44 protein-coding genes (1 of these 44 running past the window's edge) are annotated in these 57,671 nt (G+C 41.3%); 34 read left to right on the forward strand and 10 right to left on the reverse strand.

Translation table 11 applies throughout. From position 1 onward, the window contains the following. The first annotated feature begins 190 nt into the window (after positions 1–190). The 6 genes from AAC000_RS06875 (at position 191) to AAC000_RS06900 (ending at position 9,486) form a co-directional block, all read left to right on the forward strand. Entirely contained in the window at positions 191–2,956 is a 2,766-nt protein-coding gene (locus AAC000_RS06875; protein WP_339721257.1) for a TonB-dependent receptor, read from the forward strand. 83 nt (positions 2,957–3,039) lie between these two features. Beyond that, on the forward strand, positions 3,040–4,581 hold the full coding sequence (locus AAC000_RS06880) for a tryptophan halogenase family protein (RefSeq protein WP_339721259.1): 1,542 nt from the start codon (positions 3,040–3,042) through the stop codon (positions 4,579–4,581). Between the two features lie 22 nt (positions 4,582–4,603). Then, positions 4,604–5,353, forward strand: coding sequence for a SapC family protein (locus AAC000_RS06885; protein ID WP_339721260.1), 750 nt, complete (start codon positions 4,604–4,606; stop codon positions 5,351–5,353). 4 nt (positions 5,354–5,357) lie between these two features. Continuing rightward, entirely contained in the window at positions 5,358–6,836 is a 1,479-nt protein-coding gene (locus AAC000_RS06890) for an SLC5 family protein (protein ID WP_339721262.1), read from the forward strand. Positions 6,837–6,851: 15 nt separating this feature from the next. Next, positions 6,852–8,498 (forward strand): glycerol-3-phosphate dehydrogenase/oxidase, encoded by a 1,647-nt coding sequence (locus AAC000_RS06895; protein WP_339721264.1) that lies wholly within the window; start codon positions 6,852–6,854, stop codon positions 8,496–8,498. 190 nt (positions 8,499–8,688) lie between these two features. Continuing rightward, entirely contained in the window at positions 8,689–9,486 is a 798-nt protein-coding gene (locus AAC000_RS06900) for a SapC family protein (protein ID WP_339721266.1), read from the forward strand. A gap of 97 nt (positions 9,487–9,583) precedes the next feature. Here AAC000_RS06900 and AAC000_RS06905 read toward each other — a convergent pair whose 3' ends face one another. Further along, positions 9,584–10,642 (reverse strand): aldose epimerase family protein, encoded by a 1,059-nt coding sequence (locus AAC000_RS06905; protein WP_339721268.1) that lies wholly within the window; start codon positions 10,640–10,642, stop codon positions 9,584–9,586. Then, positions 10,639–12,132: a glycerol kinase GlpK gene (glpK, locus tag AAC000_RS06910; protein WP_339721270.1), complete on the reverse strand. Its 1,494-nt coding sequence runs from the start codon at positions 12,130–12,132 to the stop codon at positions 10,639–10,641. The genes AAC000_RS06905 and glpK overlap by 4 nt, the downstream gene beginning before the upstream one ends. Positions 12,133–12,406: 274 nt before the next feature. Here glpK and AAC000_RS06915 point away from each other — a divergent pair, with 274 nt between their 5' ends. The 21 genes from AAC000_RS06915 to mutT all read left to right on the forward strand — a co-directional run bounded on the left by AAC000_RS06915 (position 12,407) and on the right by mutT (position 37,546). Then, entirely contained in the window at positions 12,407–13,276 is an 870-nt protein-coding gene (locus AAC000_RS06915; protein WP_339721272.1) for a hypothetical protein, read from the forward strand. Between the two features lie 269 nt (positions 13,277–13,545). Next, positions 13,546–14,364 (forward strand): hypothetical protein, encoded by an 819-nt coding sequence (locus AAC000_RS06920; protein WP_339721274.1) that lies wholly within the window; start codon positions 13,546–13,548, stop codon positions 14,362–14,364. Positions 14,365–14,870: 506 nt separating this feature from the next. Beyond that, a complete protein-coding gene (mraZ, locus tag AAC000_RS06925) occupies positions 14,871–15,329 on the forward strand; it encodes a division/cell wall cluster transcriptional repressor MraZ (protein ID WP_339721276.1) in 459 nt (152 codons plus the stop codon). Beyond that, positions 15,329–16,264, forward strand: coding sequence for a 16S rRNA (cytosine(1402)-N(4))-methyltransferase RsmH (rsmH, locus tag AAC000_RS06930; RefSeq protein WP_339721278.1), 936 nt, complete (start codon positions 15,329–15,331; stop codon positions 16,262–16,264). The genes mraZ and rsmH overlap by 1 nt, the downstream gene beginning before the upstream one ends. After that, positions 16,261–16,581: a cell division protein FtsL gene (gene ftsL, locus AAC000_RS06935; RefSeq protein WP_339721280.1), complete on the forward strand. Its 321-nt coding sequence runs from the start codon at positions 16,261–16,263 to the stop codon at positions 16,579–16,581. The genes rsmH and ftsL overlap by 4 nt, the downstream gene beginning before the upstream one ends. Continuing rightward, positions 16,578–18,416 carry a penicillin-binding transpeptidase domain-containing protein gene (locus tag AAC000_RS06940; protein WP_339721281.1) on the forward strand — a complete coding sequence of 613 codons (1,839 nt, stop codon included), beginning with the start codon at positions 16,578–16,580 and terminating at the stop codon, positions 18,414–18,416. The genes ftsL and AAC000_RS06940 overlap by 4 nt, the downstream gene beginning before the upstream one ends. Then, the gene (murE, locus tag AAC000_RS06945) at positions 18,406–19,968 is read left to right on the forward strand and encodes a UDP-N-acetylmuramoyl-L-alanyl-D-glutamate--2,6-diaminopimelate ligase (RefSeq protein ID WP_339721283.1); all 1,563 of its coding nucleotides are present in this window, start codon (positions 18,406–18,408) and stop codon (positions 19,966–19,968) included. Before AAC000_RS06940 ends, murE begins: the two co-directional genes overlap by 11 nt. Next, complete coding sequence (murF, locus tag AAC000_RS06950) at positions 19,965–21,374, forward strand: UDP-N-acetylmuramoyl-tripeptide--D-alanyl-D-alanine ligase (protein ID WP_339721285.1); 1,410 nt, start codon at positions 19,965–19,967, stop codon at positions 21,372–21,374. The genes murE and murF overlap by 4 nt, the downstream gene beginning before the upstream one ends. Further along, on the forward strand, positions 21,368–22,450 hold the full coding sequence (gene mraY, locus AAC000_RS06955; RefSeq protein ID WP_339721287.1) for a phospho-N-acetylmuramoyl-pentapeptide-transferase: 1,083 nt from the start codon (positions 21,368–21,370) through the stop codon (positions 22,448–22,450). Before murF ends, mraY begins: the two co-directional genes overlap by 7 nt. A 16-nt stretch (positions 22,451–22,466) precedes the next feature. After that, a complete protein-coding gene (gene murD, locus AAC000_RS06960) occupies positions 22,467–23,774 on the forward strand; it encodes a UDP-N-acetylmuramoyl-L-alanine--D-glutamate ligase (RefSeq protein WP_339721289.1) in 1,308 nt (435 codons plus the stop codon). Beyond that, positions 23,771–25,111 (forward strand): cell division protein FtsW, encoded by a 1,341-nt coding sequence (gene ftsW / locus AAC000_RS06965; protein ID WP_339721291.1) that lies wholly within the window; start codon positions 23,771–23,773, stop codon positions 25,109–25,111. The genes murD and ftsW overlap by 4 nt, the downstream gene beginning before the upstream one ends. After that, positions 25,104–26,192 (forward strand): undecaprenyldiphospho-muramoylpentapeptide beta-N-acetylglucosaminyltransferase, encoded by a 1,089-nt coding sequence (gene murG / locus AAC000_RS06970; RefSeq protein WP_339721293.1) that lies wholly within the window; start codon positions 25,104–25,106, stop codon positions 26,190–26,192. The genes ftsW and murG overlap by 8 nt, the downstream gene beginning before the upstream one ends. Further along, entirely contained in the window at positions 26,189–27,643 is a 1,455-nt protein-coding gene (murC, locus tag AAC000_RS06975) for a UDP-N-acetylmuramate--L-alanine ligase (RefSeq protein WP_339721295.1), read from the forward strand. The genes murG and murC overlap by 4 nt, the downstream gene beginning before the upstream one ends. After that, on the forward strand, positions 27,640–28,602 hold the full coding sequence (locus tag AAC000_RS06980) for a D-alanine--D-alanine ligase (RefSeq protein WP_339721297.1): 963 nt from the start codon (positions 27,640–27,642) through the stop codon (positions 28,600–28,602). Before murC ends, AAC000_RS06980 begins: the two co-directional genes overlap by 4 nt. Next, positions 28,599–29,357 carry a cell division protein FtsQ/DivIB gene (locus AAC000_RS06985; RefSeq protein WP_339721299.1) on the forward strand — a complete coding sequence of 253 codons (759 nt, stop codon included), beginning with the start codon at positions 28,599–28,601 and terminating at the stop codon, positions 29,355–29,357. The genes AAC000_RS06980 and AAC000_RS06985 overlap by 4 nt, the downstream gene beginning before the upstream one ends. A gap of 83 nt (positions 29,358–29,440) precedes the next feature. Next, positions 29,441–30,670, forward strand: coding sequence for a cell division protein FtsA (gene ftsA, locus AAC000_RS06990; protein WP_339721301.1), 1,230 nt, complete (start codon positions 29,441–29,443; stop codon positions 30,668–30,670). A gap of 97 nt (positions 30,671–30,767) precedes the next feature. Continuing rightward, on the forward strand, positions 30,768–31,940 hold the full coding sequence (ftsZ, locus tag AAC000_RS06995) for a cell division protein FtsZ (protein WP_339721303.1): 1,173 nt from the start codon (positions 30,768–30,770) through the stop codon (positions 31,938–31,940). Positions 31,941–32,094: 154 nt separating this feature from the next. Then, on the forward strand, positions 32,095–33,009 hold the full coding sequence (lpxC, locus tag AAC000_RS07000; protein ID WP_339721305.1) for a UDP-3-O-acyl-N-acetylglucosamine deacetylase: 915 nt from the start codon (positions 32,095–32,097) through the stop codon (positions 33,007–33,009). A 304-nt stretch (positions 33,010–33,313) separates the two neighbouring features. Then, positions 33,314–34,222, forward strand: a complete 909-nt coding sequence (locus AAC000_RS07005; RefSeq protein WP_339721307.1) for a M23 family metallopeptidase — start codon at positions 33,314–33,316, stop codon at positions 34,220–34,222. A gap of 143 nt (positions 34,223–34,365) precedes the next feature. Beyond that, entirely contained in the window at positions 34,366–37,059 is a 2,694-nt protein-coding gene (secA, locus tag AAC000_RS07010) for a preprotein translocase subunit SecA (protein ID WP_339721309.1), read from the forward strand. Between the two features lie 88 nt (positions 37,060–37,147). Then, positions 37,148–37,546 carry an 8-oxo-dGTP diphosphatase MutT gene (gene mutT / locus AAC000_RS07015; RefSeq protein WP_339721311.1) on the forward strand — a complete coding sequence of 133 codons (399 nt, stop codon included), beginning with the start codon at positions 37,148–37,150 and terminating at the stop codon, positions 37,544–37,546. Between the two features lie 99 nt (positions 37,547–37,645). On the opposite strand, the gene AAC000_RS07020 is transcribed toward mutT, so the two are convergent. The 4 genes from AAC000_RS07020 to manD all read right to left on the reverse strand — a co-directional run bounded on the left by AAC000_RS07020 (position 37,646) and on the right by manD (position 42,718). After that, positions 37,646–38,434 (reverse strand): hypothetical protein, encoded by a 789-nt coding sequence (locus AAC000_RS07020; protein ID WP_339721313.1) that lies wholly within the window; start codon positions 38,432–38,434, stop codon positions 37,646–37,648. Positions 38,435–38,555: 121 nt separating this feature from the next. Beyond that, the gene (locus AAC000_RS07025; RefSeq protein ID WP_339721315.1) at positions 38,556–40,298 is read right to left on the reverse strand and encodes a transporter; all 1,743 of its coding nucleotides are present in this window, start codon (positions 40,296–40,298) and stop codon (positions 38,556–38,558) included. Between the two features lie 11 nt (positions 40,299–40,309). Further along, complete coding sequence (locus tag AAC000_RS07030; protein ID WP_339721317.1) at positions 40,310–41,449, reverse strand: Gfo/Idh/MocA family oxidoreductase; 1,140 nt, start codon at positions 41,447–41,449, stop codon at positions 40,310–40,312. Positions 41,450–41,500: 51 nt separating this feature from the next. After that, positions 41,501–42,718, reverse strand: a complete 1,218-nt coding sequence (manD, locus tag AAC000_RS07035; protein ID WP_339721319.1) for a D-mannonate dehydratase ManD — start codon at positions 42,716–42,718, stop codon at positions 41,501–41,503. A 122-nt stretch (positions 42,719–42,840) separates the two neighbouring features. Between manD and AAC000_RS07040 the strand changes: the two genes are divergently transcribed. The 3 genes from AAC000_RS07040 (at position 42,841) to AAC000_RS07050 (ending at position 46,419) form a co-directional block, all read left to right on the forward strand. After that, on the forward strand, positions 42,841–43,851 hold the full coding sequence (locus tag AAC000_RS07040; protein WP_339721321.1) for a LacI family DNA-binding transcriptional regulator: 1,011 nt from the start codon (positions 42,841–42,843) through the stop codon (positions 43,849–43,851). Between the two features lie 174 nt (positions 43,852–44,025). Next, on the forward strand, positions 44,026–45,267 hold the full coding sequence (locus AAC000_RS07045; protein WP_339721323.1) for an Nramp family divalent metal transporter: 1,242 nt from the start codon (positions 44,026–44,028) through the stop codon (positions 45,265–45,267). Between the two features lie 75 nt (positions 45,268–45,342). Next, on the forward strand, positions 45,343–46,419 hold the full coding sequence (locus AAC000_RS07050; RefSeq protein WP_339721325.1) for a class I mannose-6-phosphate isomerase: 1,077 nt from the start codon (positions 45,343–45,345) through the stop codon (positions 46,417–46,419). Between the two features lie 79 nt (positions 46,420–46,498). On the opposite strand, the gene AAC000_RS07055 is transcribed toward AAC000_RS07050, so the two are convergent. Then, positions 46,499–46,855 (reverse strand): type VI secretion system tube protein Hcp, encoded by a 357-nt coding sequence (locus AAC000_RS07055; protein ID WP_339721326.1) that lies wholly within the window; start codon positions 46,853–46,855, stop codon positions 46,499–46,501. Positions 46,856–47,198: 343 nt separating this feature from the next. Then, positions 47,199–48,209 (reverse strand): LacI family DNA-binding transcriptional regulator, encoded by a 1,011-nt coding sequence (locus AAC000_RS07060; RefSeq protein ID WP_339721328.1) that lies wholly within the window; start codon positions 48,207–48,209, stop codon positions 47,199–47,201. A 144-nt stretch (positions 48,210–48,353) separates the two neighbouring features. On the opposite strand from AAC000_RS07060, the gene AAC000_RS07065 reads away from it, so the two are divergent. The 4 genes from AAC000_RS07065 to AAC000_RS07080 all read left to right on the forward strand — a co-directional run bounded on the left by AAC000_RS07065 (position 48,354) and on the right by AAC000_RS07080 (position 54,509). Further along, the gene (locus AAC000_RS07065) at positions 48,354–50,144 is read left to right on the forward strand and encodes a hypothetical protein (RefSeq protein WP_339721329.1); all 1,791 of its coding nucleotides are present in this window, start codon (positions 48,354–48,356) and stop codon (positions 50,142–50,144) included. Between the two features lie 67 nt (positions 50,145–50,211). Beyond that, positions 50,212–52,278, forward strand: coding sequence for a DUF4962 domain-containing protein (locus tag AAC000_RS07070; protein WP_339721330.1), 2,067 nt, complete (start codon positions 50,212–50,214; stop codon positions 52,276–52,278). 71 nt (positions 52,279–52,349) lie between these two features. Continuing rightward, positions 52,350–53,114, forward strand: a complete 765-nt coding sequence (locus tag AAC000_RS07075) for a 2,5-didehydro-3-deoxy-L-galactonate 5-reductase (RefSeq protein ID WP_339721331.1) — start codon at positions 52,350–52,352, stop codon at positions 53,112–53,114. A 60-nt stretch (positions 53,115–53,174) separates the two neighbouring features. Next, positions 53,175–54,509, forward strand: coding sequence for an MATE family efflux transporter (locus tag AAC000_RS07080; protein ID WP_339721332.1), 1,335 nt, complete (start codon positions 53,175–53,177; stop codon positions 54,507–54,509). Positions 54,510–54,780: 271 nt separating this feature from the next. Here the strand turns inward: AAC000_RS07080 and AAC000_RS07085 are convergent, their stop codons facing one another. Both AAC000_RS07085 and AAC000_RS07090 read right to left on the reverse strand, forming a co-directional pair. Next, positions 54,781–55,653, reverse strand: coding sequence for an NAD(P)-dependent oxidoreductase (locus tag AAC000_RS07085; protein WP_339721333.1), 873 nt, complete (start codon positions 55,651–55,653; stop codon positions 54,781–54,783). Between the two features lie 245 nt (positions 55,654–55,898). Next, positions 55,899–57,671, reverse strand: the 3' portion of a protein-coding gene (locus AAC000_RS07090) for a TonB-dependent receptor (RefSeq protein ID WP_339721334.1). Its footprint extends 1,200 nt past the window's final position; only the last 1,773 of its 2,973 coding nucleotides appear in the window; its start codon lies beyond the right edge, outside the window; it ends in the stop codon at positions 55,899–55,901.

Here is a 57,671-nt window from a genome sequence, read left to right on the forward strand (position 1 = left end):
TATTCCATGTGGAGTACTAAGTGTCATCTTTCTATGTTGTAAATATGTTGGTGAATTGTTGCTTCATCAGCTGTTGCTAACTATGTTTTTCTGGGTCAAAAAAAATCATAAGAATAATAAGATCTAGAAGTTAAAAAATTTCCTACATCCACAAAATAAAAATTATTTAGATAAAAACAGGACACATCACATGAAAAAAAATTATCTTTGGACGGCCGTAAAAGCCGCTTTAATCATACCCACCGCAAGTTTGAGTATGTCGTCAGCTGTTGCTCAGGAAGTATCGGCGAATGATGATGTTGAAGTTATCGAAGTCAGAGGCTTAATTAGCAGTCTTAAACGTGCCTTCTCTGATAAAAAAGAAGCACTCATTGTTTCTGATGGCATTGCCGCTGAAGATTTAGGTAAATTTCCTGATCAAAACGTTGCTGAATCTCTGCAACGTATTACGGGTGTAGCCATTGATCGCAGTGGTGGTGAAGGACAGTTAATATCAGTCCGTGGTTTTGGGCCGCAATTTAACCTAGTAACGGTTAATGGGCGTCAGATGGCCTCTGAAAGAGCAGGGCGTGAGTTTAGTTTTGATACTTTGGCGTCGGAATTGATTGCTGGAGCCGATGTATATAAAACTGCTAATGCATCGAATCAAGAAGGTGGTATTGGATCTTATATAAATTTGAAAACAGCCAAACCATTTGATTTAGATGGTTTTAAAGCTGTAGGCAGTGCAAAAGCGACATACGATAGCCTTTCTGAAAGTACTACACCGGCATTTTCTGGTTTAGTCAGCAATACCTTTATGGACAACAAATTGGGCGTACTAGCCTCGTTATCAGTACAGCAACGTGATGCGCAAATTAACCAAGCTGACACTCGTGGTTTTTATCGAGTAGACCGTATCGCAACCAATGATTTTGATGCGGCCGCTGGGACGGGTAAAGAAGCCTTTAACGTTTATGTACCCCGAAACCTAGATTTAACCTCCAATGAAGAAGACCGCACTCGTACTAGTGGTACCTTAGTGGTGCAATACGCAGCTACTGACGAGTTAACTATTACTTTTGATGGTTTGTATTCTAAGTTTGAAGTTGAATCTCAAGTAAGCAACTATGCTAACTGGTTCACTCCAGGTAACTTCCGTGATTTTGAAGTTGATGCCGCCACAGAAACGGTTACCTACTGGTCACATAATGCCTTTAATGATCCTATGGGATCTGGTTCGGGTGCCACTGACTTTGTACAACAAGGTTTAGATCGTAACGTGAAAATCCAAGGTTTTGGTTTTAATGCCGATTGGGATTTATCTGAACAGTTAAATGTCAATATCGATATTTCTACTTCTTCTGCAGAAGATTTAAGTGGCGATCAAAGCCGAGTGTTCACAGTAATGGGTTATGCCAACGGTTATACCTATGACTTTACAGGTGGTGGCGATTTGCCTTCGTTTTCATCTGATGGCATTGACGGTCCTTTTACTGAATCTGACGCCAGTAAATTACGTGCTCACTATGTTGAACGTGGTGGCGATGAGCGTGAAGACGATATTACCGAAATGCGCGCTGATTTTACCTACACACCTGATAGCGAAACCTTTACCCAATTAAGATATGGTTTGTATTCACAAGATAGAACCAAGTCTGCCAAAGTTTTCCAATCTCCAAGCTTACCTAACTGTTTCTATTGTGGTTACGGATTAGATGTACCAGATGACTTGGCCTATTTAGTTACCCCTAATGGCTGGTTTGAAGGTATTCCCAGTTCTTTTTATGGTTATGATGTTGATGCCTATTTAGCCTTTTTAGAATCTGACGAAGCTATTGCTGGCCAATCGGCTAACCGTGGTGAAGATGCGGCAGATAATATTGCGGCTTTTGCTGCATTAGATGGCTATACACCTGTTGAGTTGGGAACCAGTTTTGAGATTGATGAAGAAATAATTGCCGCTTATGCAGATTTTGTATTCCAAGGTGATTTGAGTGACATGCCTTGGACAGTCAATGTTGGCTTCAGATACAGCGAAACCACTACTACTGCTTCAGGTAATCAGGCAACCTTGCTAGACATTTCACAAAATCCATTAGACGGCACAATACTCGACCAAACCTATCAAGTAGATGAGAATGGTCAACGTGTCTCAGTACCTATTTCTTTAAAGAATACTTATACCAATTTATTGCCTAGCTTAAACGTTAAGCTTGAAATTGAAGAAGACATGTTGCTGCGTTTTGGTTATTCGGAAACCTTAACTCGTCCAACAATGGCTGACATGCGACCTGTTACCAATATAGGTACTACTCGTCCTGACCTATTATTGGCCAGTGGTGGTAACCCTTACTTGTCACCATTCCTGTCTACAAACTGGGATGTGTCTTATGAGTGGTATTATGATGATGCAAGTGCCATATCTATTGGCTTGTTCAGTAAAGAGGCGGTTGGATTTATTAGTTCTACTCCTGCTGCTGAAACCTTTAACTTAGCCAGTGGCAGTTATGAATTCCAAGTAACACGTCCAAGAAATGGTGCGGAAGCCACAGTACAAGGTTTAGAAATGGCCTGGACCCATACCTGGGAAAATGGTTTTGGTGTGCAAGCTAACGCAACTATTGTTAATAGCACAAGTGAAGATGACTTTCAGTTAGAAGGTTTAGGTGATTCACAAAACATAGTGGGTTTTTATGAAAAAGATGGTTTCCAAGCCCGTATCGCTTTCAATAATCGTGAGTCGTTTTTACAGACATTACGTAATGGTGACACCGGCGAACCAGAGTATGTTGATACTTATGGGCAATGGGACTTAAGTGCCAGCTACGACATCAATGAAAACTTCACTTTGATTTTTGAAGGGATTAACGTAACTGATGAATACACATCAAAAAGCGGTCGTATTTCGAGTCACTTCACTGAGCAAGTTCGCTCTGGAGCTCGATATGCTGTTGGTGTGAGAGGTTCATTCTAGTAAAGTAGCACTCCGCAAAAGTAAAGGGGACTCGCTCCCCTTTTTACTGTGAGTAACTTAACGCAATTACCTAAGGTGAAGCTTTGGCTGGCGATATAAAACGAATTATTGTACTGGGGGGGGGCACTGCTGGGTGGATCACCGCGGGCATTCTAGCCAAAAAACATGCTTCAAAGATCGAAAATCAAGGTATACAAATCAGCTTAATTGAATCCCCTGATATAGCGGTAGTGGGGGTAGGTGAAGGCACTTGGCCTACTATGCGTAAAACCTTGGCGCAACTTGGTATTTCTGAAACACAATTTATGCGTCAGTGTGGTGCAACATTTAAACAAGCCAGTAAATTTGTTAATTGGATACACGAAAAAAATGATGTGTATTACCATCCATTTACTGAACCTCAAGGTTTTAATAAAGTGGATCCGGCGCCTTATTGGCAGTCATTTGTAGCGCCGGAATGTTCTTTTTCTGAAGCTGTGAGCTTCCAACAATTTTTATGTGAAAATAACCTCGCACCTAAAACTATTGCGAATAAAGAATATGAAGTGGTGGCGAATTATGGTTATCACTTAGATGCCGCTAAATTTATCACCTTGTTACGTGAACATTGTGTTTCACATCTTGGTGTGCAACATATTTGCGATACTGTTGAACAGGTTATTCAGTGTGATAGTGGGAATATTAAGTCATTACAAACTAAAACAAACGGTCAACAGCAGGCCGATTTGTTTGTTGATTGTTCAGGCATGCGCAGTCTGCTGTTAGCAGAAACGTTAAAGGTGCCTTTTAAATCTTGTGACCAGGTATTTATCGCTGATACCGCTTTAGCCACTCAAGTGCCTTATGTGCAACCTAGTGATCCCATAGCTTGTCAAACTATAGCAACCGCACAAAGTGCTGGTTGGATTTGGGACATAGGTTTGCAAGAGCGTCGAGGGGTGGGCTACGTATATTCAAGTCAATATTGTAGTGAAGACGAGGCAAGGACTACTTTGGCTCAATACATAGGATGTGACACCCTAGAAAGTGCAAAAAAAATACACTTTAAACCTGGGCACAGAGACGTTTTCTGGAAAAACAATTGTGTGGCTGTGGGGTTATCGGCAGGGTTTTTAGAGCCACTTGAAGCTTCGGCATTAATGTTAATTGAAACCTCGGCAAATTATATTGCTGAGCAACTGCCAGCCAATACTGCAATTATGCCGATAGTAGCAAAACGTTTTAATACTATGATGTTGAAGAAATGGCGTGGGGTCATTGACTTTCTTAAGTTGCATTATGCGTTAAGTAAACGTAATGAGCCTTTTTGGCAACAACATCGTCAGCCACAGAGTATTCCGGATTCACTCAAAGAGTTGCTAGAACTGTGGCGGTATAATTCACCTAGCGAATATGATTTTACTGATAATGTTGAAGCATTTAGTGCCGCAAGTTACCAATATATTCTTTACGGTGCAGGCTTTAAATCAGACTTCAAGGCAATGCAACACGTCCATACACAAGGGCAGTCAGCACAAAAACAGTTGTTAATGACGCAAAAGAGAATTGAGCAGTTGAAATTTACCTTGCCGAAACACAGAGAGCTCATCAACAAGGTCAATAGCCTAGGTTTTTCAACTATTTAATGACCGTTACCAAGAGATAAATATGCCTAATTATGTATTACTTGATCCTGCTAAGCATCAGGATATAAAAATAAAAGCCCACAGTAATTTTGCTTTTAGCAAACATCAACATCAAGTGTCGTTAGTGGTTCATGAGTTTGGGGCTGCGGCGAGTAGTTTTCCAGTGGTTTATATGAAAGAGCCACAACAGGGACAATTTCGAGCTGTGGCCCTGTTAAGTCTTATTGCCGGTGAAAATCACTTTTATAGCGATAAAGAGTGGCAAGGCGTGCATTTACCTGCTGCATTTTTGCGAACGCCTTTTGAACTTGGCCCCGATCCTAATCAAGAAAAGACGCTTACTTTGTATATTGATGAACAAAGCGATTATGTGAATGACTTGGAAGGAGAAGCTTTGTATCAAGACGGCGAGCCAAGTCAATTTTTACAGCAAGTACAAAGTAAAATGGCTGATTACTATCAGCAAGAACAACTGACTCATCAATTTACCCAACAACTATTGAAACTGAAGTTATTGAAAGAAATTGAACTGCTTATCGAATTTTCCGATGGCAAAAAGACCGGTATCAAAGGTATTTACACTATAGATGAAGAGGTTTTACGGCAGTTACCAGACCCAGTAATTCTAGAATTAAATAAAGCTAATTTTTTACTTCCAATACACGGAATTGCTTCTTCATTAATCCAAGTCAATCGACTGATTAAACAACATAATAACTGTTCAGAAAATAACATTCTGGGTGTACAAATGCGCGTAAGCACAGAGGAATAATTAGATGTCAGACACCATGATCCAAGTATCAATATTTGCATTCGTTACTGCACTTATTGGTTTGTTAACTTACTTGCAGTGTAAGGGCAAAGGTCGTTTACAAAATGCGACTGAAGGTCAACAAAATAAGGAGCTATTCTTAGCTGGTGGTGGGCTGAAATGGTATTTCATTGCAGGCTCTATTACCTTAACCAATTTAAGTACAGACCAGTTGGTTGGCACTAATGGCACTCAAATGGCGTTATTGGCATGGTGGGAGTTTGCTGCTTTGGTGGGGTTGTTTATCTTGGCTAAAGTATTTTTGCCGCTTTATTACAAGTACCAGTGCACCACCACAACAGAATTATTAGAAAAACGTTACCAAAACAAAAATATACGCGCAGTAATTGGGGCGTTGTTTTTTTTAAGTAGTGCCTTGATATTTTGCCCTGCGGTCATCTATTCTGGCTCTTTATTTATGAAAACCATGTTTGGTTTAGATATTCCTTTGATGTACATAGCATTTGCATTCGCCACTCTTGGTGCCATGTATGCCATTTTTGGTGGCTTGCGGGCAGTGGCAGTGTCAGATACATACTCAGGGGTGTTACTTTTGACCATGGCCATTGTCATAGTGTTTTTAGCCCTCAATGCCATTGATTATGATTTTTCTGCCATTCCTGCAGACAGACTAACTTTGATTGGCGACAGCGAATCACCTATTCCTTGGCACACTTTGTTAACGGGCATGATATTTATTCAAATGTTTTATTGGGGAACCAATCAAGTTATCACCCAACGGGCTATGGCCGCGCCTTCTTTGAAAGAAGCTCAAAAAGGCGTATATGCTGCGGTGGGAATACGATTGTTAATTGTCCCAGCCATTGTGGTTATTCCGGGTATTGTTTCTTTTCAATTGTACGGCGACATAGGTGACGCCGCTTATGGTCAAATTGTCGGTGATATATTGCCAACTTGGTTATCGGGTATCTTTGCTGCTGCTATGGCTGCAGCCGTTTTATCTACCTTTAACAGTAATTTAAATTCGGCTACTGCACTTTATGTATGTGATCTTCATGAACCTTTTATTGGTCACCCTAAAAATGTTGCTAAGTTAAGTGCTTGGATCACAGTTTCGTTAACAGTGATTGCTTTATGTTTGGTCCCTGTTTACGCTCAAGCTGACAGTATAATTAACCTATTGCAACAGCTTTGGGGATTATTCAGTATGCCGATTTTATCAATATTTATAGTCGGTTTAGTATTTAGAAACGTAGATGCTAATGCAGGTATTATTGCAGTTATATTTGGGGTGTTTTTGTACGGCGCATTGTCATTTGAGTTTTCTCCTATCTATGCACCTTTTGGACTGCACTACATCCATTTAATGTTTATTACCCTTATATCTTGTGTAAGCATGGCGTTGTTTATCAATAAAGTGATTTATAAACAATCAGCTGAACTGGCTTGGGGTAGTAATGACGGTCTCATTCAAGAATCCTAAAATAATGGAAACAGTGTGAACAATCTTAGAAAAAGTAATATTCAAAAGTTGCCTGAAAAAAACTTCGATGTATTGATCATTGGAGGGGGTATTAATGGTGCGGTATCGGCAGCCTCTCTTGCTGCAAAAGGAGCGTCAGTCGCTTTGATTGATAAAGGAGACTTTGCCGGTTTCACTAGCTCTAATTCATCGAACTTAGCTTGGGGTGGCATTAAATACCTTGAAAGCCATGAGTATGGCTTGGTGAATAAACTCTGTAAAAGCCGTAATCATTTGATGCGCAGTTATCCCTCTACGGTAAAAGAAATTCGTTTCTTTACCAGCATCCAAAAAGGGTTTCGATTTCCGCCTTTGTTTGTTTTTATGGGAACTATTGTCTATTGGTTAATGGGGCGTTTCTTCACCCAAAGCCCGCAGTATTTATCCGCGGCTAAAATCAAATCCCTTGAAAATGTAGTGAATACCAAAAAGGTCAATGGTGGCTTTGAATACTCAGATGCATTTTTGCATGACAACGATGCGCGTTTTGTATTTAATTTTATTCGTTCCAGTATGAGTTATGGCTGTATTGCCGCTAACTATGTACAAGCCAATGGTTCACAAAGAGTTGATGGGCAATGGAAAACACAGGCCGAGGATGTTATCAGCGGTGAAAAATTCACCATTCGCTCAAAAGTGATTATCAATTCGGCAGGTCCTTTTGTGGATCCTATGAATCAACTCAATCAGCAGACAACTGAACATCATCATTTATTCTCAAAAGGCATTCATCTGATTGTGGATAAAATTACAGACAGTAATAGAGTGTTAACCTTTTTTGCTGATGATGGTCGGTTGTTTTTTGTTATTCCTATGGGCCCCAAGACTTGCATAGGTACTACTGATACCCAAGTTGAAGATCCCCATGCAAAAGTCACAGAAAAGGACAGGCAATTTGTTTTAGACAATGTCAATAAACTTTTAGATTTACCTAAAGCTTTAACTCAAGACGATATAATCGCTGAACGCTGCGGTGTGCGACCCTTAGCCATCAAAGGTAAAGGCGGTAAAGCTGATTGGGTACAACTATCCCGTAAACATGCTATTGACACCAACGAAGTTGATAAATATTTGTCCATTTTTGGAGGCAAACTAACAGACTGTATTAACGTTGGCGACGAAGTGGCAAATTTGGTTAAAGGGTTAGGAATTACACTACCTTTTGAATCCTACAAATGGTACGGCGAGCCTGATGATACTGTGCGAGATGAATTTTTTCACCGTGCAAGATTGATGGATTTTGATGCGCTAACCCCCAGCACCTCTTCAGAACCTTTAACTAAAAGATTTTGGCGACGCTACGGGCGTAATGCGATTAATATGTTGGAAAAAGTCCGTGAAAACCCTGAAATGGCAGAATTGTTGATCGAAAACTCTGAATATTTACGGGTAGAAATTGAACATGCCGCTGAGCGCGAAATGGTCACTAAACTGGAAGACTTTTTGCGCCGTCGCTCTAAAATATCACTCGTAGTCAGGAAAGAAGACATTTTGAGTGCGCCGGGGTTAAGAGAAGCCTGTGAAATTTTATTCGGTGAAGAGGCTGATGCTAAGTTACAAGAGTATGTAGATTCTGTGAGTGAGTGTCATTTTGACTCTGCCCCCAGGGTTAGCAATGCCTGAATAGTGTAAATAGAGAGTGCTTTTTGGCATAAGTTGAATATATATCAACCGAAATTAACAAAATAATCACAGTTCTATTATTTTATACTTGTAAAAAACTGAATGATCCCCAGATATTTGATTATGCTGGCTATTAAAACCAAGACGGCTTACTAAAACCGCTTTTCCAAAAATAATAGAGAATTTTTTAATGACAATGAATTACATCCCCCTAGATAAAAAGAAACACCAAGATACACGTGTAAAGATAAGTAATAATTTTGCCCATGCTAAAGATACACATTTAGCTGCAGCGTCAATTCGTGAATACGCACAACTTGCTAGTTGTATGCCAATCATATTTATCAAAGATCCTAATAGCGACACCACTCATAGTATTGCGATGTTGGGCATTGAACAAGGTGTGAACTTGTTTATGCAGGATGATAAATGGTCTGGTCATGTGGTGCCTCTTAACATTCAACGTTATCCTTTTGATGTACGTCCTGATGGCGACAAGTTAGCTGTGTTTATCGATGAAAACTCTGACTTAGTTGGAACAGAAGGTGAGCCACTTTTCACAGAAAGTGAAGCAAGCCCGTTCTTAGATAATCGTCAGAAATTATTGTCTGACTTAGCAAACAGCGAAATGGCAACACGTGATTTTGTGAACAAAATTAAAGAACTCGATTTACTCGATTCAGTTGTTATCCGTGTGCAATACGCCAACGGCCAACAACGTAATATCAATGGAATGCAAACTATTAGCGAAAAGCGTCTTCAGGCGTTGGATACTGAAACAGTCGCAGAATTACACAAATCTGGTTACTTAGGTGCAATGTATGCTGTGTTGATGTCCCTTGGTCAGTTGAACCGTTTAGTGCAGTTGACGCAAACTAGCGAAAACCCAGTAAAAGCATTACAGCTTCAAGCTGAGCCGCCTGCTACTGAAGAAGCTGCAGCCGCGCCAGAAGCAAAGCCTAAAGCGAAGAAAGCCGCTAAAAAATAATTTAGCTGAATATGAAAAGCCCGTTCCAACTTTGTTGTAACGGGCTTTTTTAGTTTTAGAGAATAAAAAAACAACCATCTCACAAGGATTTGGAAAGTTAAAACAACACTTCATACTCAGTCACAGAATAAAACTCGGTTCCCGCTTCCAATGTAGCACTTGGAAAATGTGCCTGATTAGGTGTGTCGGGGTAGAACTGGGATTCAAAACAGACTCCTTGGTGGGCATGATAAAGTGCTCCCTCTTTGCCTTTTTTATTAGCGAAGTGATTGGCTGTAAATACCTGCATGCCCGGCATAGTAGTGTAAACATTCAAGCTGATATCATTTGCAGTTGTGATTGCTTTAGCGGCAAAAGTAGCCAGTTTGGCTTGGGGATCATATGCATCTAAACATAAGTTGTGATCCAGTCCGTTACCGTAAGCAATTTGTTGATGTTTTGATGCTAAGGATTCACTTATTGGTGTCAGTGTCCTGAGGTCAAAAGGTGTGTTTTCGACCGCTGCAATCTCGCCTGTAGGTATAGCGCGATCGTCAGTGGGTGTGTAATGACTCGCTTGCAACTGAATTTGATGAGTTTCAACTGAGCCGCTGTTGTGCCCTGACAAATTAAAATAACTGTGGTTTGTAGGGTTATATAAAGTTGTTTGTTCGGCAGTAGCAAAATATTCGATTTTTAAACGGTTTTGCTCAGTTAAGGTGTATATCACTTTTACTGCTATTTCGCCTGGAAAGCCTTGATCACCATCAGGGCTAGCAAGCTGTAACATAATGGATGGGTTATCTGTATTAGACAACACTGTACTTTGCCATACTTTGCTATTAAACCCCTGGCTACCGCCATGTAAACAGTTGCCAGCTTGGTTGATATCGGTTTGAAAATTTTTATCTGCTAAGCTAAATTTCCCTTGATTAATGCGGTTTGCATATCTGCCTACTAACGCCCCTAAATAACTGTCGTCAGCTAAATAATCTTCTACTGTGTCGTACCCTAAGACTATGTCAGTCTGTGCGTTTTGGTCGTTGGGTACCAACCAGCGACGAATAATCCCACCAAGAGTAAGGATCTCAATGCTCACACCATTAAGGTTGCTTAAACAAAATTGCTCTACTACTGTGCCATCTGGCATTTTTCCAAAGATTGCTTGTGTGATCACGCTTGAAACCCCAATGTGCTTTGAATGGCACTGGCCCATCCATTCAATAACTTTTGGCGTTTTGAAGCATCCATTTCAGGTTCAAAACGGCTATCGATTTGATTCATGCTGGCCAACTCGTCAGTGGATTGGTATATCCCCAGTTGTAAGCCGGCTAAATAGGCAACCCCTAAGGCAGTGGTTTCCATAACCTTGGGACGTTCAACTGTAACATCGAGTACCCCAGCTAAAAATTGACAGACCCAGCTATTGGCTACCATTCCGCCATCTACTCTTAATTTTTGGGGGTTTACACCGTCTTCCCTCATGGCTTTAAGTAAGTCCGAGGTTTGCAAACATACTGATTCGAGTGCGGCTCTAGCAAGATGGGCACTGGTGGTTGCTCGAGTCAGACCAAATATTGCTCCTCTGGCATCAGGCGCCCAATAGGGAGTGCCTAATCCTGCAAAAGCGGGCACCAAAAATACACCATGGTCATCGGGAATACTTTTAGCCATGTCTTCTGTTTCTGAGGCACTTTCTATAATTTTTAAACCGTCTCTGAGCCATTGGACGGCTGCACCAGCGATAAATATAGAACCTTCTAAGGCATAATGTGTTTGGCCTTTAATGGTATAAGCCACAGTGGTGAGCAATTTGTTTTTAGATAGCAGTGCTTTTTCTCCGGTATTTAACAACATAAAACAACCGGTTCCATAGGTACTTTTGATATCGCCCTGATTAAAACAACATTGACCAATACTGGCTGCTTGCTGATCACCTGCTACACCCGCTATGGGGATTGAATAGTCAAATAGTTCTGCTGCTGTATGGCCAAAATCAGCCGCGCATTCTTTCACCTCTGGTAACATAGATTTAGGCACCTTAAAGATGTCGAGTAATGTCTCATCCCAAGATAATGTATGAATGTTAAACAGATTAGTACGACTGGCATTAGTGACATCAGTGGCATGGACTTTACCGCCTGTTAAGCGCCAAATCAGAAAACTATCTACAGTACCAAAAGCAAGTTCGTTGGCCTGCGCTTTTTGCCTTGCCCCTGCCACATTATCTAGAATCCAAGCGACCTTTGTTGCTGAAAAATAAGGATCGAGTAACAAACCAGTTCGTTCTTGTACCGCCGTTAAATGCCCTGCTTTCTGTAACTCTCTGCATTGCTCAGCGGTGCGCCCATCTTGCCACACTATGGCATTGTAAATTGCTTTACCGGTTTTTTTATCCCAAACCAAAGTCGTTTCTCTTTGGTTTGTGACACCTATGGCTGCAATCTTGGCGCCTTTTGCTGTGGCTTTAGCTATGGCTTGTTTACATACATTGAAGGTTGATGACCAAATATCTTCAGGATCATGTTCTACCCAGCCATCATTGGGATAATGTTGGGAAAATTCTTGCTGAGCGACAGCCACAATGCTTGAATCTGGAGCAAAAATGATGGCCCTGCTAGAAGTGGTACCTTGGTCAATAGACAGAATGCAGTTTTCTAGCGGCATAGCAGCTCCTTTGGTTAAATCAGTAATAAAATCAATTGTTTCAGATGTTTAATTAAGCACTAACATCTTTTTAACATCGGATGGCGAGTATAATATTTTTACGCCAAGAACATAACCAATTTTCTACCTAATGTTTACCGTCCAGCGGCCCCTATAAAGCTATTAAAGTGCAGCGTGAGTTATGACACTGATACTAGGTTGATTAGATCATAGTAAGGATATAAATTTCTTTTGTATCAGATCATCAAGCTTGTTATTTTAACGCTCTGTTTTTATGTCAGTAAATAAGCTTAACGTGAACTTGATTTTTCTCCTTCTCAGCCAGGTTGTTGTTTTCCCATCGCAGCATAATATTAAACTTGAAGTGCTCGGGCACACTTCTGAAGCGCCTAACTGGTCTTTTTTTGCGCCACATGAAAATGAAAACGTGGTCAATGACTATGTTAGCCAACAAATTTTAGAACGTGGTGGGGTGTTTGTAATATTACGCCAAAAAGGCAAGCGCTTGTTACGCCTGGATATTAAACCTTTTGAGGTCAAAATTGATCCTAATCGCATTTTTACCAAAAAAGGCAGACGTAATAACATTATCAAACACAATCCTAGGTTACGTACTAATACCTATGTATTTCATAGGGCTATGCGCCTTTCGGAAGCGCTTGCCAATTTCATAGTTAAAACTATGGGAGGAACAGACACATCACGTACTTGGGTGGCTATACACAACAATACCCATGGATATTTAGGAGATAATAAACAAGGGATAGGCAATATATCTATCGTGCAGTATCAGCAAAAATTGGCTGAAGGTGCCGCATTTATTAAGGCCGTGAGTCTACACAAGGGCGACGAAGATGACTTGTTTTTTGTCACCGAGCAGCAAGATTTTAATGCCATGGATCAAAATGGGTGGAATGCAGTATTACAACATCCTCAGGTTGTCACTGATCCAACCGAAGACGATGGGTCTTTATCGGTTTACGCCCAAAAGTTAGGCATTCGCTATATCAATATTGAAGCAGAGCGTGCCACAGGTAACTTTGGTGAAAATCACTTAGAAGAACAACAGCAGATGGTTGATTATGTTTTTCGTCGATTGCTGAGTAAAAATACCGATGTTAACTTAAGTAACTCTCTCGATTAATCGTTAAAGTCGGGTTAAACCATAAAGCGCCAAGTGAATATTAAAAAATGAAATCAGCCACAAATTTCTCGGATAAGACACTGAACTTTTACGACACTATTCATTAATGGGGAATTTTATTACTGTCATGTTTTTTTACAGATGTTTATTGAAAATTAAATCAATATAGACTTGTGAGTTTTATGTTGCTGAAATGTAAAAAGATTTTGCTTTTGGTATTATATTTGCTTTTTATTCTTTGAGTTAAATCGAAATAATAAGGAATAAAAATGAAAAAAACTATAGGTTCAATTTTTATTATCGCTTGCATGGTTTTGCCTTTATCTGTAAACGCCGATCCTATTTTCAGTCAAGGTTTTGAAACTGATACTGATGGCTGGTTTGATAAAGATGATAGCTGGAGCGGTAACGTTGAACGCCAACTCTCAGGCACTAGCGGCATTACTGCCTTTGAAGGCAATTATTATGCTCAATTTACACAAACCAATGATACAGGTGGTTTAACAGCAGCATTTAGTCGTCTTGGTGGCTACAATGACGTTTTCCCTGGTGACTACTCTTTGCAAACAGCGATTTATCTAGATACTTCATGGGCCAATGGATCTGGGTTTGATTTTTCGGTTGCATCAAATGATACAAGTGGCAATCATCTTCAAGATTTTATCTTTCACGTGACTAAAGATACGTCTACTGGTGAGTTATTAGTTGGCGGCAGTAATAACACTAATTTCGACCCTCGTGAGGACTTGGAATCTCTTAATAGTTTTTCAATTGCTGATAGTGGTTGGTATGTGTTTGAGCATTTATTCAGGGATGACAATGGTGTATTGGCCGTTGATTTAAATTTGAAGAATGTACTTGGAGATATCTTATTCACGGAAACAAGAACAACAGCAACTAATTTGATCCCAAGTGAAGTGGGCGGTAATCGTTATGCTTGGTTTACCAATATTGATATTGCTGAGGGTATTGCTGTAGATGGCATATCATTATCTGTTGTTGCCCAAGAAGTGAGTGAGCCTAGTATTTTTGCTATATTTTGCTTAGGTGTTTCTGGTTTGGTTTTAAGACGAAAATATACTCAGTAGTAAAATGCTTGTTAGATAGAGAAGCCAGCTTATACGCTGGCCTTTTTATTCAGGTTAAATTGGATTTAACTCCATCTTAAACATGACATAGTACTTTTAATTCTTCATTTGAGTTCCAAACATTATCTCGCCACCACATTAAAAACGACAAAGTTTGTTTTTATTAGACCCCTCCTTGTCCTCTGCTTCTTTCTTATAAAAATTGTAAAGCAATTATTTTTGCTGTTACTAAATTGCGTCAGTCAGCGGGTTTTATCTACTAATTCATACACTTCTATAAATCCAGTGGTGACAAGGCTTCGAATCCGATCAAATTGCTACTTTTAGTCCTTGACATGATAGACGGGTGGTACCTAAACTGTCCATTGTGGGTAAAAGTGGCATAAAGTGGATCTATTGGGTTAGTAATTCCCAAAAAATAACTAAAAAATAACGTCAGATTCTGTTTAGTGTTGTCTTTACTGGTTAATTTTCGATAGATAAAAATAAAAAAGGTTAGGGGAATCATGTTCCGCGGCGCTAATGCAATCAATCTAGATGTGAAAGGTCGAGTCACTATACCTACCAGGTATAGGCAGTCCTTGCTGGATGATTGTCAGGGACAGCTAGTATGTACTATCGACACACAACAACCTTGTTTGCTGCTTTACCCACTTCCTGAATGGGAAGAAATTGAACTTAAATTAAGCCGACTCTCTAGTATGAACCCACATGAACGTCGCATGCAGCGTTTGTTGTTGGGTTATGCCAATGAAGGAGAGATGGATAAAAATGGACGTTTTTTATTAGGCGCGCCTTTGCGTCAACATGCCAAGCTCGATAAACAAATTATGTTAGTTGGCCAGTTCAATAAATTTGAAATCTGGGATGCAGATATTTGGCAACAACAAATCAATTTGGATGTGGCGACTGAACAAGAAGCGAATTTTGAATTGACCGAACGATTGCAGGATTTCTCACTTTAATGGAAAACGATTTTTCACATTTATCTGTATTACTGCAAGAATCTATCGATGGTTTGGCGATTAAGCCCGATGGCATCTACATGGACGCAACTTTTGGGCGTGGCGGTCATTCTAGGCAAATATTAAAAGCTTTATCATCTAAAGGTCGTTTGATCGCCATAGATCGTGATCTTACTGCTATTGAAGCGGCGCAATCTTTCGCTGAGGATCCGCGTTTTTCGATTCATCATCGTCCTTTTTCAGAGTTGCAAGTTGTTGCTGAAGAGTTAGGTTTAATCGGAAAAATTGATGGGATCTTAATGGATCTAGGGGTGTCTTCACCGCAGCTTGATGATGCTGACCGTGGTTTTAGTTTTATGCGGAATGGACCATTAGATATGCGTATGGATACAACCAGAGGCTTAAGCGCTGCCCAGTGGTTAGCGGTTGCAGAAGAGCAAGATATCACCCAAGTTATCAAGGAGTTTGGTGAAGAGAAATTTGGTAAACGTATCGCTCACGGCATTGTGAATGCCCGTCAAATTGCGCCTATAACTGATACTGCTCAACTTGCCGAAATTATTGATTTAGCGGTGCCCGTTAAAGATAAGTTTAAACATCCTGCTACTCGCAGTTTCCAGGCTATTCGTATTTACGTAAACAGTGAACTGGACGAAATTAAAACAGGCCTAAAAGCGGCATTAAACACGTTAGCGCCAACAGGGCGTTTGGCTGTCATTAGTTTTCATTCACTAGAAGATCGCTTAGTTAAACGTTTTGTAAGGGAGCAAAGCCGAGGTTTAGACGTACCACATGGCATGCCTATAATGCAGGCTGAAATAGACGCCGCCAAAGCCATGAAACCTATTGGTAAAGCAATTAAGCCATCGGCCGACGAATTAAAAAGAAATGTGCGAGCTCGAAGCTCGGTGTTAAGAGTGGCTGAAAAGTTATGAGTGGTCACAACACCAACTTTAATCTATTCAGTTTTGTAGCTGCTGATTTAGCCCGCCATCCAGTGCGGGTTTTGTTGTTTCTAGCACTCTTAGTTAGTGCCGGTTTAGTGATACTCAGTGCACACCACAATAGGCAAATGTCCATAGCCATAGAACGCTTGATGCAAGAGAAAGATCAGCTCGATGTGGAGTGGCGTCATCTAGTACTTGAACAAAGCGCTTTGACTGAACATAACCGTATCGAAGCGTTAGTTAAAAGTGAGCTGAATATGCACCGCCCAGTACCCAGCGAAGAAGTGGTGGTACGTATAAAATGAGCCGATTAAACAGCCTTTCTAAAAACAAAAGTAGAAACAATCAAGCAAAAGTGAACAGTGCTCCGAGTTTTTTACATTGGCGCTTTGTTGTGGTGGTGGTGGCTATTTCATTGGTTTTTGTTGGTCTGGGCATTCGCGCCGCATACATTCAAGTAGTATCACCAGATTTATTGATAAAACAAGGTGACAATCGCACTTTGCGTACCCGAGTTAACCCATTGCATAGAGGACTGATTGTTGACCGTAATGGTCAGCAGTTGGCCGTGAGTGTGCCGGTTCGCGCCATTTGGGCGGATCCCAAAGCCATTGCTCAATCTGAACAAGAAGCAGAAGAAAAAGCCAAGCAAGATCCTAGTTTTGATTTACTTGCAGAGCAGCGTGAAAATAAGAAACGTTGGCAAGCTTTGGCTGAAGTATTAGGTCAAAACTTGGTTAAGCTAAAAGACAAAGTCAGTGATCCTGAAAAACGTTTTGTGTACATACAGCGCCAAGTTTCACCGGCAATGGCCGAATATGTTGAAGAATTAAAACTGGCCGGAATCTATCTACGTGATGAGTCAAGGCGGTATTATCCAAGTGGCGAAGTCTCAGCTCACGTCGTAGGCTTTACTAACGTTGACGATGCTGGCATCGAAGGCATCGAAAAATTATACAATAAATGGTTGGCTGGCTCTCAAGGCACTCGGAAAATTCGCCGTGATGGCAAAGGCCGAATGGTCGAGCTAATTGAATCTGAAGAAGGTAAACAGCCCCAAAATATTCAGTTAACAATAGATCAACGCATTCAAGCTTTGGCTTACAAGGAATTAAAACAAGCGGTTCAATATTACAAAGCAACTTCGGGGTCGGCAGTTGTGGTGGCCGTTAACACCGGGGAAATTCTGGCTCTAGTGAATAGCCCCTCTTACAATCCTAATAACCGCGCTGGCGTGTCTGCCCATCGAATTCGTAATCGCGCTGTCACTGATGCCTATGAACCTGGCTCTTCAATTAAACCTTTAGCGGTGTTAAGCGCATTAGAGTTTGGATCGGCAGATGTAGACACTTTAATTGATACATCTCCTGGTTGGATGCACTTAGGTGGCAACATTGTTAGGGATTCGCGCAACTATGGCGAAATTGATTTAACTGAAATTATTCGCAAGTCCAGCAATATGGGCACATCAAAGTTGGCCTTGTCGGTACCTAAAGAATTTTTGTTGGATATGTTTTACAACGTCGGTTTAATGAGTGGTAGTGGCGCTAATTTACTGGGCGAAATTAACGGCATATTTAGTGATCGTCCTCGTTGGTCTGATTTTGAATTATCGACCTTGTCATTTGGGTACGGTATTTCGGTCACCGCGTTACAGTTGGCGCGTATGTATAGCATTTTGGGTGATGGTGGTATTCGTCGCCCATTGAGTATTATCAAACCTGACACCCCGGTTGAAAGTGAGCGCGTTATCAGCGCCCAAGCTACCCAAGAAATTTTGCAGATGATGGAGACGGTCACCGAAAAAAATGGTTCTGCAGAGCAAGCTAATATACCAGGATATAGGGTTGCAGGTAAAACAGGCACGAGCCGTAAAGCCATTGCCAATGGGTATGGCGAAGAATACGTTAATATTTTTGCAGGGGTTGCCCCTGTCTCTAACCCACAATTAGCAGTGGTTATCTTAATTAATGAGCCTAAAGGTGAGCTGTATTATGCAGGGCAAACTGCAGCACCGGTTTTTGCAAAAATTATGGCCGCCAGTTTACAAATGTTGAATGTCCCTCCTGATGATAAGACAGTTTCATCAATTGCCGTTTCTTCCTCTGAAGCCAGCAGGGAGGCCGCCAATGCAGGTTGATATGGTTAGCATTAATAAGCAATTTCCTGAAGTGTTTGATCAAAGTATTCAACCTCTATTGGCGCATTTTGGTATTGACGCCCCTGACATAATGATCAGTGAGCTGGTCTTAGACAGCAGAGATGTGGCAATTCACAAAGCGTTTATCGCGCTAAGCGGACACACTTTAGATGGCCGAGATTTTATTCCTCAAGCGGTTAGTTTAGGTGCCAAAGTGATAGTGGCGCAATGTGATGATAAGAGCCAACATGGCCATGTTGAAATGCGTGAACAAAGCGTTATTGTGTCCTTTTATCAACTTGCTGAAAACCTCTCAGAGTTAGCAGGATATTTTTATCAATTCCCTGCTAATTCTATGTCAATTATTGCAGTGACTGGCACTAACGGTAAAACGTCTACTGTGCAGTTAACCAGTCAATTAGCACACTTAATGGGTGAGCAAGCGGCTTCTATTGGTACCTTAGGTGCGGGCATGTATTCATCGTCTGCCAAAATTCAAGCATTCCAAAATACAGTTAACACCACTCCTGATGCTATTAGTATACAACGATTGTTGGCCGAGTTTGTCAGCGAAGGCGCATTCCAAGTCGCATTAGAAGCTTCGTCACATGCTTTAGTACAAAACCGTATCAAAGCGGTTAAAACGGACATTGCAGTGTTTACCAATTTAAGCCGTGATCACCTTGATTATCACGGAACCATGGCCGATTACGCTTTAGCAAAACGGCTATTATTGCAGCAACCAGGGCTGGCGTATGCTGTGCTTAATGTGAATGATCCTGAACATAAAAATTGGTTAGCCAATATTCCTGAAAAAACCACTGTGGTGCTTTTTGGGCAGAATGTTAGTACATCGGATATGCCCAGTGATTATCAATATTGTGTGGCGAACAATGTGCGATACACAAATGAAGGGATCGCACTCTCGTTGCAAACCTCTTGGGGAGACTGTGAACTGCGATTATCGCTATTGGCTGATTTTAACGTTGCCAATGTGTTAGCCGCAATTTGTAGTCAATTATGTCTAGGTAAAAGCCTAAAACAGATTGCTTACATTGTTCAGAAGCTAAAACCTGTTGCCGGAAGAATGGAGCTGTATAGCCGTCAGAACCACGCCACTATTGTGGTGGATTACGCTCATACTCCAGACGCGTTAGAAAAAGCCATAGTAGCCACTAAGCAACATTGTCATGGGAAATTATTCTGTGTGTTTGGTTGTGGTGGTGATCGCGATAGAGGTAAACGTTCTTTGATGGGCGAAATTGCCGAAAGATTATCTGACAAGGTTATTTTGACAGATGACAATGTGCGCAGTGAAGTGCCAAACGACATCATTCAAGACATTTTATCTGGCTGTATCAATCCAGAACAGATCTTAGTGGAACATGATAGAAAAACGGCGATCAAGTTGGCTGTCGCGCAGGCTAAGGCAGGGGATATGATCCTAGTAGCCGGTAAAGGCCATGAAAATTATCAAATTATAGGCACAAAAACACTGGCGTACGACGAACGCCAGTTTGTAGCACTTCTTCAAAAGGGGAAAACAGTATGATCCCGGTTTCACTTTCCTGGGTTGCGGAACAAGTTAATGGGCAGTTAATAGCTCAAAATAAGCAGGATTTGGTCATCGAAGGCGTGAGCACTGATACCAGAAGTATTCTGCCTAAGGATTTGTTTTTGGCACTAAAAGGCCCTAATTTTGACGGTCACAAATTTGTTCAGCAAGCCGAAGAAAAAGGCGCCATTGCGCTGATTTTGTCTCAGGTAGTTGATACCCAGCTTCCTTATATTTTAGTTGCTGATACTACCCTAGCTTTGGGTTTGTTAGGTGCTGCGGTAAAAGCAAAAGTAGCGCCCAAAACTGTGGGTATTACTGGTAGCAGTGGTAAAACAACAGTGAAAGAAATGGTGGCGGCTATTTTATCTCGTCGTGGCAAGGTGCTGGCAACCAAAGGAAATTTTAACAATGACTTAGGCGTGCCTATGACCTTGTTAAGGCTAGAGCAACAACATGAGTTTGCTGTAATTGAAATGGGCGCTAACCATTTAGGTGAAATTGCTTACACCACCAACTTAGTTAAGCCTGATGTGGCAACTATAGTCAATGCCGCTGCCGCACACTTAGAAGGCTTTGGTAGTTTACTGGGTGTGGCCAGAGCAAAAAGTGAAATATTTAAAGGGTTATCAGAAAAAGATGGCTTAGCGATAGTTAACGCTGATAGCCAATTTGCCGACTTTTGGTTAGGAAAACTCAAGTACAACAAGGTGCAAACTTTCTCAGTTGAAAATCCAGCAGATGTGTATGCAGAAGATATCATTCTTGGTTTGGATGGCTGTGCACAATTTGATTTAGTGACCCCTAAAGGGCGCATCGCTATTACCTTATCTTTACCCGGTGCCCACAATGTAAGTAATGCCCTAGTGGCAGCGGCATTGTCTTTACAAGTTGGCGCAACTTTGCAAGACGTGCGTGAGGGACTGCGCGCTATGCCCCATGTAGCCGGTCGCTTACACGTTAAACAGCTGACTAATCAAGTGAAAATTTTGGATGATACTTATAATGCCAACGTAGGCTCTGTGCATGCTGCCATTGATTTATTATCTAGTTTTGCGGGGAGAAAAATACTGATACTTGGCGATATGGCTGAATTGGGCGAAAAAGCCCGTTATTACCATGAACAAGTAGGCGAATACGCGAAACAAAAAGGTATCGATAAACTCTATACCTTAGGTGTATTAAGTCAAAGTGCTAGTGATGTATATGGGGAACAAGGTCGTCATTTTAGTCGACTAGAGCAAATGGTGACCTTTATCAATCAACAAACCTTATCGGAAAAGTGTGACGTCAGTATTTTGGTAAAAGGTTCGCGCAGTGCACGCATGGAATTAGTGGTAAAAGCGTTGGAGGACTCCCCATTGGGAAAGCTTGAACGTTTCAGGGAGAGAATTGCATGCTGATTTGGTTAGCTGATTGGCTACAACAGTTTGATGCCGGGTTTCGAGTTTTCTCGTATTTAACTTTGCGCGCTATATTAAGCACCTTAACTGCTTTGCTTATTGCGGTGATTATTGGCCCTAAAATGATCCGCTTCTTGCAGAAAATGCAAATTGGTCAAACTATCCGTGATGATGGACCTGAATCGCATTTGGCCAAATCCGGCACACCCACTATGGGTGGTTTGCTTATTTTGGCGGCGATAGTATCCAGTGTGTTGTTATGGAGTGATTTGACCAATAGATATGTATGGGTCACCCTATTTGTTCTGGTGAGTTACGGCATTATTGGTTTTGTAGATGATTACCGTAAGGTGATCCGTAAAGATGCAAAAGGTTTAATCGCTAGGTGGAAGTATTTTTGGCAGTCTGTTATTGCCATTGCGGTCGCATTTTACTTGTATGCAAGTCAACAAAACCCAGCTGAAACTGCCTTGTTAGTTCCCTTTTTTAAAGACGTTATGCCACAAATGGGCATGTTTTTTATTGTTGTCACTTACTTTGTCATAGTAGGGACCAGCAATGCAGTCAACTTGACTGACGGACTAGACGGGCTTGCAATTGTACCTGTTGTTTTAGTGGCCGGTGCGTTTGCCATCTTTGCTTATGCAACAGGCAATATTAATTTTTCTGCTTACCTTCATATTCCCTATCTGCCACTCACCAGTGAGTTAGTTATTGTGTGTACTGCAATAGTGGGCGCTGGATTAGGGTTTTTATGGTTCAACACTTATCCGGCCCAAGTCTTTATGGGCGATGTAGGGTCTCTGGCATTAGGCGGCACTTTAGGGATCTTGGCCGTGTTGGTTCGCCAAGAGATCGTTTTATTTATTATGGGTGGTATTTTTGTTGCCGAAACATTGTCGGTTATTTTGCAGGTAGGATCATTCAAAATGCGTGGTAAACGTATTTTTAGAATGGCCCCCATTCATCATCACTACGAACTAAAAGGCTGGCCAGAACCCCGTGTAATAGTGCGTTTCTGGATCATTTCCTTGATGTTAGTGTTGGTGGGATTAGCCACCTTGAAATTGCGTTAAGGAAGAGTAACTAAAAGTGCAAAAATTGACTTTAACTAATAAAAACATAGTCGTAATAGGAATGGGCCTTACAGGCTTATCTTGTGTGCGATTTTTATTAGCTAAAGGTGCAAATGTGATTGCCATGGACAGTCGTAATGAATTGACCCTTAAATTAGATATCCCTTTGATATTAGGTGAGTTACAAGTGGCCAGGTTAATTCAGGCTGACTTGATAGTGCTAAGCCCTGGTGTCGATCTTTATACTCCTGCTATTCAAAAAGCGGTCGAAGCGGGTGTACATGTCATTGGGGATATTGAATTGTTTGCGCAGTTTAACCGCGCCCCTGTAATAGCGATTACCGGATCTAATGGCAAGTCGACTGTAACGCACTTAGTTGTAGATATGTGTAAGGCCGCAGGTAAAAAAGTGTTGATGGGGGGCAATATTGGTGTGCCAGCACTGGACTTGCTAGAGCAAGAGGCCGATCTAGTGGTACTTGAACTGTCCAGTTTTCAATTGGAAACAACCTACTCCTTGATGCCATTAGCGGCAACAGTATTAAACATTACCGAAGATCACTTAGATCGTCATGGCGATTTGAGCGCCTATCAACGCATTAAGCTGAGTATTTATCAAAGTTGTCAATTTAAGGTGTACAACAGAGACGATCCTTTGTCTTATCCAGACCGCTTAAAAGTGTCCCTAAGTTACGGCTTGTCTCCATCTAATTCGGGGTTTTCTTGGGATAATGAAAACGCTTGTATTTTATTTGATGGCAAAACATTTTTGGATAGCAAAAGTTGTTTATTGGTTGGCGCGCATAATATGTTGAATATTCAAGCCGCAGCCGCTTTGGCCAAAGTATTTGGTATTGACGATCACAGTATTCGACAAGGTGCGCAACAATTTGGTGGCTTGCCCCATAGATGTCAAACCGTATCAATGTTCAATAATGTCCGCTGGATCAATGATTCTAAAGCAACCAATGTTGGCGCGACATTGGCCGCAATTAATGGACTGGTTACAAACCTTGAAGGCAAGTTAATATTGATTGCCGGAGGCGAAGGCAAAGGTGCAGATTTTTCAGTTTTGAAAGACTGCTTAACGCAGTTTGTTGGTTTAGTTATCACCCTCGGTAAGGACGGTGACAAAATTGCTGTGTTACACAGCAACAATGTAAAAGTACAGACCATTGAAGAGGCCGTTTTGGTGGCGGCTAAACATAGCCAATCAGGTGATATTGTTTTGCTATCACCTGCTTGTGCCAGCTTAGATATGTTTGTTAGTTATCAGCAAAGAGGTGATTGTTTTGCCCAAGCTGTGCAGGAGCTAACGGCATGAGCGTTATTATGGAAAATAAAGTCAGTTCACTTAGACAATTATTTATGTCTAGGCATGACAGTGCCCAGTCACTCCCTAAGGCCGATGTTAAACCTTATGACCTTTCCTTGTTGCTTTTGGCCATCGCATTATTGTCAATCGGATTGGTTGTGGTGACTTCGGCGTCAATGCCAGTAGCAGATAGGTTATTTGGTAATCCGTTTCACTTTGCCATTCGCCATGGCATTTATATCGTGCTGGCAGTGATCGCTGCATTGGTTGTCATGCAAATACCTATGCGCTGGTGGCGCAAGAGTAACGTTTGGTTGTTGCTATTGGCCGTGGTTTTATTGATAGCTGTGCTGTTAATAGGACGTAGTGTTAACGGCAGTACGCGTTGGTTAGTCGTTGGCCCTATTACTATTCAAGCGGCAGAACCCGCCAAATTGTTTTTCTTTTGTTATTTGGCCGGATATTTAGTGCGCCGCTACGAGGAAGTGACTGAGAATCTAAAAGGCTTTATTAAGCCTTTAGTGGTGTTTTTTGCCCTTGCTTTATTACTTTTGTTACAACCTGATTTAGGCACTGTAGTGGTTATGTTATTAACCACTATTGGTTTATTGTTTCTGGCTGGGGCTAAACTATGGCAGTTTTTCAGCTTGGCCATTGCCGGTACTTTAGCCGTAGTTCTACTTATAGTGTTTGAAGAGTACCGCGTGCGACGCATCACGTCTTTCCTTGATCCTTGGGCTGACCCTTTTGGTAGCGGCTATCAATTGACACAATCATTGATGGCATATGGTCGGGGTGATGTGTTTGGTCAAGGGTTAGGCAATAGTTTACAGAAACTCGAATACTTACCTGAAGCGCATACCGATTTTATCATGGCCATTCTTGCTGAAGAGTTAGGTTTCGCTGGGGTATTGACAGTTTTGGTTATCATGTTGGTAATTGTGATGAAAGCCATGAAAATGGGTAACTTAGCCTTACGTAAGGAACGCCCCTTTGATGCTTATTTGGCTTATTCCATTGGCATTTGGTTCAGTTTGCAAACCGCAGTTAATGTAGGAGCAAGCGCAGGTATCTTGCCCACTAAAGGACTGACTTTTCCGTTATTGAGTTACGGTGGCTCTAGCATGATAGTCATGTCGATAGCGGTGGCCATTTTAGTACGTATTGATTTTGAAATGCGTGTAGACGGTATTCAAGCGATCAACAAAGCAAGTGCGGCGAGAGGTAAGAAAAGCCTTTTAGTGAGAAAAGCCAAACAAAAAGTCAATTCTGTTATTGAAGAGGTTATTGACGACCTGCCAGTCGCGTCAGCTAAAAGCGCAAAAACTGGAGGCCTCCATGACTAAACGTTTACTTGTTATGGCAGGTGGCACTGGGGGGCACGTTTTCCCTGGTTTAGCTGTTGCTGCTGAATTGGCTGCGCAAAACTGGCAAGTCCAGTGGATGGGAACGGCAGGGCGTATGGAAGCTCAGATTGTACCGCAAGCGGGTTATCCTATCAGTTTTATTGACGTAGTGGGCGTGCGCAAAAATGGAGTGCTTACTTTGTTAATGGCGCCATTTAAAATTATTAAAGCCATTGTCCAAGCTCATAAGGTCATTCAACAATTTAAGCCAGATGTTGTGATTGGTATGGGGGGCTTTGCTAGTGGCCCTGGTGGTGTGGCGGCTTGGTTAAATGGTTTGCCTCTGATTTTACATGAGCAAAATGCTGTACCTGGACTGACCAACAAGTTGTTATCGCGTATCGCTAAAAAAGTGTTAACCGGATTCGATAATACCTTTCCAGCGCAAAAGCTAAAACAAACCACTAAATTTACTTGGGTGGGCAACCCAGTGCGCCGCGAGTTTGCAGAAATTGCCGATAGAAGTAGCGTTAAGCTACCTCTTAATTTACTAGTTATTGGCGGCAGTTTAGGCGCCCAAGTGTTAAATGAAACCTTACCTCTGGCACTGGTGAATATTAACCAAGTCAAGGTGCGTCATCAAACCGGGGCAGGGCATTTAGATACAGTGAAACAGGCCTACATTCAGCAAAACATGGATCCGGATTGTTATCAGATTACTGAGTTTATCGATGATATCCCCGCTGCTTATGCTTGGTCAGACTTAGTGATTTGCCGCGCAGGGGCGTTAACTGTGGCTGAAGTCGCAGCTGCAGGTGTCGCTGCGATATTTGTGCCTTTGCCCTACGCAGTAGATGATCATCAAACAAAAAATGCACAAACTTTGGTTGCGACGCAGGCTGCACATTTATTACCCCAAAGTGAGCTGACAGCACAAAGTTTGCACGAATTATTGCAGGACTATGTGTTGTCACCAGAAAAATTAATTGAGATGGGTAAACGAGCTAAACGTTTTGCCCGCTTAGATGCCGCTAAAGAAGTTGCGCATTGTTGTATTGAATTAAGTGAGCGAGCAGCATGAAGAAAGATACTCCAGCCCATTACCACGTGCCAGAAATGCGTAGAATCAAACATATTCATTTTGTGGGTATCGGTGGTGCAGGTATGGGTGGCATTGCCGAAGTATTGCTTAACGAAGGTTATGCAATATCCGGTTCGGATCGTCAAGCCAATGGTATGACAGAGAGGTTGCAAAACTTGGGAGCAACCATCTATTTTGGTCATCTTGCCAGTAATATTGAGTTGGCCAATGTAGTAGTGGTATCTAGCGCAATTGACCTGAGTAATCCAGAAATCAGTGCCGCCAATGAAAAGCGTATTCCAGTAATACGTCGCGCCGAAATGTTAGCGGAGTTGATGCGTTTTCGACATGGCATTGCTATAGCAGGTACCCATGGGAAAACCACTACTACTAGTCTTATTTCGACTATTTTTGCTGAGGCAAAGCTTGATCCAACTTTTGTAATTGGTGGGCTACTTAATAGTGCAGGCACAAATGCCAGACTAGGTGATAGTCAATATTTGATTGCTGAGGCGGATGAAAGCGATGCGTCTTTTGTACACCTCCAACCTATGGTGTCTGTGGTAACAAATATTGAAGCCGATCATATGGAAACCTACCAAGGTGATTTCCAAAAGATGCAAGATACCTATATCGATTTTTTGCACAATTTGCCGTTTTATGGTTTGGCTGTTCTATGTATCGATGATCCTGTGATTCAAAAACTGCTACCACGAATAGGGCGTCAATACCTGACTTATGGAGTGTCTGAAAACGCCGATGTGCGCGCAGTGAATATTCAATTAGGCTTTAATCAAAGCTCTTTTGATGTGTTGCGGGCAAACTTACCGCCACTGGCAATAACCGTCAATATTCCAGGGCAACATAACGTTTTGAATTCTTTGGCGGCCATTGCTGTGGCAACTGATGAAGGACTAGAAGATCAATATATTGTGAAAGCTTTAGCAGGATTTTCAGGTATAGGTCGGCGCTTCGAATTTTTAGGGGATTACGCAACCTCTAAAGGCCAAGCTATTTTAATCGATGACTATGGTCATCATCCGACAGAAGTCGCCGCCACTATTGCTGTTGCAAGAAATAACTGGCCAGATAGGCGTTTAGTTATGGCCTATCAACCCCACAGATACACGCGAACGCGAGATCTATACGAAGACTTTGTCAAAGTGTTGTCTCAAGTCGATGTGTTGTTGTTACTTGAAGTTTACTCTGCCGGTGAAGAAGCCATTGATGGTGCAGACAGTCGTTCGTTGTGCCGTTCAATTCGTCAGCGAGGACAACTCGAACCAATTTATGTCTCTGACATAACTGAACTGCCTAAATTGTTGGCGGAAAGTCTTAACGATCAAGACATTGTTTTGACTCAAGGTGCTGGCAATATTGGTCAAATAGCCAAGTTTTTACAGGCAAGCAAATTAGAACCAACAGTATTAAGTAAAGGATTAAAGTCGTGAGTGAGCAGCAGTTAACCTCTCCTATTCTTACTGCCAATAATTACGGAAAGGTCGCGGTAATGTTTGGTGGTACCTCTGCTGAACGAGAGGTGTCTTTGAATTCGGGTAAAGCAGTATTGCGCGGGTTGCTCGAATTGGGTATCGATGCCCATGCTTTTGATCCAGCAGAGCGTCCATTAACCGAGTTGTTGCTCGAAAAATTTCAGCGTGTTGTCATTATGTTACATGGCCGCGGCGGTGAAGATGGCTCCCTGCAGGGGGCGCTACAACAGCTTAATTTACCTTATTCTGGATCAGGTGTGTTGGGCTCGGCATTATGCATGGATAAAATTCGCAGCAAACAAGTGTGGCAGAGTTTAGGGCTACCCACTGCCAATTATAAAATAGCTGATAAAAGATGCTTTGATGCAGGATCGTGCGGGGCTATAATGGCCAACTTGGGGAATGAGGTCATGGTCAAACCTGCGCAGGAGGGGTCCAGCATAGGTATGGCTAAAGTGAGTAGTGCACTACAACTAGAAACTGCCATACAAGACGCATTTAAATATGATGATAAAGTCTTGATAGAGCAGTTCGTTCATGGTTCTGAATATACTGTCAGCATACTGAATGGCAAAGCGTTGCCCTCTATCAGTATGACTACTCCCCGCGTTTTTTATGATTATGCTGCAAAATATCAAGCAGACAGCACTGTGTATAGCTGTCCTAGTGGTCTGCCTGATGATGTCGAAAAGCAACTCGGCGAACTAGCCTTGGAAGCATTTGATGCCTTGGCCGGCTCAGGCTGGGGACGTATTGATTTTATGCAAGATAAGTTAGGTCGCTTTTATTTATTAGAGGCGAATACTGTACCTGGTATGACTGAGAAAAGTTTAGTGCCACTGGCGGCAAAACAATCAGGAATGAGCTTCGAAGAATTGTCTTTAGCTGTACTTAAAACAACGGAGATTGCTAGGTGACTGAATTGCCAGCATTAGATAGTCCCCGCAAAGGCGCTCATTTTTATATGGGGCTGGGGTTTTTTATCTGTTTGTTGGTGTTGTTGGTGTTTGGATTACTTAAGTTGAATGCGTTTTTAGAAGATGAACAACAAGCGCCAGTACAAGATATTGTCATTTCTGGAGACAGAGTCTTTATTGATGACAAAAAAATACAAAAGTTGATTAAAAAAACACAGCCAGGCAGTTTTTTTGAGTTAGATGTCAATCAAACTCATCAAACCGTTGAAGCGATGCCTTGGGTATACCGCGCCTCAGTTCGCAAACGTTGGCCTAATGGTTTAGAGATTTTTGTGGTTGAGCAGCAACCAGCGGCAATCTGGAACGGTGATATGTTGCTTAATCAATTTGGTGATGCATTTGATGCACAAATTAGTAGTGCAGATTTGAACGCTAAAATAACCTTGCCTAACTTGTACGGGCCAGGCGGAAGTGAACAAACTGCCTTGCAAGGCTACCGTAATATGCAATCGTTATTGGAAACCTCGAATTTGTATATTGTAGAAATGTTTTTAAGTGAACGTTTTGCTTGGAATGTACAGTTAAACAATGGCATCAAGTTGAATTTAGGACGCACTGAGTTTATTGACAGATTGCAGCGATTTGTGGATTTATTACCACTTATTTCGCAACAAGAAAGGCAAGTGGATTATGTCGATTTACGTTATGACACAGGTTTAGCCGTTGGTTGGAAAGCCTTGGATAAAGCAGCATAAATTAAACCAGCATAATAACTGGATAAGAAGAGTTTAAATTAACGTGAGTGTGGTGAATGTGATGAGTGACAGAGTTGAGCAATATGTCTAAGGGTACAGAAAGAAAGCTAATTGTTGGCTTAGACATAGGCACCAGCAATGTGAAAGCCGTAGTGGGTGAGTTGTTACATGACAACTCCATAAGCATTGTGGGTGTAGGCAGCCATTCGTCAAAAGGCATGGATAAGGGAGGCGTGAACGACCTTAATCTAGTGGTGCAATCAGTTAAACGTGCAGTGCACGAAATGGAACTCATGGCTGACTGCAGCGTATCATCAGTGTTTATGTCCATTTCAGGACGTCACGTAAAATGTCAAAACGAAAGTGGCATGGTGCCGATTAATAATCAGGAAGTGACCCAAGAAGACGTAGACAATGTGGTTCACGCGGCTCGTTCTGTGCCTATTGCGGCTGAGCGTCGTTTGTTACACGTATTGCCACAAGAATTTACCATAGATGTGCAAGAAGGTATTAAAAATCCAATTGGTATGTCAGGCGTCAGAATGGAAGCGCAAGCACATATTATTACTTGTGCTGATGACATGGCCAAAAATTTAGTCAAATGTGTGGAGCGCTGTGAATTAACCGCAGACCAACTGATTTTTTCAGCCTTGGCCTCTAGTTACGCAGTATTAACGGATGATGAAAAAGAATTAGGTGTATGTGTGGTGGATATAGGTGGGGGTACCATCGATATGGTGATCTACACAGATGGCGCTATTCGCCATACGGCCGTCATCCCAGCAGCAGGCAATCAAATTACCAGTGATATTGCCAAGATATTCCGTACACCTATAAGCCATGCTGAAGAGATTAAAATTAAACATGCTTGTGCCTTAAAAGACATGGTCAGCATGGAAGAAAATATTGAAGTCCATAGTGTTGGGGGCAGGCCATCTAGAGCCATGTCTAGACATACATTGGCAGAGGTAATTGAACCTCGATATCAAGAATTGTTTGAACTGGTACATGATGAAATTCGAGCCAGTGGATTAGAAGAACAAATTGCCGCAGGCATAGTATTAACTGGCGGTACGGCAAAAATGGAAGGGGCAGTTGAATTTGCTGAAGAAATTTTCCAAATGCCAGTTCGTGTTGGTGAACCTTTGGGAATGAAAGGTTTGTCTGAATATGTCGAAGATGCAAAATTTGCGACTGCGGTAGGTTTACTGCAATACGGAAAAGAACATGTCATTAGTCAACTTGCCATGAAAAGCAAAACAAGTGACGGAATGTGGCAACGAATTCAAAGTTGGTTCAAGGGTGAGTTTTAAGAGATGATCTTTAAACAGACTTCTTGATCGATAAAAAAATGAGCAGCGGACAAGGACGAATATCCGACTGCTTTTATGTAAAAACCGGAGAGTAAAAATGTTTGAGTTAATGGATAGTCATAGCGAAGAAGCAGTAATTAAGGTTATTGGCGTTGGCGGCGGCGGTGGAAATGCTATTGAGCACATGGTAGCGCAGAATATTGAAGGCGTAGAATTTATCGCCATTAATACGGATGCGCAAGTGTTACGTAGTTCATCTGCAAACGTCACCTTGCAAATTGGATCTGGGGTTACTAAAGGTTTAGGTGCAGGTGCTAATCCAAATATTGGTCGTCAGGCTGCAGAAGAAGATAGAGAAACCATACGGCAGAGCCTTGAAGGTGCTGATATGGTATTTATCACCGCCGGAATGGGTGGTGGTACAGGTACAGGTGCGGCACCAGAAGTGGCCAAAGTAGCCAAAGAATTAGGCATTTTGACAGTAGCTGTTGTGACTAAACCTTTTCCATTTGAAGGCAGAAAACGTACAGACTTTGCTGATCAAGGAATTGAAGAGTTATCTAAATATGTTGATTCATTGATCACTATACCCAATGAAAAGTTACTCAAAGTCATGGGCAAAGGTACACCTTTATTGCAAGCATTCAGTGCGGCTAACGATATTTTAAGTGGTGCGGTACAAGGCATCGCAGAACTGATTACCCGTCCAGGTTTGATCAACGTGGATTTCGCCGATGTCAGAACCGTTATGTCTGAAATGGGTACCGCAATGATGGGCCATGGTAGTGCGTCTGGTGAAGACCGTGCAGAAGAAGCCTCAGAAAGTGCCATTGCGTGTCCATTATTGGAAGATATCGATTTATCTGGCGCAAGAGGTATTTTGGTGAATATTACTGCAGGTCCAGACTTCTCAATTGATGAGTTTGAAACTGTGGGTAATGCGGTTAAAGCTTTTGCTTCTGAAAACGCTACTGTTGTAGTGGGTACTGTTATCGATATGGAAATGAGCGACGAACTACGAGTAACTGTGGTCGCAACAGGTATTGGCGCTGAAAGAAAACCAGACATTTCTTTAGTGTCCAACAGAGCCAATAAAGTGGTTGCAGATGCTCATGAGTTTAAACTGCAAGCGAATGGATCAAATGTGATGCCTAGCGCTAATGTTATGCCTGAATCTGCAAAATCGGTAGTCAATGAAGAAAAAGCTGAGCAAGGTAATGATTTGGAATATTTAGATATCCCGGCATTTTTGCGCAAACAAGCTGACTAGTAATTAAAGTGAATTATTTAGTTAAAACTCTGTCTGATTCGTTGGCTAGTATAGCCAGCACGTTGAATATGACAGTATTTTGACAAAAGTAAGTATTTTTAGTACTATGCGTGCCGCTTTTTATTCTATTAAGCTATCGATGAGCTGAAAGGTTATGATTAAACAACGCACTATCAAACAATCTGTGCAAGAGACTGGGATCGGTCTGCATAAAGGTGACAAGGTCACTATGACTCTCCGGCCAGCGCCTGCGAATACTGGAATCGTATTTCGCCGCGTTGATCTTGAGCCTTATGCTGATATTCCCGCTCGCGCAGAAGCTGTGGGCGATACTATGTTATGTACATGTATCAGTAACGCCGCGGGTGCGAAAATTTCTACTGTTGAACATTTAGCCTCTGCTTTGGCAGGGTTAGGTATAGACAATATAATTGTAGAAGTGGACAGTGATGAGTTACCTATCATGGATGGTAGCGCTAGTCCGTTTATCTTTTTGCTACAATCAGCCGGCATTGAAGAAATTAATGCACCAAAACAGTTTATAAAAATCACTAAAGCTATCAAAGTAGAAGACGGTGATAAATGGGCCGAGTTTCGTCCTTATGATGGATTTAGAGTTGATTTTAGAATTGATTTTGAACATCCAGTGATCAGTCAAACCCGTCAACATATGGTGTTAGACTTTGACTCTTCGTCTTATGTCGATGAAGTCAGTCGTGCGCGTACATTTGGATTTATGAAAGATCTTGAATATATGAATTCACACAACTTGGCTTTGGGTGGCAGCATGGAAAATGCCGTTGCCCTAGACGAGTATCGAGTACTTAATCCTGAAGGTTTACGCTACCCTGATGAATTTTTAAAGCACAAAATACTGGATGCTATTGGTGACTTATATCTGTGTGGTCATAGTATTATTGGTGAATTAGTGGCTTATAAAACAGGCCATGGATTGAACAACAAACTACTCAATGCCTTATTGCAAAATAAAGAGTGTTGGGAATTTGTTGGTTATAACACCCCAGAAGAGATGCCTATCAGTTTTGCATCAGCATTATTGACAAACTAAACATTTGTTTTTTTGTTTCATTTGACTAGTTGACAATAGCCTAGCCGAATAACATATTTATATAGTTATCAATAATATTCCGGTCAACTGTATGTTATTGTGCTTGGAAGAGTATCAGATACCTGTACATAGTAGCTGCAATGTTGATTCTTTACTGATAAAAGGTATTCCGAGTGGATAGCCAGTTGGTATAGATAATTAACTGTATGTTGTAATTGGTATAACTTGAAATGCTGTTAGTTTATGGCTTGGTGAATTAAACTCAAAAATATATTGAGTCCATGTTGAAAGGCAGTCAATAGTAATGAAATTAACGTTACTCTTTAAAAGTAATAAAGCACGTTTTGTGCTGAACATCGATAAACCCAAATTGCTTTTAGCTTTATTGGTCGTTAGTGGCGTTTTCTTTGTTTCTAGTCGCTCTACCCATTCTCCAGAAGAAAATATTGCAAGGATCCAGCATGCAAAAGCTGGCCTAGAACAACAGGCTAATGAAGTTAATCTGCTCAAGTCTTCTACTGAGCAACGTTTGACAGGTGTGATGCTCAAGCTTGCGGACATGCAAAGCCAAATCCAACGTTTAGATGTTTTAGGTTCAAGATTAGTTGAAAGAGCAAAACTTAACCCTGACGAGTTTAGTTTCAATCAAATGCCTAGTATGGGCGGTCCTTTGGACGGTAGCCCCGTAGACATTCAAGTACAAGACGAGCTGTTGACGGAAATGACGGGCATGCTTGAAAACATCCAAAATAAAACCCAAGAACTGGCAGCCCTTGAATCTATCATGCTCAGTCACCATATAGAGCAAGAGAGGAGATTAGAGGGCAAACCTATTTCATCTGGTTGGTTGTCTTCCTATTATGGCATCCGTAAAGACCCTTTTAGTGGCTTGCCAGCCATGCACAAAGGACTTGATTTCGCCGGTAAAGAAGGTGAGCCAGTGTTGGCTACGGGAGCGGGTATTATTACTTGGTCTGGTTCTCGTTACGGTTATGGCAATTTAGTTGAAATCGATCATGGTGACGGCCTAGTAACACGCTACGGGCACAATAAAGAACTTAATGTTAAGATTGGCGATGTAGTGACTAAAGGGCAAAGCATTGCTGTTATGGGAAACACAGGTCGCTCTACGGGAGCACATGTGCATTATGAAGTGATACGCAAAGGTAAGCAGCAGGATCCATTACCTTACGTCTATCGCAAAAGTTCCTAGTTCATAACTAGGGCTCAAAATCATTATCAACAATCGGCTCTATGAGCCGATTGTTTTATTTTAGTATAGGGTTTGTGCATAAGTTGTTCGCAACTGGTGCTCAATTTAATTTATAAATCTTTTAGATTGGAAGCTGTAAATAGATGTTTTCTAGTATCTTCACCAAAATATTCGGCAGTCGAAACGACCGGACAATAAAAAAGTTAAGCAAGTCTGTTGACCTTATTAATCAACTAGAAACAGAATTCGAAGCCTTAACTGACGAACAGCTTAAAGACAAAACTAGCGAATTCAAACAACGTTTAGAAAAAGACGAAACCACAGACGACATTATGGTTGAAGCCTTTGCGGTAGTCCGTGAAGCGAGTAAACGTGTGTATGGTATGCGTCATTTTGATGTGCAAATGCTGGGTGGCCAAGTATTACACCAAGGTGAAATAGCCGAAATGCGTACGGGTGAAGGTAAAACATTAACTTCTACCTTACCTACCTATCTTAATGCAATATCAGGTAAGGGCGTGCATGTTATTACCGTTAATGACTATCTAGCGAGTCGAGATGCTGATTGGAGTCGACCACTGTTTGAATTTTTAGGTTTAACAGTAGGCTGTAATATTCCTGGTATGAACCATCAGCAAAAGAAAGCAGCTTATGCGGCTGATATTACTTACGGAACCAACAACGAATTTGGTTTCGACTATTTACGGGACAACATGGCATTTAGCCCTGGTGATCGTGTTCAAAAAGCACTGCATTTTGCCGTGATTGATGAAGTTGACTCGATTCTTATCGATGAAGCCCGTACGCCTCTTATTATTTCTGGGCAGGCCGAAGATAGTTCTGAGTTGTATCGCAAAATAAATGTCATTATCCCTGAGCTTACTAAGCAAGAAAAAGAAGATGAAGAAGGTGTCACAGGTGACGGACACTACACTATTGATGAGAAAGGCAAACAAATACATTTGACTGAAAATGGTCAAATTTTTGTAGAGCAAATTTTACAACGTGAAGGTATTTTAGCCGCAGAAGAGTCATTGTTTGCTGCAGCGAATATTTCATTGTTACATCACGTTAATGCCGCATTGCGGGCACACAAACTGTTTTCCAGAGATGTAGATTACATCGTTAAAGATAACGAAATTGTGATTGTTGACGAGCATACTGGGCGTACTATGGAAGGGCGTCGTTGGTCTGAAGGTTTGCACCAAGCAGTAGAAGCCAAAGAAGGCGTACGCATTCAAAATGAAAACCAAACGTTAGCCTCTATCACTTTCCAGAATTATTTCCGTTTATACGAAAAGCTATCAGGTATGACGGGTACAGCCGATACCGAAGCCTTTGAATTTCAAAGTATATATGGTTTAGATACGGTAGTTATCCCAACTAACAAGCCAATGGTACGTAAAGACAAAGCGGATTTGATTTTCCTTACTGCTGAGGAAAAATACGAAGCCATAGTCGAAGACATCAAAGATTGTGTGAAACGCGGTCAACCAGCCTTAGTGGGTACAGTATCAATAGAAAACTCAGAATTGATTTCGGGTATTTTGAAAAAAGCAAAAATCCCACATAAAGTACTTAACGCTAAGTTTCATGAACAAGAAGCAGATATTGTTTCACAAGCAGGTAAACCTGGCGCTATTACAATCGCCACTAATATGGCGGGTCGTGGTACCGATATCGTTTTAGGTGGTAATTGGCAGGCTGAGATTGAAAAAATTCATGATCCCAAGCCAAGTAAAGTAGAAAAAATAAAGGAAGAGTGGAAAATTGCCCATGATGCGGTTTTGGCCTCAGGTGGTTTACACATTATAGGCACAGAGCGCCATGAATCACGCCGTATCGATAACCAGCTGCGTGGCCGTTCAGGACGTCAGGGGGATGCCGGTTCTTCACGTTTTTACTTGTCACTTGATGATGCCTTGATGCGTATCTTTGCGTCTGAAAAGATGGGCAATATGATGAAACGATTGGGAATGGAACGTGGTGAAGCAATCGAGCACCCTTGGGTAACCCGCGCTATCGAAAACGCCCAGCGTAAAGTTGAAGGCCGTAACTTCGACATGCGTAAACAATTGCTTGAATATGACGATGTAGCCAACGATCAACGTAAAGTGATTTATGAGCAACGTAATGAATTATTAGACGAAGGCGAAATCAGCGAAACCATTGAAGTCATTCGCGAAGATGTAGTCAACGGTATTCTAGATCAATATATTCCTCCACAATCCTTAGAGGAAATGTGGGATATAGCTGGCTTAGAAGAGCGTTTCAAAGCTGAGTTTTTAACTGAAATGCCAGTACAAAAGTGGCTAGATGAAGACGATAAACTATATGAAGAAAAACTCCGTGAACGTGTTTTAGCTGAGGTAAACGCAGCATATAAAGCCAAAGAAGAGATTGTTGGTCCAGAGGTCATTAGGCAATTTGAAAAAGCGGTGATGCTTCAAAATCTAGACAGCCATTGGAAAGAACATTTAGCTGCTATGGATCATTTGCGCCAAGGTATTCATTTACGTGGTTATGCACAGAAAAATCCTAAGCAAGAATACAAACGTGAGTCTTTTGAGTTGTTTTCTGAAATGTTAGAAGCCCTCAAAGTGGAAGTGGTGACTATTTTAAGTAAAGTGCAGGTTAAAGCTCAAGAAGACGTTGAAGCGGTAGAAGAGCAAAGACGTCAAGCGGATGAAACACCAAAGAAATTTGAACACGAATCAGCCAGCGAACCTGAGCCCACTAAGACGGGGATTCGTCAGGGACCAAAAGTTGGCCGAAATGATCCATGCCCTTGTGGTTCAGGCAAAAAGTATAAGCAGTGTCATGGCAAATTAAGTTAATTTAACCTAATAATTTCCATTAAAAGTCGGGCTCATGTCCGACTTTTTTGTTTAAAATGGTTGTGGTTAGTTGATAAGAGAACCCCGAATGAAAATAGTCGAAGTCGCTGTAGGTGTGATTAAAACAGGAAATAAGATTTATATAAGCAAGCGCTCAGATGCTTTACATCAAGGTGGCAAATGGGAGTTCCCTGGTGGTAAACGTGAAGTGAACGAAACCATCGAGCAAGCGCTGGTTAGAGAATTATCTGAAGAAATAGGTATACAGGTTACTCAGCAAAGCCCATTTATGCTGATCGAGCACGATTATGGTGACAAAAAAGTACGTTTAGATGTGCGACTAGTGGAGGGTTTTGAAGGTGAGGCTAGTCACCAAGAAGGACAACTAAGCCAATGGGTAGAGATTAATGAGTTAACTCAGTTTACTTTTCCAGATGCAAATAAAGTGATTATCGATAAGCTTACTAAATTAGCGACTAGTGATTAATAAACCTAAAACGAGCCAGTAGGGCTCACTTTAGGTTTATGGCTATTTTCTACGAAAAGAGCAGATAATCTACTTCTGCAAAACCCAATTAATGACAAACTATTCAATGATTTTTTTGATTGCCTGTTCTACTTCTTGATAGTCAGAGGATTCCACAAAACCAATTGAAAATGTTTCGGTGGTGTTTAGGTATTTATTTTTGTCACTACGGCCAAAGCCTAATACTGTCATATAGGGTCTACTCACGTAGTTGTCAGGATAGTTATCATCTTGATGGTGGAGTAAATAAATCATTCGAGAGGTTTTGTTATCACCAAATGCAAACCATTCAGGGGCAGGTAAGTCACCGATAAAGCTTTCTTTAATGGGATGAGCCTTGTCATCAACTGACGCATACCAAAAATCACCGTCATCCATTTCGCCCCCAGGGACACCTTCATATTGCACCCAATAATGGTAGTCTTGACTGATTTTTGTCATAGTGAAATCGCATCTATCAGGGTAGAAGTCCCACTGTCCTTGCCATTTTCCATTGCCTGAAGTAAACATTATTTGCACATGCTGGCCAGTTTCAATTGAAACATAGGCGCTAGAATTGTCAGTGCCTGAATTCATTGCGTGGAAATAATTGCCGTCCTGTTTATGTATCGCATTAGGGAAACCTCTATATTCACCTTTCCAACCCGATCCTTTAGTATCATTAAAGCCAATCCAATCGACTCCCTCTGAGTCGAGCATGCTGGACAGGCCACCGCCCTCTTTCTCAAGATAAAATGTGGCATTGGAAATTTTAATGACATAAGCCGAGACTCCACCTGCTGACGCATCAATACCATGGCTTAAGATGACTTGGTCAGGTTCAGATAATATGTTGCAAGCTACGCTCAAGCTAACAAAACTCCAAACAAGGAGGTGTCTAATTATTTTGCTAAACATTTTATTTATCCATAACAAAAGGGACAGCACGTCACTGTCCCAAAGTTTTTAAAACTACATTAGCCAAATGACGCTAAGGTTTGGCGCTTCTTTTAAGCAAAAAACCAACTGTTAATATCGCTAATGCGCACAGTACAAATACCATTCGCCCCCACATAGGGTTAGGGATCAACATCATGGCGAATACACCACTACCCATAAAAATAACCATAGAGCCTAATTTGTGACGCTGTTGTTTGTCATATTCATCTTGCTCAAAATCAGCAACGACAGCTTTGTCTAGATCATCAAAGAAACGATCAGTTTCCTGTCTATGTTGGTCATCATCTTCTTTATAGAAAAATGTTGTTGAACAAAAGAATCCAGCGGTTATCACTAAGTGTGCTGCAATGGTGATTATTAAATTGATATCTATATATTCGCGGCGCGTGAATTCTTGTTGTAATCCAATATAATCTGCAAACACATCAGGGGTAAATATATTGGCAGTAAACCAAGATACAAAAAGGCCAATGGCAACAGTCACCCAAGACGCCCACTGCGGTGTTTTTCTTATGAATAAGCCAAAAATCAAGGGGATAAGTAAAGGCATTTGAATCATGACCGACATGTTCATCATTAGTTCGAACAGGCTCAATTCTTTTAACGATTTAAAAAACAGTGCCACCACTATCACTAAAATACCACTAACGAAACTAACAATACGGCTGACTTTAAGCAGGTGTTTATCATCTACGCTTTTATTCTTTTTAAGCAGCATAGGTTGATAAAGACTTCTGACAAAAATCCCAGCGTTTTTATTTAACGCAGAATCCATAGAGGACATAGTGGCGGCAAACAAACCTGCCAATAGTAAGCCTACTGTGCCCACCGGCATGGCATTACGAGTAAATACCAAATACACCGCATCGGCCGCTTTATTACCTAGTTCGGGGTAAGCCGCTGCAGCATCTGGGTATAATGTGGCAGCTGCCCATGGTGGAATAAACCAAATAATACTGCCAAAGCCCATTAATACCATGGCAAGTAACGACGCTTTTCGAGCATTGGCTGAATCTTTGGCATTCAAAAACCGGAAGGAGTCGTGCATGTTCATGATAGTGATCATTTGTTTGGCTAAAAAGAACACAAAAGAGGCCACTAAAATTACGCCATAATTCATGTCGGGACCTAACACAAAATCTGTTGGAAAGTTATTCACTAACTCAATAGGTCCACCAACCATAACAAGGGCAACAATGGCACAAGCTATTGAAATAACCGCCACAATTAGGGTTTGCACAAAGTCTGAGGCAACCACCCCCCACGCCCCTGATAGTACTGATACAAATACAACAGTGAGTCCAGTCACTATGATAGTGAGAGTAATATCTGCTTCAAAAACGGCACTGGCAAACACACCTAAGGCATTAAGCCATACACCGGCGTTAATAAAGCTGAAAACAATCAGGGCCCATGAAAAGAATGTTTCGTTCTGACTACCAAAGCGTCGTTTGATGCCTTCTGTGGGTGTATCAATACGCATTTGCCTGAAGCGTGCAGAGAAATACAGCCAACCACAAAAATACGCAAAGGTGTTGGCAAAAAAGACCAAGGTAATGGCGAAACCGTCAGTAAATGCTTTACCTGCCGCTCCGGTGAAAGTCCAAGCAGAAAACTGTGCCATAAATGCCGTAGAGCCCACCATCCACCACAACATTCGACCGCCGCCACGGAAGTAGTCGCTGGTAGAATTTTTCGCCATATTTTTAAAGGCAAAACCAATACCGATAATCAGTAAAAAATAACCTGCAATGACTAAATATTCATAAAACATGGGTAACCCTTTTATTGCAGATGACTAACGTCAACCCAATTGTCATTTTTACGAATAAGATCAATAAGTTGTTGGTACTGAGCGCCTTCTTTAAAGGTTTGATAAGGGGCTACTTCCTCCCCTTTAATATCACTGATTAATTCTTTAATAAGATTACGCCAGTTTCTTTCTGTATCGCCTTCAACATTTGGAATATTTTTGGCAATATCTTCAGGTAGCGGAACTTCGACCCACTGATTATTTTCATCGTACATATAGAGCGGTCCGCTGGCATAGTGCCCTTTGATATATATGGCGCTCTTACTACCATAGATGACTATATGATCTTCATTAAAACGTGGATGCAATCCACCGTGTTTAAACATCACAGATACGGGTTTTTGAGCCATTGGACTTTCTAGTTGTGCTAATACTGTATAGGACCATTCCACATTTGATTCGCCCCATTTTAGAGTCGGGTCATCAATATTGTCAGGAATAAAATCACGTCGTGTTTTAAAGTTATGGATACCCTTGACTATAGGTGCTCGACCTAAGTCATCACGTACTTCGCCCATAATAGATAAGATCTTTTCACCTATGATTGAGGTAACAATTGATAACTTATGGGTGAAGTTGTTGTTTAAACGCCCGCCACCATCTTCTTTTCTATGGGACCAGCCAAAAGGAATATTTCGTTCTAGGTTGAAGTGCGATATGTATTCCACTTCTAACGGCTCACCAATAGCACCTGCAGCCACTAATCTCTTGGCGTGGATCACTTCAGGCATATACCTAAAACTGGAAGCAAAGGCGGTTTTCACTTTCTTTTCAACGGCTAGTTCATACAGCTTCTTAGCCGTTTCACCACTTTGGGTTAGGGGTTTGTCACTAAACACATGGCAACCAAATTCTATTGCTTGGCGTATGGGTTCTTCATGGACGCCACCGGGAGTGCCAATTGACACTACGTCTGGTCTACAATCAATCAAGGCTTGTTTCCAGTCAGTTCCGGCATAGGGAATATCTAACTCTTTTGCAACTTGCTGCACGACACTTGCTGTTCTGCCCACTATGCCAACAACCTCAGCACCCATATCTCTGAATGCTGCTGTGTGTCCCTGACCGGCGAATCCGGTACCTTGTACTAATACTCGTATCTTTTTATTCATTGTATTTTTCCTGATTTATCACAAACCAAATTAATCATAAAAATTATGTGCTTACCAATTCCATACTGTGCCATCTTCCAAACGGCTGACTGGCAAGTAAGAACGCTTATAGGGGTATTCTTTTGCTACTTCTTCATCAAATTCAATTCCTAGGCCTGGGGCATCACTCAGATAAGCCATACCCTCTTTCACTTCAGCAGCATGCTTAAAAATACGCTTTGAATGGTCATTACCAAAACCAACAAATTCTTGAATACCAAAGTTAGGGGCCCAAAGGTTTAAATGCATGTGCGCAGCAAAACAAATTGGGGATAGGTCGGGGGCACCATGAGGGGCCGTTTTGACATTATAAATACTCGCAAAATCAGCAATGCGTCGCAGCGCCGTTATGCCCCCAGCGTGAGTGGCCGCGACTCTGATGTAATCGATGAGTTGGTTTTGAATCAGCTCTTTGCAGTCCCATATGGTGTTATAGGTCTCACCTATAGCGAGGGGGGTAGTAGTATGCTGACGTATCACTTTATAACTGTCTTGGTTTTCTGCAATAGAAGCATCTTCTAAAAATAATAAGTTGTAGGGCTCTAATAATTTGCCCAATCTCGCAGACTCAATAGGTGTTAAACGACTGTGCACATCGTGTAATAGATGTACATTGTTACCAAAGCGTTCTCGTGCCTTTTGAAAAAGTGCTACCACCATGTTGAAATATTTTTGTGTGGACCATTCTTCTTCAGGTGGTAAAGGTCGACTCCCCTGAAGTTCAAAATAATCGGCTTTGTCGCCCAATACACCGTATGTCACGTTTAGACCCGGTACTGCGCACTGCAATCGAATCGCCTTAAAGCCTTGTTTTATATGATTTTCAGTTTGATCTAGGGTGTCATCAATGGTTTCACCACTGGCATGGGCGTATAAAGTCACAGCGCGCCTACTTTTGCCGCCTAACAATTGATAAACAGGCATGCCTGCTGCTTTGCCTTTAATATCCCACAAGGCCATATCAATCGCAGCAATAGCTGCCATGTTAACTGCTCCTTTGCGCCAATAAACGCCTCTGTAGAGGTATTGCCAAATATCTTCAATGTCGTGAGCATTACGACCAATAAGGCATGGCGCAACGTGCTCTTCTAGGTAAGTGACTACCGCCATTTCACGTCCATTGAGGGTGGCATCTCCGAAGCCATAGATACCTGAGTCTGTTGTCACTTTTACGGTGACAAAGTTTCTGCCAGGGCTACAAACAAACACTTTAATTTCTGTAATTTTCACCTAATGCTCTCTCTTTGAGTCTTAACAATACCGGTTTACTAAACCGGTTTAGTTGATTAAGTTAGCATACTCTTGCAGAATGTCAATATTCAGGAATTTAGATTTTTTACAGAAGTATAACCATGGCAAAAGTAAAATTAGTGGATGTGGCTGAGTTAGCGGGTGTTTCGAAAAGCACCGCATCTCAATACATTAATGGCCGTTTTGATTATATGTCAAAGGACACACAGGAGCGTATTAGAGCGGCGATTAAAGAACTAGACTATGTTCCCAATCCAATTGCCAGAAACTTAAAGGCAGAGAAAACCAAAACCATAGGTGTCATTGTAAGAGACATTACCGGTTTTGATACCAGTCATACTATTCGTGGAGTCGATGATTTTTGCAAAACCTGTGGTTATAACGCGCTAATTTACAATACAGATTTTGATGCAGAGACTGAAGCCAAATCCCTCGAAGCTTTGTATCAACTGCGTGTAGACGGCATTATTATTGTTTCGTCAGGGGGAAATAATAAACTGATATCCGAATATATAAACAAGGGCATGCCTATTGTTCATTTTCAGTTAGAGCATGATGGCAATGAAAAAAATCTTATTCTATCAGATTATCGTCAAGCCGCATTCGACGCTACTGAGTACTTGATCAAATTAGGGCATAAGAAAATATGTTTTGTCACTCAAGATTTTAAAAATGTGAAATCCAGAAATGAACGCTACCTTGGTTATTTATCCGCCCTCAAAAAACATCATATATTATTGGATGAAAATTTAATTCAGTATTGGCATCGAGAAACAGGATTTGAGCATTCACCGAAAAGTATCATTGAATCGAGCGCCGCCCCTACTGCCTTCTTTACCCAACATTTAGCCATCACCACTGAGCTTCTGACGCATTTAAATCAAGAAAAAATATCCATACCCGATGATGTTTCATTCATTGGTTTCGACGAAATCCCCATGGCTGAGTTTTTCAAAGTGCCCATTACAGTAGTCAAGCAACAGTCCTATGTTATTGGAAAAGAAGCGACTAAATTATTGTTAGAGAATATTAATGATAAAAATAAACAGCCTCAAAAAATAATGATCCCTTGCTCTATTACTGAAAGACAGTCTTGTAGAAAGGTTTTTTAATTCCAAAGTATATCTTTCCCTAATATTAGCTTAGTCAATTATTGACAGCTAATAATGGCAAAGGTTACCATATGTAAATAACTAAATCGGTTTAGTTACAAAATTATAATGCTTTCTAATTGGCCTTATTAGTTGGTAATTTTCTGCACAACCTAACTTCCGGTAACAACTACAATGAATAACATTAAGACATTTTTTAAATCCCTGCTTCCGGGAATATTTTTATTTGGGTTTACTGTGGGTACAGGCAGTGTGACGGCCATGGCAAAAGCAGGCGCAGATTATGGTATGTCGTTGTTATGGACCATATTTATTTCCTGCGCTATTACCTATTTCTTGATCCAACTATTTGGAAAATTTACCCTAGTCACTGGGCAAACTGCACTGCAATCTTTTAAGAAAAATATTCATCCGGCTGTCGGCCTATTTTTTATCGTGGCCTTGACGACACAAATATGCGGAAGTGTTATAGGTGTGATGGGAATTTTGGCAGATGTATGTTTTGAGTGGTCGAAAAACTTTATTGAAGGCGGTATCGCGCCTCTCTATTTCGCGGTATTTTTTATCGCTTTTGTTTATATTATTTTTCTAATTGGTAAAACCGAAGTTTTTGAAAAAGTATTAGCTTTTTTTGTCGCCATCATGGCCTTATGTTTTTTGATCAATTTCTTCATTTTGATGCCTCCTGCAATTGAGATTTTAAAGGGAATGGTACCTAATGTGCCAGACACTGGACCTGATAAAAGTTCATTTTTGGTGATCGCTTCAATGGTGGGAACCACAATTTTTTCTGGATTATTTATTTTGCGTACCATTCTAGTAAAAGAAGCAGGATGGACATTAGCCGACCTAAAAACCCAAAATAGAGACGCACTGTTTTCAGCATTTTTGATGTTTATTGTCAGCACTTCGATAATGGCAGCGGCTGCGGGATCTTTGTTTGTACAAGGGATAAGTTTGGTTAATGTGACCCAGATGATTTATCTACTAGAGCCTTTAGCGGGATCCGCTGCAGTGGCTATTTTTACTATTGGCTTAATTGCAGCGGGGGTGTCTTCACAGTTTCCAAACGTCGCATTGCTGCCTTGGTTACTGGATGATTTTCATGAACGTAAACCTAATCTTAAAAGACCAAGCTACAGAGTGATGGCTTTAGTTATATCCTCATTGGGTTTAATTGTGCCTATTTTTAATGCTAAGCCTATTGCGGTTATGGTGGGCTCTCAGGCGTTTGGCGCCTTAGTGTTGCCAGCGACTGTTATTTGTATCGCCTATATAGGCAATAAAAAAGGCTTAATGGGAGAACATAAATTTTCAACAATAATAAACTTTATATTAGCGCTGATTTTTGTGTTTGCTTTAGTCATGAGTTACATGAGCTTTAATGGCATTCTCGCTACTCTGCAATCCCTTTAATAATACTGTAAAAGGCCAAACAATTGGCTGGCTATTTCACTAATTATCACCGCTAGAAGTAATGGAAATAAAACGATGAATCAAATAATGAAGTTCAGCTCCAATCGTGTTTGGCGAACCTATCAAGGTGGCAAGTTGCTCGATACCATTGAAGGTAAAGAGGTGCCTCAAGATTCAAGTTTTCCCGAAGATTGGATTGGCTCAACAGTAGAGGCTCGTAATGTGGGTCGTGAACATGTGTCGGAAGGTTTGGCTATGGTTGAGAATGACGCAGGGCAGTCAGTACCTTTTCGTGATTTATTACAGCAAAATCAAGCATATTTTTTAGGAAAAGTGGGCGACACTATGCGTTCGTTGGACGACATTCCACTGGTTAAATATTTAGACAGTTCTACACGTTTACATTTTCAAGCTCATCCAACCCGAGAGTTTGCACAAGAGCGCCTAGGTATGCCTAGAGGCAAGACCGAAGCTTATGTGATCCTAGAAACACGGGAAGAGGTGAGTGATCCCTATATTTATGCAGGGTTTCAACGCTCACCTAGTCGTGAACAATTAAAAGAATGGATAGAAACCCAAGATATTGCATCCATAGAAAAATGTTTCGATCGTATACCAGTTAAACCTGGCGATGTGTTTCTACTGCCAGGTGGGCGCCCACACGCTTTGGGTGAGGGTATATTGATGCTTGAAATCATGGAGCCTTCGGACCTAGCAGTAAGATTTGAATTTGAACGTTGTGGATATGTGATCCCCGAGCAAGCTAGATTTATGGGAAGAGATATCGAAACCGCTTTAGACGTATTTAATTTTGATCCTATTCCCCCTGAAGAAATAGATGCAGAATTTCGATGTGAACCTAAAATCCTGACTAATGATGCCCATGGCAACTGTCTTGAAGAATTGATAGGTGCCGACAAAACCGCTTGTTTCACTGTAAAGCGAGCAGCGGTTAATGGGAGTTTTGAGCGTAAAGAAAAGGCCTTTTTTTATGGCATTGTGACGGCTGGGTCTGGGACATTTAATACTGCAGATGAAGTCACACAACTCAAACCTTGGGATCGCTTTTTCTGTCCTGCAGGGATTGAGGAATTTGAGTATCAATCGGATTCGGGGATGTCTATTTTAGAATGTTATCCTGGCAACAGTTGATCAAGGACTAAAGCTCCTACTTCAAAAAGACTTTGGTACCCTTAAAAGTCATTGGTGTTACTAAGTGTCAATGACCACTTTAACGTCCCGAACTTGGATAATCCCACTTAATTTCGACGTAGGCTAAGTTAAATGATTCAGAGCGACTATTTGCGGTGTTATTATAAGTCCATTTAATTTCTTCATAATTAAGCGTTATTTCTTCTACTGGTAAAGGATCTGAAGTGGTTCCGCTCTGAGTGATTTTGGTACCAGTTAATGAATACACACACCATTGATGATTATGGGTTGTACTTGCCTTGCCGATTAATTTAACCTCTATGAGCCTAGCACCAGTCGTTGCTAACTTGCGAAATAGCGATGTCTTCGAGTTGACTGGCCTAATTAAGGTTAGTTTGCCTCTTCCGCCTGCTCCAAATCTTGTTGAACCAGGCATAGAGGCACTAGAACCACCAACACTATAGCTTGAAACATATACCTTCGTTAATTTGGGTTTGTAGAAGGAAGGACTCTTATCTGCAGTCTTGTATTTCAATAATTCATACATGGTGCCTCCGTAGATAGTCAAACAGTTTAGTGACCTAAGAATAAGCACAATTAGCTAATTGGCATTGAGTATTAACACCTAATTTTTGGAAGATTATTACTCAATTTTTAAATGACTTGCTGCCCAGCTTTCAGGCTCACTTAGTGTGGAATGTTAACCGGGCAACAGTTGATCGAATACTGAATATTGCCCGGCTCTGAATCAGATAGATTGGGAACTAGTTACACAGGCTTTATTTTATGTTTTTACAAGACAACCTTTCAATCAAGGTACAAGGAAGCATAATTTTTTGCGGCGGCGCCCCCTTGTCATTAATATTATCAAGTAATAACTTGGTGGCTTCTCGACCTATTTCATAAGGGTTTTGGGTGATAACTGTGATAGGCACTTTAAAAAATTCGGCCATAGGAATATCGTCAAAACCTAATAATGAAACATCGTCGGGTATCGAAATATTTTCTTTATTTAAGGCGGTTAATAATTCAGTGGTAATCGCCAGGTGTTGTGTAAAAAAAGCGCTGGGTGGATTAGGCGTTTCAAGAATACTTATGGGGGAGTGTGCAAAGCCTGATTCACGATCCCAATATTGAATTAATTGTTCATCAATAGAAATTTGATGTTTATTCAAGGCATCGATGTAACCGAGATAACGGTCTTTTCTCGATTTAACACTTTCAAAATCTTGCGTCACAAAACAAATACGCCGATGTCCTAAATTAATTAGATATTCAGTACCTTCAAAAGCGGATTTTCGATAATCAGACACAATGATATTTTTTTCTTTACCATCGTGCTCAAGTTGAAAATGCACTATTGGCAGACCGTTATTACTATACTTTTCAATTAGGTCTGTATTTTTACCAGATGAAGCAATAATAATTCCATCGACCCGTAATTGGTACAGTGCTTCTAAGGATCTTGCTTCGATATCAGTATCAACATCAGTGTTATATATTAAGAGGTTGTATTCGCTTGTTTTACAATAGTCGTCAATTCCTCTAATGGTACGGCTTGTATAGAAGCCTGTAATGTCTCTAACAATGACACCTATGGTTTTGGTTTTATCCATTTTCAGGCTACGAGCGATAGGATTAGGGACGTAATCTAATTCACTCACAGCTAGTCTTACACGTTCTTTTGTCTTTGCAGACATGTAGTCAAAGCGGCCATTTAAATATTGAGACACGGTGCTTTTTGAAACGCCGGCTAGCTCAGCCACATCACTTAACTTTATTTTTGCCATGGTTATATTTCTGTGAAAGGTATAAATACTTGAATATTGACATTCTGCAGTAGTATGCTAACTTAATCAACTAAATCGATTTAGTAAATCGTTTTAGTGTCGCGCTATATTGATTGTCTTGGCACTCTAACATGAGGTGAAAAAGTGCAAATTTCCAATATTGAGTACCTAGTCATAATTGGCTACCTAATTTTGATTATTGTTGTTGGCTTTGTTTTTAAGAAATTCTCTTCGAATACGGATGACTATTTTAAGGGAGGCTGTAAAGGCACTTGGTGGCTTGTGGGAAGCAGCGCTTTCATGAGTGCATTTAGTGCGTGGACCTTTACTGGTGCGGCGGGTATTGCTTATGAGTCTGGCTTTTCGGCGATGTTTATTTTTTTTGGTAACGTGCTTGGCTTCTTTGTGAACTTTCTCTTTATGGGGCCATGGCTGCGCCAGATGAGAGTGACCACATTCCCTGAAGCAATTGCCGCTCGCTTCGGCGAAACCACTCGTGATTTCTACGCCTATTATGAAGTACCCATTCGTATTTTATATTCAGCAATGGCACTTTACGGCTTGGGTATCTTTTGTGCTGCGGTGTTTGGATACGATATCAATTATGTGATTGTAGTCTGCGGCATAGTGGTACTCCTTTATTCTGCCACCGGTGGTCGTTGGGCTGTAATGGCGACTGATTTTTTGCAAGGCCTTATCTTGGTACCACTAACATTATTAGTCGCTTGGCTCTGTTTGGATGCACTAGGTGGTATCGATAATTTATTTGTAAAAATTGAGGATCAAGGTTTAACCGAAGAGTACAGCATGATCAATTCTGCCACTCTCTTTGGCGGTGCTTATACATGGGGCTGGGCCAGCGCCATGATGGCTAAACAATTTATAGTCTTCAATTCTATGAATGCAGCGCCCCGTTACTTTTCTGTCAAAGACGGACGAGAAGCCCGCAAAGCAGCTTTGCTTTGTTCTGTGTTAATGCTGCTGGGTAGTTTTATTTGGTTCTTACCTCCTATAACTGCGCGACTTTTATACCCTGAATTGGTAATGGCCTTCGACATAGCAAAGCCGGCTGAGGCGAGTTATGCGGTTGCCAGTATCAGCCTGTTACCTGTTGGTTTGGTAGGATTGATAGTGGTTGCCATTCTTGCTGCGACTATGAGCTCAATGGATACCGGTCTTAATACTAATGTGGCCATTCTAATCAAAGACATCTATCCCAAGATTGCCCGAAAGTTACAGTGGAAATCTAAGGGGGAATCAGAATTATTGAACTATGGACGTATTTTAACTTGGATGATGGGATGCCTGATTGTGTTATTGGCGCTTTATTTTGCACAACAAGATGGCTCGGGGATATTTGAGATCATGTTGCAAGTGGGGACGCTATTATCTATGCCCATCACAATCCCACTGCTATTAGGCATGTTTATAAGGCAAACACCTTGGTGGGCCGCACTGCTTTCAATTGCCTGTGCCCTGGTTTTTTCAAGCCTAGCCTATTTTGAGGTCCCTTTGGTCAATCTTGGGTTTTCCCAAGCATTCAGCGACGCCTTTGAATGGAATTTCCAACAGCAATTTTTCGGTGTCTTAGGTACTGGCACATTTGGGTTTTTAGTGTCGACAATTTTTGCACCCAAGCGAAACTCAGCACATCGTCAAATGGTAGATAAGTTCTTTACCAAGATGAAAACACCGATCGATTTTGAAAAAGAAATTGGTGAAGGCAATGACCTGAGTCAACTCACCGCTATTGGGCGTTTTGGCGTAGCGGTGGCAGGATTTGTGGCCTTGATGCTGATTATTCCCAATCCACTTGAAGGCAGAATTGTCATTTTAGTGCTCGCTTTGACTATAGGTGCAATCAGCCTATTAATGCTCAAAGCAGGCAAGCAACCCCTTGCTGTAGCTAAAGCTGCTGCGCATCGAGCTGAATGATTGAGGCGATTGAATTGAATACCGGCTCCATATCTATTTCTATCATTTTTGAATACTGGAATTAACAATGAATTATTTACTAATAAACGACCAACTTGATGTGTTCAAAGCACAGCTGAATACGATGCGAAAGGAACACTTGACCCGGCTAATTGAGCAATGCCGTTTGTATGAGGGAGAGGTGTTATCAAAAGAGCACCCCCACACCAGTATTACCTATATGGGCATGGCTGCGGCCAACTTGAGTTTGGCGTATCTGTTAACCGAGCAGGATTATTATCTTCAAGAAGCCAAACGTTGGATTTTTACAGCGGTTGATTATGATGTGTGGGGATTCGGATTTCTGGTAGATGTGGATCTCAGTGCATCCTGGCTCTTATATGGTTTGGGATTATCCTATGATTGGTTGAAAGATCACCTGACAGATGAAGAACGTACTAAGTTTCTGAATAAGTTAATTCTTCAAGGAAACAAAATCTTTGATTATGGGCAGGAAAACCTAGGACATTGTTGGTCGACTAATTATTGGCAAAATCATAACTGGATTAATTACTCGGGTTTGTTAACAACTGCCTATGCTATACGCTCTGAACATCAAGGCGCACAAGTTTGGATAGATGAAATCAAAGACAATTTTGAAAAAGTGTTTGAATATCTACCTGAAGATGGCTCTAACTATGAAGGAACCGGTTATTGGCGCTATGCGATTAACTTTTTTCTTTCTGCGGCTGATTATATTCGTCAAGATGGCGGGCCAAACTACTTTGAAGCTGGATTCTTAAAAAATTCATTTGATTACCGTATTTATCAGTGTGCGCCCAATTGGGAAGAAAACATTAACTTTGCCGATGTACATGATAGAAGAAGCTCTCATTCTATCTCTGCTTATTACAAAATAGCCTCTGAATATAACAATGGTCAGGCGCAATGGTTAGGAGAATTAGTGCGTAATAAGTGCTTATTCAGGGAAGCCTACCAAAGTAAAATTTTCCCAGGAATTTTACCTGAAGCCTTTTTGGAAATGATTTGGTTTAATCCTGAGATAGAGTCACAGTCACCTGAAAACCTACCATTAACTAAATATTTTCCTGATTTAGGCTTAGTGGTCATGCGCTCAAGTTGGGACACCGACGCCACTCATCTTTCGTTTAAATCGAGTCCTCCAGGTGGTCATAAACAATGGAAACTTAGTTGGGAACTCGATAAGAAAAATGCCTGGAAAACTCGTAGTTTGACTCACTACCATGTTGATTTTAATCATTTTATATTGATACATAATGATGCGTCTTTAGCTATAGATGAAGGCTACAATCGAACCTCTAAAGCAGAAATTCATAACTTGATTACTGTTGATGGTACAGGCTGCGTGGGTGAGAAAATATGGGACGAAGGGGATTTGAGCGATCCTGAATTGTTCGATTTAAATTGTAAAGGCATACATAACGTATGGCGAGATGTGCCAGAAAGTGCAATCGCCCAAGTCGAAGCTTTTTCTAACGAAAATGGTTATACCTATGTGGTGGGCGAATCAAGCCAAATGTATTACCCAGAAATGCAAATGACCCGTAATGCCCGGCATATTATTAATAGTGAATGTGGTTATTTTATATTCTTAGATGAGTTGGAAAGCCATCTTGAACATACCTATACCTGGCGCATGCACTCTGAAAGGTATGCCAATCAAGTGAACAAAGACCAGTTTGAAATTGTCAACGGTAAGGGTGCACTTAATGTGTTCACTGTGTTTCCAGAAGCGCGGTCTACAAAAGTTGATGAAACGCTGGTGGAAGAGATAATGACACCGCAACGTCCAGATGACATTCGTCGTATAAGTTTGAAGACATTACTGATTGAAAACCCAGTAAAAAGTAACAACAGCTATTTTCTTAACGTTCTGCAACCTAAAGACGCACTTCCAGAAAATAAGAGTAACGATATTTCAATACAAGCAATCAATGAAGGTAATTGTATTGGGGTTGAAATTACCTCCCAAAAATACGTTGAAACGTTTCTTTTTTCTAGTGAAAACACTATATCTTTTGGCGACATTCAATCCCAATCAAAATGGGTTTCGGTACTAAAAGACAAGGCGGGTAAAGTCGTCAAAACAACCAGTTATGAAGGTGTGGCTTAGTTACTGATAACATGTCAGCTGTGTTGCAAATAGGCACTGCAATCACAGATGATTAATAGGAAAATATTAACATGTTAGAAAAATTTAGTTTAGAAGGAAACGTGGCCTTGGTTACCGGCTGCAAACGTGGAATTGGTAAAGCTATTGCTGTGGGGCTTGCAGAAGCTGGCGCTGACATCATTGGTGTTTCCGCTAATTTGGAGTTACAAGGCTCAGAAGTTGAAAAAGAAGTCAGTGCATTGGGCCAACGATTTAAAGGTTACCAGTGTGACTTTTCTGACCGCAATGCCTTGTATTCCTTCATCAAAGAAGTCAAAGCAGACTTTTCGAAAATTGATATTTTAGTGAATAATGCTGGCACTATATTACGGGCACCTGCTGCTGAGCACGGCGATGAACTTTGGGATAAGGTTATTGATGTTAACTTAAATGCCCAATTCATTCTTAGTCGTGAAATTGGCAAAGATATGATTGCCCGTGGTGCTGGTAAAATTATTTTCACAGCCTCTTTGTTAACCTTTCAAGGTGGCGTAACCGTGCCTGGTTATGCCGCCAGCAAAGGAGCGATTGGGCAATTGGTTATGGCGTTGTCAAACGAATGGGCCGGTAAAGGTGTGAATGTTAATGCTATTGCACCCGGATATATCAATACTGACAACACCGAAGCCTTGCGAAATGACCCTGAGCGGTCTGCTGCCATTTTAGCGCGCATACCCCAAGGTCGTTGGGGTGATCCTGAAGACTTTAAAGGCCCTGCTGTATTTTTGGCTTCTGAAGCAGCGAGTTATGTAAACGGTACTGTGTTATTGGTCGATGGTGGGTGGATGGGGAGATAGTTATATTTGCCTGCAATGATTAACACAGTGTAGGGGGCGTTTTAAAATAAAGGGTCTTTCTTGATAATTTCCAATACCTATATTCGTAAGAATTTGGCGCTGGCATGGCCATTGGCTCTTAATGCCTTGTTAGTTCAGTCTATGTTAATGATAGATACACTTTTGGTTGCTCCCCTTGGGGAGCTGCCGGTTGCTGCTATGGGGATAGCAACCACAATAGTGGCATTTGTGTTGGGTCTTGAAATTGCGATTGGTAATGGCATTCAATTGTTAGTAGGTAGAGCATTTGGATCCAACAGCCAAGCCAACCTTGCGATCGCCTATTGGTCTGGGCTAGTAATTAATATATCAACTTCATTGATTTTTCTATTTATTCTGGCTTTTTGGGGTTCTGAACTGGTTGCCGCTATTACTGATGATAGTGAGTTAGCGCAGTTAGCCGAAACTTACATATCCATTACCAAATATATTGTGCTGTTAACCGCTTACACTCAGGTCTGTACCGCGTTTTGTAATGGTCGAGGTCATTCCAAAGTGCCTCTAAAAGGTTTTATGATTGAGCTGCCTGTTAATGCATTACTCAGTTATTTGTTGATCAATGGATTTGCTGAATTTCAGGGACTTGGGGTTGAAGGAGCTGCTTGGGGGAGTTTGATTGCGGTATTTTTAAGAGCTGTATTCCTTTATCTCGCCTTGAAGAGCGACGATAAAGTGGATCTCACTTACCCGTCAAATAGAAGGTTTTGGAAAGAAATTGGGCCTCAATACGCTGAAATATACCCCATAGCGGCTAATTTTTTCCTTCTCTCCATTGGGGCGACTGTCTATCAGTTATTGTTTGCGCAACTGGAGTTATTTTCATTTGTTGCCATCACCTTGATCTTTCCATGGGTGCGTGCGGGCACACAATTTCCTAATGCGTGGGCTCAAGCCTCGGCAATTAGTATCAGTCAGGCACTAGGCCAAAAGGAAACAGGGGATCTTAAATCATTTATTAGTAGTTGCACCCAAGTGGGCATGACATTGTCAGTCATTATTGCCGGTCTTTTTTTTATACTCAGTCAATGTATTGAATTTGTCTATCCAGATATTGAAGCAGACACTCTTACAGCATTAATGATCATTGCTCCACTTTACATCGTTTTACCCATTATCCGAGCCTATAACACAGTCGCTGGTAACATTCTGCGAGCACTTGGTAATAGTAATCTTGTACTGAAAATTCATTTTGTGACCCAATGGGTCATAGCACTGCCCATCTGTGCACTACTGATCCTACAATTTGAAGTATCGATTTTTTGGGCATTCGCAATGATACCAATAGAAGAATTACTCAAAACTATCCCTTTCAATCGATATAAACAACTCTATATAAGACGTCTTGGGACAAAATAGTGGTGGCACAAGGATGATTTTTTGTTTTATACGTATTGGTATAAATAGATTATATTGGTAAATTTGTTCCCAGCTAAAATCTGGATCTGTAGCTGTATTATTGGGATTTAAGCTACCCAATAAAAGTTAAATTCGCTTGTAAAATGAACTAAAAAGCCCCTAAAAAAGAGGCTTAATAATCGATACAATCATCTATAAATAATGTCTATCTTTGTTACCGGAAAAACCTCAAGTCTTGTGTCTAAGCATCGCAACGGTAACAATTCAAAAATTATAATTTAAGAAAATAATCGTAGATTTCTGGCACATTACCGTTCCCCATGCCTGCATCAACAGCTGCCTGAAGGTGAGCCGAGGTGCCCTCGGCGATTTTAGCTGTAGTGCCTAAATCTTTGACCATCTCAAGGAAATAACCTAAATCTTTGTTGGCATTATTGATAGAGAAGCCCAAGTCACTCACACCATCAACCGCGTAGTTTTTACAGAAACCCATAAATGGTGAATTAGACGGGCCAGTCGACATAATATCGAAAAGTTGTTGGCGATCTACACCAGCGCGTTCTGCAACTGCAAAAGCCTGAGACATAGCAGTCACAGTGGTCATGCCGATGAAGTTGTTGATGAGTTTAGTTGTATGTCCCGCACCTAACGCGCCAAGATAGAAGACATTTTCACCTTGCATATCAAGAATAGGTTTAACTTTATCGAAGGTAGTTTGGTCGCCAGAAGCCATGATGTTAAGAAGACCATCTTTAGCATGAGCTGGGGTGCGTCCAAGGGCAGCATCGATCATACCAGCACCTTTGTTAGCCAAGTCAGCACCAATTTTACGCGTTGACGCTGGTATTGATGTACCAAAATCAATCAATACTGCACCTTCTTTGATGCCGGCTAATATGCCATCGTCAGCATAAACTAACTTTTCAACCACATTAGAAGTTGTTAAGCAAAGCATAACAATGTCACATGCAGCTGCTAGTTCGGCAGGAGAGGTTGCCTCAGTAGCACCGCGAGCAACTACAGCCGCAACTGCATCCTTATTAAGGTCCATTACAATGGGTTCAAAGCCCTTCTTTTGAAGGTTTTCAACCATGTTACTGCCCATAAGGCCAAGGCCAATGAAGCCAATGGTAGGTTTTGTCATAAATAATTCCTATTTATAGTGATTTTAGTTTGCTGTTCGTTATGTGCTTTGGTTTATCACCGACACAACGGAGTATTTCCAATTTGTTTAGAGACTAATAGATGTTCTGTTTTATTGACGTAACAAATGCCTACCCAATTAAAATAACCCTATCGGCACGCCGCATATTAGCTACCCACGGCATAAAACCGGAGGTAGCTGTTTAGCGTTCTAATATTGGGTATTTCACTTTATTTTTTTAGGTTTTAGAAGCGGTAGCTGGCACCAAGTGTAATACGGCGTTCTGTCAAACCTTGGTAACAAAGCAAGCCTCCTTCATTCACACAGGATTGGGTAATATCAGATTCGGTGAGGTTGACACCTTCAATTCCAAGATTCAATTGCTCATTCACATCATAACTAACGCTGGCATTAAGTTGACCTCTATCCTCTTGAACAACTGGGAATCCCCATGGGAAGCTAGTGGTACTACCAAAATCTTCTGAGCGATACGCTTCACGCCAGGTATAACGTGCACGAGCTGAGAGACCATATTTTTCATAGTAAAGTGTAAAGTTATAAGCATTTTCAGACAAATCAGTCAGTCCCTGTACACGAGTGACATTGATATCTTCGATGCCTGTTGTTAAAGCAAATATATCATTAGCGCGACTAGTCGCGGTATCGAATGCCTCGCCACCAGAGAACTCTTGTTTCGTATAGTTAACAATTGCACCAAACCCAGATGCCCAACCCAAGTCATCTTCAAAGCCTGAAAGGTCATATTGAACCGCTATTTCAATCCCCTTTTGAGTGGTTTCCCCTGAATCATTGATAGTTGTGGAGAAAGGAACACATACCCCCACTCCAGTATCCGGTCCAAATACATTGATATCTGCAATCGGGTTAAAGATTCCACCACCCTCACATGGATCGGTTACGTCACGATATCCCGTTTCTGAATCTTCAAAGGGGTCTTCTTGTTGAGTCACATGTAGGTCGCTACGTTTTTTATGGAAAATACCGACACTCAACACACTCGCTTCAGCAAAATACCACTCAGCAGAGAGATCAAATGAAGTCACTTCTTCAGGTACCAAATTGGGATTACCTATGGCAACAGCAGGGTTTGGGCTAGTAGAAAATGTAAATGAGGTTGACAGGTCATCAAAATCAGGGCGGCGGATGTCTTTGCCCCAACCAGCCCGTACCACCAAATCGTCACTTATGTCTGCAACTAAATTTAAGCGTGGTAACAAGAAATCATAACTACCAGTTGTGGTTACCTGCGACACCAAGTCATTGCCATCAGCATCTGTGGTTGTGGAATTACCAATTGAATTCACTTCGGTTTCTAAATAGCGCAGTCCAAAGTTGCCACGGAATATACCCTGTTCAAAGTTGGCTTGGGCATAAAGGGCATTTGTCTCTTCTGAAATATCAAAGAAGCCGTCGGAACTTGATGTTGGTGCGTCGATGGCTACAGAACCCCCAATGGTCTCAATAGCCGCCTGTATGATAGCCAAAGCACCATCTGGATCAGAAGCGACCAGTTCTGGGTTAAGCTGAAGATAATCGCGCACATATAGTTCTCTGCCATCCGCTTCATTGAAGTTAGTCGGTCCAGGTACAAGCAGTTCGGCGAAGAGGTCACCAGATGGGCTATCAGACATATTTCTTAAACCAACGCTGTTGGTCACTGTATCTTGTATACTGGTTGTTTTACTGTAGCGATATCCAAAATCGACCGAAGTCACAAAAGTATCTAAGTAATAATTAAAATCCATACGAAAGGCGTCTTCACTGTTTTCGGCTGAACTATTACCTATGGCGACATCACGTAACACCACGTTTGCGGGATCAAGTAATTGCGCACTGGTTGGTGCATTTGCTTCACCCGAGGCGATACCAAAAGCCATTGCACCACCAGTTAAGTCGTACTCAAAAGGCGTACCATTTTCATTTGAATCGTTAGATGTCACGTTTGGATTGATAAAGTTAAGGGTAGTGTTAAAGCTAGGCGTTGTTGTATCGGAACT

The sequence above is a fragment of the uncultured Paraglaciecola sp. genome, assembly GCF_963977085.1.
GTDB lineage: Bacteria > Pseudomonadota > Gammaproteobacteria > Enterobacterales > Alteromonadaceae > Paraglaciecola.

What these genes read in the sequence shown, in the direction of transcription:
- AAC000_RS06875 (WP_339721257.1), top strand. Translation starts at nt 191, where the DNA reads ATGAAAAAAAATTATCTTTGGACGGCCGTAAAAGCCGCTTTAATCATA.
- AAC000_RS06885 (WP_339721260.1), top strand. Translation starts at nt 4,604, where the DNA reads ATGCCTAATTATGTATTACTTGATCCTGCTAAGCATCAGGATATAAAA.
- AAC000_RS06890 (WP_339721262.1), top strand. Translation starts at nt 5,358, where the DNA reads ATGTCAGACACCATGATCCAAGTATCAATATTTGCATTCGTTACTGCA.
- AAC000_RS06900 (WP_339721266.1), top strand. Translation starts at nt 8,689, where the DNA reads ATGACAATGAATTACATCCCCCTAGATAAAAAGAAACACCAAGATACA.
- glpK (WP_339721270.1), bottom strand. Translation starts at nt 12,132, where the DNA reads ATGCCGCTAGAAAACTGCATTCTGTCTATTGACCAAGGTACCACTTCT.
- AAC000_RS06915 (WP_339721272.1), top strand. Translation starts at nt 12,407, where the DNA reads ATGTCAGTAAATAAGCTTAACGTGAACTTGATTTTTCTCCTTCTCAGC.
- AAC000_RS06920 (WP_339721274.1), top strand. Translation starts at nt 13,546, where the DNA reads ATGAAAAAAACTATAGGTTCAATTTTTATTATCGCTTGCATGGTTTTG.
- mraZ (WP_339721276.1), top strand. Translation starts at nt 14,871, where the DNA reads ATGTTCCGCGGCGCTAATGCAATCAATCTAGATGTGAAAGGTCGAGTC.
- rsmH (WP_339721278.1), top strand. Translation starts at nt 15,329, where the DNA reads ATGGAAAACGATTTTTCACATTTATCTGTATTACTGCAAGAATCTATC.
- ftsL (WP_339721280.1), top strand. Translation starts at nt 16,261, where the DNA reads ATGAGTGGTCACAACACCAACTTTAATCTATTCAGTTTTGTAGCTGCT.
- AAC000_RS06940 (WP_339721281.1), top strand. Translation starts at nt 16,578, where the DNA reads ATGAGCCGATTAAACAGCCTTTCTAAAAACAAAAGTAGAAACAATCAA.
- murE (WP_339721283.1), top strand. Translation starts at nt 18,406, where the DNA reads ATGCAGGTTGATATGGTTAGCATTAATAAGCAATTTCCTGAAGTGTTT.
- murF (WP_339721285.1), top strand. Translation starts at nt 19,965, where the DNA reads ATGATCCCGGTTTCACTTTCCTGGGTTGCGGAACAAGTTAATGGGCAG.
- mraY (WP_339721287.1), top strand. Translation starts at nt 21,368, where the DNA reads ATGCTGATTTGGTTAGCTGATTGGCTACAACAGTTTGATGCCGGGTTT.
- ftsW (WP_339721291.1), top strand. Translation starts at nt 23,771, where the DNA reads ATGAGCGTTATTATGGAAAATAAAGTCAGTTCACTTAGACAATTATTT.
- murG (WP_339721293.1), top strand. Translation starts at nt 25,104, where the DNA reads ATGACTAAACGTTTACTTGTTATGGCAGGTGGCACTGGGGGGCACGTT.
- murC (WP_339721295.1), top strand. Translation starts at nt 26,189, where the DNA reads ATGAAGAAAGATACTCCAGCCCATTACCACGTGCCAGAAATGCGTAGA.
- ftsA (WP_339721301.1), top strand. Translation starts at nt 29,441, where the DNA reads ATGTCTAAGGGTACAGAAAGAAAGCTAATTGTTGGCTTAGACATAGGC.
- ftsZ (WP_339721303.1), top strand. Translation starts at nt 30,768, where the DNA reads ATGTTTGAGTTAATGGATAGTCATAGCGAAGAAGCAGTAATTAAGGTT.
- lpxC (WP_339721305.1), top strand. Translation starts at nt 32,095, where the DNA reads ATGATTAAACAACGCACTATCAAACAATCTGTGCAAGAGACTGGGATC.
- AAC000_RS07005 (WP_339721307.1), top strand. Translation starts at nt 33,314, where the DNA reads ATGAAATTAACGTTACTCTTTAAAAGTAATAAAGCACGTTTTGTGCTG.
- secA (WP_339721309.1), top strand. Translation starts at nt 34,366, where the DNA reads ATGTTTTCTAGTATCTTCACCAAAATATTCGGCAGTCGAAACGACCGG.
- mutT (WP_339721311.1), top strand. Translation starts at nt 37,148, where the DNA reads ATGAAAATAGTCGAAGTCGCTGTAGGTGTGATTAAAACAGGAAATAAG.
- AAC000_RS07025 (WP_339721315.1), bottom strand. Translation starts at nt 40,298, where the DNA reads ATGTTTTATGAATATTTAGTCATTGCAGGTTATTTTTTACTGATTATC.
- AAC000_RS07030 (WP_339721317.1), bottom strand. Translation starts at nt 41,449, where the DNA reads ATGAATAAAAAGATACGAGTATTAGTACAAGGTACCGGATTCGCCGGT.
- AAC000_RS07040 (WP_339721321.1), top strand. Translation starts at nt 42,841, where the DNA reads ATGGCAAAAGTAAAATTAGTGGATGTGGCTGAGTTAGCGGGTGTTTCG.
- AAC000_RS07045 (WP_339721323.1), top strand. Translation starts at nt 44,026, where the DNA reads ATGAATAACATTAAGACATTTTTTAAATCCCTGCTTCCGGGAATATTT.
- AAC000_RS07050 (WP_339721325.1), top strand. Translation starts at nt 45,343, where the DNA reads ATGAATCAAATAATGAAGTTCAGCTCCAATCGTGTTTGGCGAACCTAT.
- AAC000_RS07055 (WP_339721326.1), bottom strand. Translation starts at nt 46,855, where the DNA reads ATGCCTGGTTCAACAAGATTTGGAGCAGGCGGAAGAGGCAAACTAACC.
- AAC000_RS07060 (WP_339721328.1), bottom strand. Translation starts at nt 48,209, where the DNA reads ATGGCAAAAATAAAGTTAAGTGATGTGGCTGAGCTAGCCGGCGTTTCA.
- AAC000_RS07070 (WP_339721330.1), top strand. Translation starts at nt 50,212, where the DNA reads ATGAATTATTTACTAATAAACGACCAACTTGATGTGTTCAAAGCACAG.
- AAC000_RS07075 (WP_339721331.1), top strand. Translation starts at nt 52,350, where the DNA reads ATGTTAGAAAAATTTAGTTTAGAAGGAAACGTGGCCTTGGTTACCGGC.
- AAC000_RS07085 (WP_339721333.1), bottom strand. Translation starts at nt 55,653, where the DNA reads ATGACAAAACCTACCATTGGCTTCATTGGCCTTGGCCTTATGGGCAGT.